The sequence below is a fragment of the Luteibacter yeojuensis genome (assembly GCF_000964085.1).
Lineage (GTDB): Bacteria > Pseudomonadota > Gammaproteobacteria > Xanthomonadales > Rhodanobacteraceae > Luteibacter > Luteibacter yeojuensis_A.
Map to the genome: position 1 here is coordinate 56,905 of NZ_JZRB01000025.1, position 57,542 is coordinate 114,446.

Here is a 57,542-nt window from a genome sequence, read left to right on the forward strand (position 1 = left end):
AAGAAGCCGGGGCGGCCACGCAGGAACTTGTTGATGCTGAGCGCGCCGGTGGCACCGGTACCGCTGGCCGGGCGCGTGCGGAACCGGTCGCTGATGATGTTCAGCGGGTTGCCGATGTCGCCGCGGTTGCCCATGTAGCCCCACGCCAGGCCCAGGCTGAAGTCGAACGCGCCGGCGCGCTTGCTCGCCACGAGGTATTCGCTGGAGAACAAGCCCGTGCCACCCACGTCGCGGACGCCGAAGGCCACCGACGGCAACCAGCGGGATTCCTCGCACACGCGTGCCTTCACGTCGATGGATTTGTCCTTGTATGTCTGGCTGCCACTGAGGTTGCGCGGGCCGTACAGGCGGTTGCTGACGTTGGTGTAGCGGAAGCTGCCTTCCAGCCACGGCAGCGGCTGCATCGAGACGTTGTAGTTCGTGTACGGCGTGGTGCGGCTGAGCACGAAACTGAACTCGCCCTCCTCCGCCATGCGCGCCGTGGGCGTCTGCATCAGGCCCACGCCGCCGAAATCACTCTGCGTATATGTCTCCTGCGCCTGCACGGTGGCGACGCCACCCACCCAGAACACAAGGCCGGCGCAGCAGCCGCGCCACGCCACCTGGCGCATGTCCAGGCGCGGCGCGCGAAGCAGGCGCCTCACGGGGCACCCCGTTCATCGAGCAGCTGCGTGGAGATAAACGCGGCGGCATCGTCGTTGAAATGGCCATCGGTGGAGGCGGCGATGCGCTTGCGGTCGAACGGCACGTAGATCCAGGCACCGGGCGCCACCACGCGTGGCTTGTCGCGATTCCAGGCGGCGATGTTCTGCGGGAACACGCTGCCATCGGGCTGGATCACGAAGATCATGTCAGGGTCCGCGGCCGCCGAAGGCGGGCACGACGCCAGGTAACGGCGCGCATCCTGCATGCCCACCTGCGGCACGCGGCATGGCTTTTCCACCGCGCCCACGATGCGCACCTGCGAAGGGCGCCGCGGATAGAACAAGGCATCGCCATCCTGCAGCGGCCAGTTATCCGGCGGCGAGACCTCGAGCTGGTCGGGGTCGAGCGCCACGCTGGTGCGCCGGCCGGTGACCGGCAGCGATGACATCCACGACTGGAACGCAGCGGCCGCTAAGCCCAGTGCCTCGTCGCCCTTGCTGATGGCATCCATGCGGACCACACCCAGCTCGAAGACCACGCCGGCCTTCAGCCGCAGCTGCGCCTCCTTCAGCGACGGCCGCAGCCAGGCGGCACCGGCGAGGTAGGCATCGGGCTCCACGCGTGCGGCGAGGGCCAGTGCCGAGAGGCGGGAGCCGGCCGGGTACGTGGCGGGCCCGCCCTGGCGCACCGCCCCTGCAGCGCTGGCGGTGAGCGGCGCGTCGGTGGCAGGCGCCATGCCCGCCACGGCCACGAGGCCCAGGGCGACAAGGGTAATGGCCCGCGCCCTCACGAAGCGTTCCCCGTGTACGGGCGTAGCTGGATCAGCTCCAGCGGGAACCCGGGCGCCGCGTACTGGCGGCTCTTCCAGATGAAACCATCGGCGGGATCGACCCAGTAGCGGTTGGTGAAGCTGCCCGCCGGCCCGGAAAGATGTTCGTCGTAGCGCCTGAGGTGATGGATCGTGCCGAGGATATCGACGTCGTCCATGGCGCCGGGCGTCAGCGTGGCCTGCATGGCGATGCCACCCCGGAAGCCGGGGGAGAAATCCATGGTGCGCGTGTAGGTGGCCGGCCCGGCGAGGTGCTGCAACCCTTGTTCGAAGGGGTCGGCGCCACTGAACAGCGTGGCCTCGAGGTTCTCGGGGAAGCCCACCGTCTTGATGAGCAGGCCATGGCGCGTGAACACGATATCGTCGCCCTGCCCGTACCAGCCCAGGCGGCCATCCTCGACCTTGCCCAGCACCAGGATCGCCTCGCCGTCGGGCCCGTTGGCCTGCAGCTGGTAGTACGGCGAGGCCGCGACGGATTCGGCGGTCGGGTGCACGGTTTCGCCGTGGAACGCGAGGCGGACCGCCTGCATGCTGCCGCTGGAAACCGGCGAGCAACCGACCAGCGCCAAGAGCGCCAGGGCGAGGCCAACGAGGGCAAGGGGGTGTAGCGCGGCTTGCGCGCGTTTTCGGGCATCAGGCCAAGACAAAATCAGCGTTAGGTCCGGCAAATGGAAAATGGAGGGGCCTGTAAAGCAAATGAAACACAGGCCCAAGCGTGGACTGCACTGAATCATCGCGCTCGGCACGTCCGGGAAACAGTACATGACCTATCCGGACTGAAAACTGACTGGAACGCCATCTCGTCGCTGGAGATACCCGAAATACCTGTTTAGTCTGTCAGGCAGGCACCCTCCCCTATTCCCCGGCCCCCATGACCCTTCTTCCCGCCTCGTGATGTGGCACTACATCACGTGCTTCGGCGACAGCGCCCTGCTGTTGCCCCTTATCACTTGGACGGCCATCGTCCTTGCCCTCGCCGCCCCGCGGCGGGATGCCGTCCGGTGGCTCGTCGCCGCGGTGGCATGCGGCGGCACGGTGGCGTTCTCCAAGCTGGTGTTCATGGCGTGGGGCATCGGGCCACCGGGGCTCGACTACACGGGCATCAGCGGGCACACGGCGCTCTCGCTATTCGCATGGCCCAGCCTCGCGGCCATCCTGTTCCGCGACGCGCGGTGGCCTGGCGCATGGTTGCCTGTCGCACTCGGCTTCGTCCTCGGCCTGGCCGTGGGTGTGTCCCGCCTGGCGCTTGAAGTGCACAGCGTCTCCGAAGTGCTCATGGGCGCGGTGCTGGGTACGGCGGTGGCCACCTGGTTCATCCGCGGCCTGGGCCCGTCGCACGATGGGCGCGCGTGGCGCACGTGGTCGCTTGCCGGTGGTGTCGTGCTCCTGGGCGTCGCCTTCTATGGGCGGGTATTTCCGTCCCAGCACCTGCTGCAGGACATCGCGATGTGGCTGAGTGGCCACACGCGCGTTTTTACCCGCAGGCTACACGGCCTGGGCTGACGCCGAGGACGAGTCGCGGAGAAACCCGAGCAGCTCGTTGGCTTCTTCTTCCGACACCACGTCGGCCTCGACGAGGAACCCGACCGATTTGTCGCTGGCGACATCATGCAGGCGCGTGGGGCCCGGCGCGTGCAGTTCCCCATCCACCCTGCCGCCGAGCGTCAGCTCGCCGGATTCGACCGAGCCCACGGTGAACCCAACACGGCGCTCGATGAGCGCCACGCGCAGTTCCGGGTGGTACCAGATGACCTTGCCCACGATGTACTCCAGACCTTCCAAGCAGTGGTGGCTTGAGGACTGTTTCGGCCGCTGGCGGCGGAGATTTACCAAGGCACCGTCACGAACGTGAAACCCGCCAGATATGGTGATTTATCGGCGAAAGCGAGCGTTTTAATGGCCGAAAACGCGCCAACTGGCGCACATCGGGCGTTGCCGGGACGGTGGATCGGGTAGCCCCGGCGTGCAATGCGGCGCCATGCGAGGTACCGTGGGCGGCGCATGACCAACGATGTATCCACCACCGCACCCTCTGTCCTGCTCATCGGCATCGATGCCAACGTGGCCGGCGCGCTGGCCATGGTGCTCCAGCGCACCGGCGCCCATGTGGCGCATGCGCGAACCGCGGGCAATGCGCGCCTGATCCTCGCCGCCGCGCCGTCGATCCGCGCGGTGGTGTGCCGCTGCGGCGAGCCCGTGGACGATGACCTGACCCTGCCCGCATGGCTCGGCGCGCATCACCCAGCCGTCGGCATCGTGGCGTTGTGCAACACGCCTGGCCATGCGCACGCCGATATCCCCGAATGGTGCCAGGTGCTGCAGTCACCGTACGACACCAGCGACATCGAGCGCGCGCTGGCCGATGCGCGGCTCGATGCCTTTGCCAACGCCGCGGACTAGGCTCCAGCGTTAGTGCTTCTGCCTGTAGATGTGCCGGCTATCGCGGTTTTCCGAACGGTTGAGGCGATTCTGCTCACCCTTGGTCAGGTGGCCACCATGCTTCGCCTCGTCGACGCTTTCGCGGCGGGCGATATTGGCGTCGTGCGTCTCGTCACGCGCCGCCTGCTTCTGCGTCATGGTGCCGTTCGCCAGCCCCTTGTCGATACGCTCCTGCTGGTTATCGAGGCGATTGTTCACTTCGTTGACGCGGGGATGGCCGGGCACGTCCGTCTGCGGCGCGGCCTGCGCCATGACGTGACCCGACGCCAGCGCCGCGCCCATCACGAGGCCCAGCAGTACAACCTTCGACTTTGCATTCATGGATTGGAATCCTCTGGTTAGCGAGCGTGCGCCAGGCCGGAGCCTGCGCACGGTCGGGTAACGAGCCGAGGATTCGCCGAGTTGACGCGTAACTCCTGCGACTGGCTGTTCGTTCAGCTGCCGCGATCGGCCAGCCACACGCGGATCAGCGAGAGCAGCTTGTCGACGTCGAGCGGCTTCGCCACGTAGTCGCTGGCACCTGCCGCCAGTGCCTGTTGCTGGTCGTCGGGCATGGCCTTCGCGGTGAGCGCGATGATCGGAAGCTTGTCGAAGCGTGGTTCCTGGCGGATCGTGCGCATCGCGGTCAGGCCATCCATCACCGGCATCATGATGTCCATCAGCACCAGTTCGAATGGGGCCTGCCCATTCGCGCCCGACTGGGCCAGCGCGTCGACCGCTTCCTGCCCGTTGCGTGCGATGGTGACGATGCAGCCATGCGGTTCCAGCACGTTCATCAGCGCGAAAACATTGCGCACGTCGTCCTCGACGAGCAACAGGCGGCGGCCTTCGAGCACGGCATCCCGGTGCAGCGCGGCGCGCACCATGCCCTGCTGCGGCTCGGGCAGGTCGCCCACCACCTGGTGCAGGAACAAGGTCACTTCGTCGAGCAGGCGCTCGGGCGACTTGGCGCCCTTGATGATGATGGAACTGGAATAGCGCCGCAGGCGATCCTCCTCCGCCGTGGACAGCACGCGCCCGGTATAAACGATGACCGGCGGGAACGCGTAGGCATCCTCGTTGGCCAGTGTTTCGAGCAGTTCGAATCCCGAGGTATCAGGCAGCGACAGGTCGAGCACCACGCAGTCGAACGTGGTCTCGGCCAGCGCGGCGAGGCATGCCGCGGCGGTGGAGGCGCCGACCGTTTCCACGTCGGCGGTCGCGAGCAGGTGGCGGATCGCATCGCGCTGGACGGCATCGTCTTCCACCACGAGCACGCGGCGCGGGCGTTGCGACAGGCGCGCCTCGAGCGAATCGAGCACGCCGGCCAGGTCCTCGCGGCTCACCGGCTTGACGAGGTAACCGACCGCGCCCAGCGACAGCGCCGTACGCGAGTGGTCCGCGCCCGACACCACATGGATGGGAATGTGCCGCGTGCGGACATCGTGCTTGAGGATATCGAGGACATGCAGCCCCGACTGATCCGGCAGGCCGATGTCCAGGACGATCGCCTGCGGCAGTTGTTCGCGCGCCATGGCAAGCGCTTCGCCGGCGCTGCGGGCGAAGATGGCGCGGAAGCCCATGTCGCTGGCGAGCTTGCCCACGATCTCCGCGAACGCGGCGTCGTCTTCGATCACGAGGATGAGACGCCCCGTGGCGCCCATGGGCGCGACCGGCACCACCACGGGCGAGGGCACCACGGCAGGCACGGCCGACGGCACGCGCGGCACGATGGTCGCGGCCGCGGGTGCCGGCGCGACAGCCCGCGCCACCCCCGCCTCGAGCTTCGTGCCCACGGTGAGCGTGAACGTGCTGCCCTGCCCCACGTCGCTGTCGACGGTGATACCGCCGCCCAGCAGGCGGGCCAGTTCCTGCGAGATGGACAGGCCCAGGCCCGTGCCGCCATAGCGCCGGCTGATCGATCCGTCGGCCTGCTGGAACGCATCGAAGATACGCGCCTGCTGGTCGGCGGCGATGCCGATGCCGGTATCGGCCACGGCGAACACCATGTGCCCACCGCGCCCGGCGCGCGCCACGAGGGTGACGCCGCCGGTATCGGTGAACTTGAGCGCGTTGGAAAGCAGGTTCTTCAGCACCTGCTCCAGGCGCTGGCGATCGGTCTCGATCACGGGTGGGCAACCCGCCTCGACCGTCACCGAGAACGAAAGGCCCTTGTCGGTGGCCAGCGGCGAAAGGCGGGCCGACAGGTCGGCGAGCAAGCCTTCGACGGAAACCGGTTCCGGGTGGATATCGACGTGGCCCGCTTCGATCTTCGAAAGGTCGAGGATATCGTTGATAAGGGTGAGCAGGTCGGTGCCCGAGGCGTGGATGGTGCGGGCGAACTTCACCTGTTCCTCGGTAAGCGTACCGGGCGCGTTGTCGGCCAGCAGCTTCGACAGGATGAGCGCCGAGTTGAGCGGCGTGCGCAGCTCGTGCGACATGTTGGCGAGGAACTCGGATTTGTAACGGCTGGCGCGCTCGACTTCGTGCGCCTTCGATTCGATCGCACGGTTCGCCACCGACAGCGCATCGCGCTGCGATTCGAGCTGGCGCGACTGGTCGGCAAGGTGCGCGTTGGTCTGTTCGAGCTCGGCTTGCTGCTCTTCCAGTTCGTGCTGCGACGCGCGCAGCGCCTGGGTCTGTTCCTCGAGTTCCTCGTTCGATACGCGGAGCTCTTCCTGCTGGGTCTGCAAGGCCTCGGACTGGCGCCGTGTCTCGTCGAGGAGGCGGCCCAGCTCGGTGCGGTAGGCGGCGGAACGCAAGGCGATGGCGATGGCTTCGGAGGCCTGCTCGAGCAGCGCGACCACATCGGGGCCCACCGCGCCGAAATAGCCGAGCTCAACCACGCCCTGCACCACGCCATCGGAGATGGCTGGCGCGATGACAAGGTGGCGCGGCTCGGCGTGCCCCAGGCCCGACCCAACGGTCACATAACCCGCGGGCACGTCAGCGACAACGATGGCTCGTTTTTCATCGACGGCACGGCCGATAAGCGAACCGGTGACGGCCGCGTTGCCGGCTGCCGCGTTCGGCGCAAGGCCCACCGCGCCTACGCGGCTGAAGCGCCCGCCCTCGGCGGCGAACAGCACGCCCGCCTCGGCCTGGGTGAAGCCTGCAAGGAACCCGAGGATGGCGGTGGCGATGCCGCCGGCATCCTTGTCGCCCGCCATGGCCGTCGCCAGCTCCAGGCGGCCCTGCTGCAGCCACGCCTCGCGGGCCCTGGCCTGGTTGTTGCGCCGGATGAGCAAGGCGATGAACACGGTGAGGCCCACGCCCAGCAGCGCGCTGCCGGCGCCACTGGCCAGCGCCGTGCGGTATGCCGTTTCCATCTCGGCGAGGCCCTGTGCACGTTCCTCGTATTCCACCGCACGCATGGCGGCCAGCCGCGCGCGGATGTCGTCCATGGCCGCCTTGCCGCGGTCGGAGGCGACCACGGCGAGCGCGGCATCGAAGCCTTTCGTGCGGCGCAGCTCGATCGTCTCGCGCAGCTCGTCGAGCTTGTCGGTGACGCGCGCGCCCAGTTCGTTCAGCCGTGCCTGCTGGCCCGCGTCGCTGCGCAGGGCGGCCCGGATGGCCTCGACCCGCGCCGGGATCACGGCCAGGGCCGTGCGATACGGTTCAAGGTAACCATCGCTGCCGGTCAGCAGGTACCCGCGCTGGCCGGTCTCGGCGTCCTGGATGCTCGACAGGATGTCGCCCAGGCCGGCCACGGTCTCCTGCGAGCGGATGACGAGCGCGTTGTCATCCTGGATCGTGCGGACGTTCGCCCAGGCGAGGATGCCACTGCCAACGAAGAACGCGATGACGACGACGAGGGCGGCGAAGGCACCGGCATCGGTCCCGGCACGGTGGTAGGGACGGCGGGACTTCGTGGTCGACGTCATGGGCGCTTTGGTGGGTTGGGTTAACTCCCCAGCCTAGCATGTGGCCGGGCGTTCAAGGAGCGGGGGGCAGGCCTGCGCCGAAGCCGGTGACATGGAAGCCCTGAGCACGCAGCTTGGCGAGGAATTGCTGCACGTCGTCGCAATTCACCCACAGGTTGGCGCCGCCGGGGTAAACGATGGTGAGGTCGCCCGCGTGCTCGCGTAGCAACGCAGGGTCGCGCTCCCCCTCGAGCCGGGCCCAGCCAACGATGCGCATCTCTTTCCCCTGTCCTGCACGTGGTTAAGCAATTTCGGCCAAGGTGCCGGAGGGTTTGTCAAAGGAACATCAACGCCCGTGATGCAACCTTCACATTTGTGAAGTCGAGCCGTTGGCGTGGGCCCAGGCCTTTTCGATGGCCGGCCCATTGCCCTCCTTCGGCCAGCCAACCACGGTATCCACCACCTTGCCATCCTTGAAGAACAAAAACGTCGGCGTTTCCCAACGGGTGACCTCTGGCCACGCCTTGTCGCTCGCGGCAAGGTCGATGCGTAGCGTGGGGTGGCCCGCATTCCAGGCCACCCACGGCTTCAGGTCGGTGGCCGACCCGGTCGGCTCTATCCACGTCGAATGCCCGCCAAGGATCCCTGCAAGCCGCGGGTCGTGTTCAATCGCCTGCGCTGCGTCACGGCTGAAATGGCAGCCAGGGCTTGCGACGACCACGATGTGCGCACCGCGCGCGAGGTCCACCACATCGGCCCTGACCACGGTCGCGCCATCGACGACGAGCGTCCTGTGCAGCCCCCGGGGCGATAGCTGCCCATCCAGCGTGATGGGGGCGACCTCGGGAGCCTTGCGGGTCACGGCGCGAAACGCCAACAGCCCTTTGAAGTCCCGCGCACGAAAGAGTGCGCCGAACATATCGCGCGCCTGGCCATCGGTCGCCTGCCCTCGCCGCGCAAGCTCGTCGTAAACGCGCCGCATGGTGCCGAGGTGGCTCGCATCAGGGAACATCGCCGTCGTCGAAACGGTTGACCGGTAGAGCGCCGCAAGGTCACGGGATGAAAGGGCTCGCAGCTGTTTTTCGGCGAGCGCCGGTGCAAAGTGGGTGTCGAAAAACGATTGCACGGCAGCCGGCCTGGCCGTGTGTGCGTAGACCGCATCCGTCGTGTTCAACAGCGAGGCATAGGATGCCTCGTAGGCCGTGAGTTGCTGCGTGGCAAACGATTCGGCGGGAGGCACGGCGCGCTCCGTGGCCGCGGCGGATGACGGCGACGGTGGATCGATCATGTCCTGCGCGCCGACCAGGGCAAGCACCTTCCGGCCATCGGCCGGCGGCAGGTCGAACACGCCCTGGGTGCTGAACGTGGTGACACCTTTTTCGCCGAAGCGCAGGCTTTCGACGAAGACCTTCCGGTCGAGCGGCTGCAGCAGGTAGAGCGGCGAGTCCTTGGGCAAGAGGGCCATGTAGGCCTTCAGGTCGGCCTCGCTCTTGATGGGTGCGGCCGCGACATTGGCGGCCTCATCCGCCAAGGCGAAAGATGGCAGACAGGCGAAAGCCATTCCAGCTAACGCGATACGTCCAACAACACGAGGGCAAGCCATGCGCCATCACTCCGTTGACCGGGTTACCAGACGCCCGACGATACCTACGAAAGCTCCCGGTTGGCAAACCGCCGGCAATGCTCGAGGTAGCCGCCCTCGTGCGCCTGCATCAGCGCCACGACGCTGCGCCATAGCCACGATGGCGCGTCCAGCGTGGCTGGCCGGTTTCGCGTCAGTTCGCCCAGCCATGCCTTGCGCTGCGCGCGGTCGAGCTGGCCGGCGTGCGCACGCCCCACGACATTGCCGAGGTAGCGCGCTACGTCCATCGCGTCCTTTTCGTCCAGTCGTTCCAGGTCGATCTTGAGGTCTTGCGGCCGTAATTCGCGCACGAACACGGGGCGATCCTTCACCCGGCCCGTCATCATGCGCTTGCCCAGGTTGGGCGCCAGGTGCACGGCGGCCTGGCGCACGCGCTCGGCGTCGTCGTCGGGCATCGCGTCGTCACTGTGCGGCGCCGCGGCGGTCACGGCCTCTTTCACATCGACGAGGCAGAACTCTTCGCCGCGTTCCTTGCCGTGCACGCGCATCAACAACGCATAGCGCAGGCGGCCCAGCGAACTGCAGCCTTTCACCCAGTACTTCGCGTCGACGAGCTCGAGCTGCGCATCGTCGTCACGGTGCAGCAGCTGCAGCACGAGGTGGCGCATACCCGGCGTGGCGGCGATGGCGGCGAGATCGTCGCGCTCGGCAGCCGTCACCGGCCAATAACGTCGGCCCTCGGGGATATCCGGCTGCACGCCATCGATTCGCTCGCGCGCCAGGTGCTTCCACCGGCGCTTCAGCGCCGCCTTCATCACCAGCTTCATGCTGGCGGGCCGTGCGACGATGCGTGCATCCTTCCTGCCATTGCCCAGCGCGAGCTCGTAGCCCGCCATCAGCTCCTCGACCATGCGCGCGGTGATGACGCCCGGCAGGTCGGAGCCGCGCGCCGCCGTAGCGAGCGACACCGCCAGCCGGATGATGTCGTGCGCCGGGTTGCCGAGCACGGCCTGGTCGAGGTCGCGGATCTGGATATCCACGCCACCCTCCTTGTCCGCCACCGGGCCGATGTTGCTGACGTGGCAGTCGCCGCAGATCCACACCGTGGGCCCCTGCGGGATGGTGAACGTACAGCCGGCCAGCCACTCGTAGAACTGCAAGGTGTTGCCACGCACGAACGCGTGCGCGGAGCGCGCCATCTTCAGGTTGCGGCGTGCGTTAAGCACGGCGGCGCGCCGGGCGGGCGGCGTCGACGTCACGGGCTGGATCTTCGGCATCGTAATTTCTTGCGCTCATGGTGGGCCAAACCATGGAAGCGTGGCGACGCGTGCATGAATGCCGCGCGATGGCGCGTGGCTAACCGAAGCGCGCCCTCACCTCGTCGACGGCACCCTTCGCGAGCAGCAGCCAGATCGCGCGCGCCTGCGCCCTGTCCACGATGCGATCGAGCGGCGGCGCAAGCTCCACTTCGTAATCCTGGTCAGCCCATTGCGAAAACGTCGCCCTGCCCGTCCTCGTGATATCCACCACGTGCATCGGGCCGTCGTCATAGCCATGCCGCAGCGACGCGTCGCCGTGCTCGTCGTCGTCGTCGCGTGGATCGAACAACTCGTCGAGCGCGGCATCGATGTGCTGCGCAGTGGGGCTCCCCACTTCCCTGCCATGGCGACACAAAAGATATGCCCACGGTGTGTCCACGGCGTGCCCTCGATAGCCCGCCCCAAGTAGACCACATGCTGCATTGCAGCGCGTCGCGGGACACAAAACACGCTTAAACGCCCCACTTGACACGATCTAAAAAATGGGCGAATCATCGCGGCACCATATCGGGGCTTGAGCCACCAACATCATTTTGGCCGTCTAAACGGCATGCCAAGGGATAAGCCAAGCCGGGTCTTCACCCACGGTCCGGCAGGGGAGCTGGCGTCGTGGGTAACCCTTCAGGAGCGCCTCTGATCATGAACCTGATGATCAAGCTTGATGCGGTACGCGTTCGCGTCCGTACGTTGTTCATCGTGGCCGGGCTCACCGCCCTCGCGGCCACCTTCCCATCCATGGCGGCACAACCCGACAAGGCGCCGCCGCCAGCCGATGGCCCGACGTCGATGGCCCGCGCCCGCGTCGCCGCCGACGTGCTGATGAGGTCCTACGACCCCGTCAAAGCGTGGTTTCCGTCCAGCTGGTGGAACTCGGCCGTGGCGCTGCAGACCATCGGCGATTACATGGAGCGCACGGGCGACCGCCGCTACCTCGGCCAGCTCGATAACACGTTCGAGAAGGACAAGGGCGTGTTCCCCGCGGGCGTGCTTTCCGGCGACCCGCTGCTCGGCAACTTCACCAGCCGCGCCATCGACGATTCCGAGTGGTGGGGCCTCACCTGGATCCAGGCCTACGACCTGACGCGCAACCCCAAGTACCTCGACATGGCGGTGAAGATCGCGACGTACGTCAACGGCTACTGGGATACCAGCACGTGTGGCGGCGGCGTGTGGTGGGATGGCGAGCGCACGTACAAGAACGCCGTGACGAACGGCTTGTGGATCCGCCTGACGGCCGAGCTGCATAACCGCATCCCCGGCGATTCGCTGTGGCTTGGCCGCTCGAAGACCGCATGGGCGTGGTTCCAGAACAGCGGCATGATCAACGCCGACGGCCTCGTCAACGACGGCCTCACCAACGCGTGCACCAACAACAACGGCACGGTGTGGGCCTATAACCAGGGCCTGGCCATCGGCGGCGGCCTTGAGCTGTTCCGCGCCACGCGCGATCCGAAGATCCTGACCAGCGTCAAGCGGCTCGCCGATGCCGCGATCAGCCCGAAGGGCCTGAACAAGGCCGGCGTGCTCACCGAGGCCTGCGACGCGCTTGACCAGACCTGCGACGACAACGGCAAGCAGTTCAAGGGTATCTTCGCGCGCTATTGGACCGACCTGGTCGATACCACGCACGACAGGACGTACGCGGCCTTCCTGGAAGACCAGGCCGAATCGATCTGGAACCATGACCGCGACGCGGCGAACCGGCTGGGCACGCGCTGGTCGGGCGCCACGAGCGACGATCATCCCAACGTGTTCGACTGGCGCACGCAGGCCAGCGCCCTCAGTGCCCTCGTCGGCGACGTGCCGCGCTTCACGCCGATCGAATCGATGGCGGGCACGCTGTCGCCGGCCCAGCCGGTGGTGATGCCGGCCGCGTCGGGCACCACGACCATCCCGGTGACGCTCAGTGCCTCGGCCACGGGCTTCTTCCCGCTGCTGGCCCTGGCCAATGTCGACGCACCCGCCGGCTGGACGGCGACGCCGCGCAGCTCGCTGGTACGCCTGCTGCCGCGTGGTAACGCCAACCCCGTGGGCACCACGGTGCCGCTGAAGATCATCGTGCCCAGCTCGGCGAAGGACGGCCACCAGTTCGTCACGGTGAACCTGACCGCGGCGGGGCTGCGCTTCACCGCGCAGGCCGACTTCCTCATCGCGCACAAGATCGACTTCGACACCGGCACGGTGGACGAGAACCCGTGGCTGTTCGATCCGGATGGCTCGCAGAGCAACGGCGTGCAGAACCGCTTCGCCGATGGCAATGCGCACTTCACGTACCGCTTCCCCTTCCCGGCGGATACCACCGCGGCGCACGTGACGCTGACGATCGACGCGGAGTTCCTGGTGCAGGCCAGTTCGGATAACCAGACCTGGACGACGGTGCTGCAGGAAGCCAACCCGGTGACGGATGGCTCGAACAAGGCCGACCGTACGATCGACCTGACACCGTTCCTCGGCACGGCCACGAACGGAGCCAAGCCGGTGTACCTGAAGGTCTCGGATGCGTTCCCCAACGATGGCTGGGGCGGGCGCGTCTACCACGTGACGGCGGATATCGCGCAATAACCGCGGTGTGAGCGAACACCTCCGCCCCCGAGGAGGGGGCGGAGGTTTTTTTTCGGCCTTCCTGCGACGCCACCGTCACGGCCGGCAACCTAGGGTCGCCGCATGGAAATCGCCGCCGCCATCATCGGCCTGCTCCGTCAGCGCGCGGCGACGGCATCGATCTGCCCCTCCGATGTCGCACGCCAAGTGGCAGGCGATACGACCGAATGGCGAAGCCTCATGCAGCCTGTGCGGGACGAGGCGGCGAAGCTCGCGTTGAGGGGTGTCATCAACATCACGCAAGGCGAGCGTCAGCTCGACCCCGGTGCCGTCAACGAAGGCGCGGTACGCCTGCGGCGTGGCACGGCGTTCCCTGCCGACTAGCGGGCAACGACCCGGAAGAACACCACGGAGCCCACCTGCCGCTTCGCCGCGTCGAACAGTGGCCGGGCGGTGACGTTCAGCAGGTAGGTGATGCCGTCGGGCCGACGCATCAGCAGCCGCTCGTTCTTCGTGGTCTTCTGGAAAAGGACCGCACGGGCCAGCGGCAGGTCGGACGAAGGATACGGGCGCCCTTCCTCGGTGAACACGCCGTGCAGCACGCTGTAATCCTCGACCCCGGCGCCCATTCGCACGATGCCCATGATCTCGGTGGCCATCTCATCGGCGTACACCATCTCGCCCGTGGCATCAGCGATGACGATACCCTCGCCTTCGGCGCCGGGCCCCGCGAGACGGACCAGCTCCGCCACCTCCTGCGTCAGTTCGCCTGCACCGCTTCCCACCATACGAGATGTGCCCATGTGGCCTGCCCGTGCCCATGAAACCGGGGTGCAGGTTAGCGCCGCGTGACGCGGATGGGCAACGTTCAGATCCGTCACGCGCTACAATGCTGCGTTTGCACATCACCCCGGACCCTCCACGATGGATATGGCACGACACCCCACGGTCGAACTCCTTGCGATCGACATGGATGGCACCCTCCTCGACCCTGGCCACAAAATCACCCCGCGCGTGAAGGACGCCGTGCACGCCGCCATGGCCCTTGGCGTAAAGCTGGTGCTGGCGAGCGGCCGGCCTATCACGGGCCTGCTGCCTTACCTCGACGAACTCGGCATCCATGGCGCTGACGACTACTGCATCGCCTACAACGGTGCAGTCGTGCAGAACATCGGCACGGGTGAAAACGTGGTCGAGTTCACCCTGGACGTATCCGATTACCGCTACTGCGCCGCGGTGGCCCGCGAGTTGGGCGTCCATTTCCATGGCCTCGGCAACAACCGCATGTACACGCCCGACCGCGACATCAGCCCCTTCAGCGTGGCCGATTCGCACATCACCCGCGCGCCGCTGAGCTACCGCACGCTGGATGATATCGAGCCGGGCATCCGCTTCCCGAAGCTCATGATGATCGACGAACAGTCCAGGCTCGACGCCGCCATCAAGCGCCTGCCGCCCGAGATATTCGACCGCTTCAGCGTGCTGAAGAGCTCGCCCACGTTCCTCGATATCTTCGACAAGCGCGCAGGCAAGGGCCCCAGCCTGGCGACGCTTGCCAGCCGCCTGGGCATCCCCCGCGAGAACGTCATGGCCCTGGGCGACCACGAGAACGACATCGCCATGCTCGAGTTCGCGGGCACGGGCGTGGCCATGGGCAACGCCATCCCGGAAGTGAAGGCCGCCGCGCGCTTCGAGACCACCACGAATGCCGAAGGTGGCGTGGCCGATGCGATCGAACGCTTCATCCTCGATCGCAAGAACGTCCATAGCTGATTTTTTTCATCGCTTTCACCTTGGGCCGCGCGCATGCCGTGACATCGCGATGACGTGGGTGCCGATACGGTGCATCCATGGACGCTCGGGACTTCGGCAACACCGTGACTCTCTACCTCCCGCAAGGCGCGGGTGGCGGCCCGCCTTACGCCGTTTTCCAGGACCGCTCGAAAGCCGGTGATTTCCCCACCCGGGACGAGGCATTGCGCTTCGCCGTCTCGCTCGCGGTGACCATCCGCGACAGCAAGGGCGTCAATGTCCGCATGCGGATCGAAGACGAGGCTGGCGGCTGGGAGACGCGCGATTCCGTCGCAGCGGGGTAGTCAGTCGCCCTGCACCTGTGAATCGAGCAAGTCGCGGAAGCGCGTGAGCTCAGCGCGATCCATGTCCGACACGATGGCGACCGCCTGGCCGCCGAGCATGGCGCGCTCAAGCACGTAGCCCTGCATTTGTACCGGGCTGCCGTCGCTTGCAACGCCTCCCCCCGGCAGGATGAATACGTCGACGAGGTGCTTGCCATGCTGGTACACGAGCACCGGCACGCGGTCGTTGCCCACGTAGTCGATGCGCCCGCCGATGAGGGCGTAGCCTTCCGCCTTGAAGTCGCGCACCACGGGCGCCGTCGCGACCTTGCCGGCAAACCACGGCTTTACCGTGTGCTGGTCGGTCGACACCACGTCGATCGGCGACGTGGCGGCGAGCGCACGCCAATGGCTGGCAAAGAGATCGCGGGTTTGCTGCGCCTCCACGGCCGATGCCGACGACGCGCGCTGCCATGCGGCCAGCGCCGCGCCGCCAGCGACAAACGCGAGCAGCAACGATGCCGCCATGGCCATCCACGGGCGCAGGGCGACGCGAAACTGACGCGCTTCCGGGGTGGGCATCCCGGCGGCGCTCGCGATCACGCGAGCCCTCAAGGCCCCGGGCGCGTCGAATCGAGGCGCTTCGTGACGTAGCGCCTGCCGCAGTGCGTCCAGCGCGACCAACGCGTCGCGGCAAGCCGGGCAGGCGTCCACATGCGCCTCGAATCCACGGCTGGTGGCGCGGTCGAGCTCGCCGTCGAAATACAACGGCAACAGGTCGGAGGCGGTCTTACAGTCCATGCGGAGGCTCCGTCGGGCCGTTATCGGTCAATGCCTTGTGCAGGAGCGTGCGGCCGCGCGCGAGGCGCGACATCACGGTGCCGATCGGCGTTTCCAGTACATCAGCGATTTCGCGGTACGAGAGCTCTTCGATCTCGCGCAGTACGAGAACCTCGCGGTACACGTCCGGCAACCCGCGCAGGTACTGCGCGACAAGGCTCCGCCGCTGCTCGCTGTCGAGGCTATCGCCAACATCGTCGTCGCCTTGCGGCATGGCCCGTTCCGCGGCCGCGGGGTTGCCATCGATGGCGACGTTCTTCTTCTCCTTGTGGCGCACCGCCAGCCGCGCCAGGCAACAATTGCGCACGATGGCGAGGAACCACGCCCGGGCGTTGCCCCCGGCGTAGGTGTCGCACGCGCGCGCCGCGCGGAGGTACGCATCGTGCACCGCGTCGGAGGCGTCCTGCTCGTTGCCGAGCAACCAGCGGCCGAGGTTGTACGCGGCATCGAGGTGGCGAAGCGCCAACTCGTCCACGACCGCCCGGTTACTCGTCGATATCATGCGCGCAACATACGCCGTATCAGGCCGTCGCGGTCGATGAACTGATGTTTCAGGGCGGCGCCCAGGTGGCCCACGACGAGGATGCACAGCACCCACACGAGGCTCACGTGCAGGGTATCGGTGAGAAGGCGCAGGGGCTCGTCCTTGCCGATCAGCACCGGGAGGTTGCCCAGGCCGAAGAAGCTAACGGGGTGGCCGCCCGCCATGCGGTGCAGGTAACCGGTGAGCGGCACGGCCAGCATCAGCACCTAAAGCACCCAGTGCAGGCCATGGGCCAGGTGCTGCTGCCAGGACGGGATGTGCGCCGGAAGCGGCGGCGGCCGGTGCGTGGCGCGCCAGAACAGCCGGAACACGGCCAGCCCGAAGATAAGGCTGCCGAACGACGCGTGGTAGAACAGCACCTCGTCGTGGCCCGGCGCTTTCTTCGGGAAGGTTTCCATGAAGAACCCAAGGCCGATATTGAGGAGGATAAGCAGCGCGATCAGCCAGTGGATGGCGGCGGCGACCTTGGTATAGGCGGTGGGCTGCACGAGGGGAGCGGAACGGAGCGCCTGGGCAGGCATGGACATGGCGGTGGCCTCGGGTTGGCGGCACCGGGAGGGTGCCCACGCCATCCAAGATCGTCGGCGCCCCGGTTTTATTCCCTGGCATAAAAAAACCGGCAGCCGCTGTGTGGGCGGGCTGCCGGGATGCCCTGGGAGGGGCGGAAACCAACCCTCAGGGGAGCGTCCGCACGCGGGGCTCGCGATCGAAATAGCGCCCCTTCGCGCCTTCGATGAACGCCTTGGTATCGGTAGCGGCGATGACGCCATCGTCCGGATCCAGTCCCGTCACCTCGAACAACGCCTGCCCGCCGGCATCCAGCGCGATCGCTTTCAGGTGGCCGAAGGCATCCCGCAGGAAGTCGATCGCGGCCGCTTCGTCGCGCAGCTGCCCGGCACCATCGGCGCTGAGCACGACGGCCACGGCATCGAAGTTGATGGACGGCGTGCCGGCCAGTTGCCCGTCGGCGACGAGCTTCTTGCCATCCGACAGCTTCGCACCACCCACTTTCGGTGCCACGACCTTCACCGTCGCGCCCGCCGCTTCGGCCGCTTTGCGCACGGACGCCACGGTTTTCGCATCGGAACCGTCATTCACGAGGATCCCCACCACACGCCCTTGCAGCGTGCGCTTCATCTTGCCGATGATCTGCAGGGCCGGCGACGGCGGCATGTCGAGCACGGGCGCCTTCGCCTTCGGAGCCGGGGGCAGCTTGTCGAGGGCGAGGCCGGCCGCTACCCGCTTGGCCAGGTCATCGTCGATGTGGCGCAGGTGGCCGACGACGGCCTCGCGCACGTGCAGCGTCTCAACCTTGGAAAGCTCGAACACCAGCGCCAGTGCGATGTGCGCCTGCTCGTGCGTGGTCTGGCTGGTGTAGAAGAGCCGCGCCTGGCTGTAGTGGTCGGCGAACGTCTCGGAGCGGATCCGGCCGCGCTCGCCCGCCTCTTCGGCCGGGAAAGAGCGGAAACCGCGAGAGGCGTCTTCCCGGGGCGCATCGTCCTGCAGCGAACTCGGCCCATACGCCACCCGGCCCTTGGGCACCTGCTGCTGCATGTGGCCATCGCGCTGGTGGTTCGCGAATGGGCACTTCGGCGCATTGATTGGCAGCTGGTGGAAGTTGGGTGAACCAAGACGCGAGAGCTGCGTGTCCAGATAGGAGAACAGCCGGCCCTGCAGCAGCGGGTCGTTGCTGAAATCGATGCCCGGTACCAGGTGCGACGGACAGAACGCGACCTGCTCCGTCTCGGCGAAGAAGTTGTCGGGCCAGCGATCAAGCACCATGCGGCCGATGATCTTCAGCGGCACCAGTTCTTCGGGGATGAGCTTGGTGGCATCGAGGTGGTCGAACGGGAATTTGGCGGCCTGCTCCTCCGTGAAGAGCTGGACGCCCAGCTCCCACTCGGGGAAGTTGCCGGCCTGGATCGACTCGAACAGGTCACGGCGATGGAAGTCCGGGTCCGCGCCCGCGAGCTTCACCGCTTCATCCCACACCGTGGATTGCAGGCCCAGTTTCGGCCGCCAGTGGAACTTCACGAAGGTGCTCTTGCCCGACGCATTTACCAGGCGGAACGAATGCACGCCGAAGCCTTCGATCATGCGCAGCGAGCGCGGGATGGCACGGTCGGACATGGCCCACATGATCATGTGGAAGGCTTCCGGCGTCAGCGAGATGAAATCCCAGAACGTGTCGTGGGCACTGGCCGCCTGGGGAAACCCGCGATCGGGCTCCATTTTCACGGCGTGCACCAGGTCCGGGAACTTCATGGCGTCCTGGATGAAGAACACCGGAATATTGTTCCCCACGAGGTCCCAGTTACCTTCCTTCGTGTAGAGCTTCACGGCGAAGCCGCGGACATCGCGTGGGGTATCCACCGAGCCCGCGCCACCGGCGACGGTCGAAAACCGCGTGAACACCGGCGTCTTTTCGCCCACCTCGGTCAGGATCCGCGCCGTGGTGTAGTTCTTCAACGACGCCGTGAGTTCGAAGAAGCCGTGCGCCGCGGAGCCGCGCGCATGGACGATGCGCTCGGGGATGCGCTCATGGTCGAAGTGCGTGATCTTCTCGCGGAGGATGAAGTCTTCCAGCAGCGTGGGGCCGCGCTGGCCAACGCGCAACGAGTTCTGGTCATCGCTTATCGGCGTGCCCTGGTCCGTCGTCATGGGCGGGTGCGACCCGCCGGCGAGCTGGTGGAGTTCGTCGCCGTTACCGCGCTCTTCTTTCGCGGCTTTGGACGGGCTTTTCGCTTTGCTGACCATGGCGCACCTCGGCTGGGATCAGCTTCCGACCTTGCGTGAGGTGGTGTATACATCGCGTGCGCAGCCTGCATGCGGCACTGGCACGATCCGTGCCGCATAATTGGTCTCATGGCCAAAGAAACCGATGCGTTCGTCCACGTACGTGGCGCGCGCGAACACAATCTCAAGAACGTCGACGTGCGTATCCCGCGTGATGCACTTGTCGTCTTTTCCGGCATATCCGGCTCGGGAAAATCGTCGCTTGCCTTCGGCACCCTCTATGCCGAGGCGCAGCGCCGGTATCTCGAGTCCGTGGCGCCGTACGCACGCCGGCTCATCGACCAGGTCGGCGTTCCAGACGTGGACAATATCGAAGGGCTGCCACCGGCCGTAGCGCTGCAGCAGCAACGCGGTACGCCTGGCACGCGCTCGTCGGTGGGCAGTGTCACGACGCTATCGAGCATGGCACGCATGCTGTACTCCCGCGCGGGCACGTACCCGGCGGGGCAACCCATGCTCTACGCCGAAGATTTCTCGCCCAACACACCGCAGGGCGCCTGCCCGCATTGCCACGGCCTGGGTCATGTGTACGAGGTGACGGAGAAGACGATGGTGCCGGACCCTTCGCTCACCATCCGCGAACGCGCCATCGCGTCGTGGCCGCCCGCGTGGCATGGGCAGAACCTTCGCGACATCCTTGTCACGCTCGGCTACGACGTGGATATCCCCTGGCGCGACCTGCCGAAGAAGCAACGCGACTGGATCCTCTTCACTGAGGAACAGCCCGTCGCACCGGTGTATGCCGGCTTTACGCCCGCAGAAACCCGCGCGGCACTGAAGCGCAAGGCCGAGCCAAGCTACATGGGGACGTACATGGGCGCGCGCCGGTACGTGTTGCATACCTTCACCACCACGCAAAGCACGGTGATGAAGAAGCGGGTGTCCCGCTACATGGTCGGCAGCACATGTCCGGTGTGCGATGGAAAGCGGCTGAAGAAGGCCTCGTTGTCGGTGACTTTCGCGAGCCTCGACATCGGTGAACTGTCCGCCCTGTCGTTCGACCGGATGGCCGGGGTGCTAGCACCCGTGGCCGAGGGCAAGCACGGGCGGGGCTCGCCGAAGCTTTCCGAGGAGAAACGCCTCGTGGCCCAGCGTATCGCCCAGGACATGCTGGTACGGATCGAAACGCTACGGACCCTCGGCCTGGGCTACCTCTCCATGGACCGCTCGAGCCCCACGCTATCTCCTGGCGAACTCCAGCGCCTTCGCCTGGCCACGCAGATCCGTTCCAACCTGTTTGGCGTGGTCTATGTGCTGGATGAGCCCTCCGCCGGGCTACACCCCGCCGACGGCGAGGCCTTGATGGCGGCGCTTGGGCAGCTCAAGGAAGCCGGCAACTCCATCTTCGTGGTGGAGCACGACCTCGACATGATGCGGCGTGCCGACTGGCTCGTCGACGTAGGCCCGGGTGCGGGCGAGCGCGGCGGCGAAGTGCTCTACAGCGGGCCACCGAAGGGTCTTCAGCATGTAGCTGGCTCGCATACCGCGCGGTACCTCTTCGCGAAGGAACGCGTGGCTAAGCGAGAGCCCCGCAGGCCCACCGGCTGGCTCGAGCTGCGCGGCATCACGCGCAACAACCTCCACGGGCTCGATGCGGCCTTTCCCTTGGGCGCCTTCACAGCCGTCACCGGCATCTCGGGCTCGGGCAAGTCCAGCCTCGTCAGCCAGGCGCTTGTCGAACTGCTCGGCGAACACCTTGGCCACGACATGCCAGCGGGCACGGACGAGAGCGACGAGGGCCCGACGATCGCCACGCGGACGGGTGGGCGCATCCACCGCGGCGCCGACGCCATTACCCGCCTTGTGCAAGTGGACCAAAAACCCATTGGCCGCACGCCCCGGTCGAACCTCGCAACCTATACCGGCCTGTTCGACCACGTACGCAAGCTGTTCGCCGCGACGAAGGCCGCAAAGGCGAAGCGCTACGACCCTGGCCGTTTTTCGTTCAACGTCGCCAAGGGCCGCTGCGAAACCTGCGAAGGCGAAGGCTTCGTCAGCGTCGAGCTGTTGTTCATGCCGAGCGTCTATGCACCCTGCCCTACCTGCCATGGCGCGCGCTATAACGAGCAGACGCTCAAGGTAGCGTGGAACGGAAAGAATATCGCGGAAGTCCTCGGCCTCACTGTTGACGAAGCATGCGAGTTTTTCGCGGACGAACCCGCCGTCGCCAAACCGCTACACCTGCTGCGCGATATCGGGCTGGGCTATCTCCGGCTTGGGCAACCCGCCACCGAGCTTTCCGGTGGCGAGGCACAGCGCATCAAGCTCGCCACGGAGCTGCAGCGGCCCCAGCGCGGCAACACCCTCTACGTCCTCGATGAACCCACCACCGGCCTGCACCCCGCTGACGTCGAGAAGCTCATGGCGCAGCTGCAGGGCCTCGTGGATGCGGGCAACACCGTGATCACGGTCGAGCACGAGATGCGTGTTGTCGCCGGGAGTGATTGGGTGATTGATGTGGGACCCGGCGCAGGCGAGGACGGCGGCCGGATCATCGCCAGTGGGCCGCCCGCGGAAGTCGCACGCGCGGAAGGCAGCTTGACGGCCAAGTACCTGAAGCGGCTGCTTATTCCACCGCACGACTAAACGCGCTTCCGTCACGCGGGGCAGCGCATCCTCCCCGCCACCAACCGCCATCCATGACCGGAGACAAGCCATGAACCGTCGTGAATTCTCGGCCAGCATGTTCCTTGGCTTGTCCGCGGCCGCCTTGGCGCGCGGTGTCATGGCGGCGCCGGCCATGGCTGCGCCCGCCAAGGCAAGGAACATCGTCATGGTCCATGGCCTCTTCGCCGATGGCTCGTGCTGGTCTGAAGTGATTCCCCTGCTCCAGGCGAAGGGCTTCAACGTGACGGCGGTACAGAACCCGCTGACCACCCTCCCCGAGGCCGTCGATGCCTGCCGCCGTGTGCTCGACCGGCAGGACGGGCCCACGGTGCTCGTGGGCCATTCGTTCTCCGGCATGATCGTGACCGAAGCCGGCGTGCATCCGAAGGTGGCATCGCTGGTCTATGTCGCAGCCCGTGCACCCGACGCCGGGGAGGACTACACCGCGCTAGCCAAGAAGTACCCGACACCGCCGGCCTCGAATGGAATCGTGTTCGACGGTGACGAAGGCCGGCTCACCGAGGAATCCTTCATCCGCGACTTCGCAGGCGACCTGCCGAAGGAAAAGTCCCGTGCGCTGTTCGCCGTGCAAGAACCCTTCAAGAAGGCCCTGCTGACCGGCAAGACGACAAACGCCGCATGGCGCCAGAAGCCGAGCTTCTATGCGGTATCGGCCGACGACCGCACCATCAACCCCGACCTCGAGCGCTACATGGCCAAGCGCATGAACGCGCAGACGATCGAACTGAAGTCGAGCCACGTGTCGATGATTTCGCACCCGCGAGAGATTGCCGACCTGATCCTCAAAGCCGCGGGATAAGCGAAAGCGGGCGTCGACCTAGGGCTCGCCGAAGCGCTTCCAGGCCCGTGCCGCCTTGATCAGGTACCAGATGAACATGGCTGCGAGCACGGAGTTGAGTGGCAACAGCAAGTCGAACAGCCACGCGCCGCCGGGCCAAATGCGACTCTCGTCCGCGCCAACGGCTTGCACCAAGACGAGCACCAGCCCCAGCGGAAAGGACAGGACGTTGAGTGCGAGCGATCGCAGGGAACTCGCGCACCAGGCATGGTCCTCGCAGGCGATCTGGTAAGCCAGCGCGACGCAGAACAGCGAAAAATGGATGGCGGACATGACCAGGATGGCCATGACGGCTTTGGTTCGTGCGAAGCGCCGCCGCTTCGGCAACGTCTCTGTCATGGGGTTGCGCCTTCCCTGTCTACGTTATCGTTAAGTATGCGCCGCACCTCCAACACCGCCTGCGGCGTCTCCTGCACGCTGTGCCCGGAGACGATCACCTTCTCGCTCGCTGCGCCATCGAGGTGCGAGCTCCAGTAAGGCACGAGCCCGTCATCGGAATCTTCGAGCGGGCCTTCCGGGTTTCGCCGCGCGATGATGGAGTGGTAACGCACGCGCGGGTCGATCGCCAGCCTGGCGGCCGCCTTGACGAAGGCGTCTTCACTGCGCAGGTTGTCGACGCTGTTGGGCACGAGCGGCACCTTCTTGCCTTGCGCCGTGCCGTCATCGTTCGCCAGGTCGGCCAGCATGCCGCCCACGCGCGTCACCATGGCGGCCGGGAGACGTATGAGGTTGGAGACCAGGCGTGCCAACGTATTGCCGGCGAACACCGTGCCGCGGTGGGGCGCGGCGATGAAGATGGCTTCGTCGAAGTTCGGCAGCGCGGTGAACCTGAGGTACGGGTCGATCTCGTTCGCCCGCCTGACGAGGTACGCCTTGCGCCGCGCGCTGCCCTGCGCCACGTCGTCGACGATGGTGTCGCCCGAGGACGACACCATGAGCCGCGCGATGACACCGCCCATGCTGTGGCCGACGATCACCATGTGGTTCGAGGCCACGGCCTTGCCCGTGGGGTCGTAATGGGCCAGCGTCTTCGCGAACGCGTCGCGGATGGCGCGGTTGTTGATGGCGATGGGCATGTTGGTGGGGTAATACACCTGCCACACCTGGAAGTGCCGGCGCAGGCGTTCATCGCCCAGGATATCGTTGGCGACGTTCACCCAGGCTTCCGGGCTCGAGGCCAGGCCGTGCAGCAGCAGGATGACGCGGCGATCCGGGTCGTACGGCTGCATCAGGTAGATGCGTGGATCGCGGATGCCCCGTTCGCGCCCGAACAACGTGGCGAGGGATTGTGACGCGAACCCCGAACGGGCCAGCCACAAGCCGTAGCCGGCCGTGAAATTGCCGGCCAGCGGCACCGTGGTGGGCCCTACCGACACGGTGGCGTCCTGGAACGGGTCGTGGCCCTCCAGCACCGCGTTATCGGCGTGGAGCACGGCATCGAGGTTGTCGCCGGCAAAGCGCAGGAACGCGGTGGCCGAGGGTGTCGGCATGGAGCGATACGGGTCCTTGATATCCGCGCCCTCGTCGGGGCGCAGGTCGACCACCAGTTCCGCACCCAGGCCATCACGCCGGAACGTGCTGCGGATGCCTTCGAAGCGCATGGCCGATGCCGCCACCACCTCGCGGGGGTGTTCGTTGGCCCAAGCCAGGTCGTGGAGGTCGACCGCCACGTGCGTGCCGCCCAGGTCGATCGCCAGCGGCACGTTCGGGTTCCGCCGGGCGCGGTGGCCCAGCGCCACGGCGAACTGCTGCACCGCGTAGTTGTAGTAATCGCGGACCTGGGTCTGCCGGTCCTCGAACGCCCGCTCCGGTGCGGTGCGCTCGGTGAAGAAAAGATAGGCGTAGGCGTGCCGCGCGACCTCGAGGTATGCCTCGGCCTGCTCGCGGTCGCCCTCCTGCACCACGCCGAAGCCCTTGCCGGTGGCACGGGCGAGCCACAACTCCGCCAGGGCCGACTGGCGCCGTTCCTCGCCCATGGGCGATACGGCCGCCAGCGCGTTGATGCACGGCAAGGGCTCGCTTTCGCAGGGCGCGGCGTCCACACCGGCCATGGCCAGCGTCTCGGCCGTCTGGCCGCTCAGGTGGCGGCTGGAGAGGATATCGCCGCGGCGCTGCGCGATGTATTCGCGCGGCGTGACATCGCCCACGGTGACCATGGCGCAACCACCGAGGAACAGCAGCATGCCGGCGACGAGCAGGCCGGTGAACCAGGTTGCATGCGGCAGCCGGTGCGGCATCGGGTCTCCAGCGCGGTGGGGCGCGGCGCAGGATAGCACCCGCCGCACGGATCAAATTTTAACGAGTGGGCGGTTCACGTCGCGCCGACATGCTAATAAGCTTCATCGACGTATCCCACGTTCACCTGGCTGCCAAGGAGCGTACCGTGAAGCTTCGCCCCGCCCTTTTCGCGCTCGCCGCCACCGTGATCACCGCGCCCGCGCTGGCGAAAGACGTGACCCTGCTCAATGTGAGCTACGACCCCACGCGCGAGCTGTACAAGGCGCTGAACACCGCGTTCGTCGCCGACTGGAAGGCCAGCCACGCCGGTGACAGCGTCACCATCCGCATGTCGCATGGCGGCTCGGGCAAGCAGGCGCGCGCCGTGGTCGATGGCCTCCCGGCCGACGTGGTCACCCTGGCGCTGGCCTACGACATCGACGCCGTCGCCGATCGCGGCCTGCTGGCGAAAGACTGGCAGGCCCGCCTGCCCGACAACGCCTCGCCGTACACCTCCACCATCGTGTTCCTGGTGCGCAAGGGCAACCCGAAGGGCATCCGCGACTGGGGCGACCTGGTGAAGCCGGGCATCCAGGTGGTGACGCCGAACCCGAAAACCTCCGGTGGCGCGCGCTGGAACTTCCTCGCCGCATGGGGTTACGCGCTGAAGCAACCCGGCGGCAACGACGACACCGCCAAGGCGTTCGTGAAGGCCTTGTTCCAGCACGTGCCCGTGCTGGACACCGGCGCCCGTGGCGCCACGAACACTTTCGCCCAGCGCGGCATGGGCGACGTGCTGGTGGCGTGGGAGAACGAGGCCCTGCTGGCGAAACGCGAACCCGGCGGCGACCAGTTCGACATCGTGGTGCCGTCCATCACCATCGTCGCCGAGCCGCCCGTGGCCGTCGTGGACAAGAACGCCGCGGCCCATGGCACCACCGAGGTGGCCGAGGCGTACCTGAAGTTCCTCTACACCCCGCAGGCGCAGGAGATCGAAGCGCGCAACTTCTATCGCCCGCGCTCACCCGAGGTGGCGGCGAAGTACGCATCGCAATTCCCGCAGGTGAAGACGTTCACGCTGGCCGAGGTGTTCGGTGACTGGCGCAAGGCGCAGGCGAAGTTCTTTGCCGATGGCGCCCTCTTCGACCAGGTCGGGCCAGGCAACTAGCGATGCGGCGGCGCGTGCTTCCCGGTTTCGGCCTCAGCCTGGGCTACACCCTCACGTGGCTTTGCCTGGTGGTGCTGCTGCCGCTGGCCGCCCTGGCCTGGAAGGCCTCGGGCATCGGCTTCGAAGGCGTGGCCCGGTTGTTCACGTCACCGCGCACGCTCTCTGCCCTGAAGCTGAGCTTCGGCGGCGCGCTGCTGGCCGCCATGGCCAATGTCGTCATCGGGCTGGTGGTGACGTGGGCGCTGGTGCGCTACCGCTTCCCCGGCCGCCGCCTGCTCGATGCCCTCATCGACCTGCCCTTCGCGCTGCCCACGGCCGTCGCGGGCATCGCGCTCACGGCCATCTACGCGCCGAACGGCTGGCTGGGCCAATGGCTGGTGCCGCTGGGCATCAAGGTGGCCTACACGCCACTGGGCGTGCTGCTGGCCATGGTGTTCGTCGGTTTCCCCTTCGTCGTCCGCACGCTGCAGCCCGTGCTGCAATCGCTGGAGCGCGACGTGGAGGAAGCCGCCGAGAGCCTCGGCGCCACCGGTGCGCAGACCTTCCTGCGGGTGATCCTGCCCACGCTCGTGCCTACCTTGCTCACCGGCTTCGCGTTATCGCTGGCGCGCGGCGTGGGCGAATATGGCTCGGTGATCTTCATCGCCGGTAACATCCCGAACCGCTCGGAAATCGCGCCATTGCTCATCGTGCAGCGGCTGGAGGAGTTCGACTACGCCACGGCATCGGCCCTCGGCATCGTCATGCTGGCGTTCTCGCTGCTGTTGCTGGTGCTTGTCGCCACGCTGCAGCGCTGGACGCGCCGCTGGGCGGAGCCGGCCACGTGACCATGGTGCATCGCCGCCGCCGCGCCAGCACGCCGCGCCGCCTTGGCCGCCTGGCGCTTATCGTCGCCACGTGCGCGTTCCTGTGCCTGTTCCTGCTGGTGCCGCTTGCATCGGTGTTCGTCGAGGCGTGGCGCCAGGGTGCGCACGCGTTCCTCGAAAGCATCGACGACCCGGATGCGCTGGCCGCGATACGCCTCACCCTGTTCGTGGCCCTCGTGAGCGTGCCGCTGAACGTGGTGTTTGGCGTGGCGGCGGCGTGGGCCATGACGCGCTTCACGTTCCGTGGCAAGGCACTGCTTGGCGCCCTGATCGACCTGCCGCTCTCCGTCTCGCCCGTGGTCTCGGGCCTGTTGTTCGTGCTGATGTTCGGCGCGCAGGGGTGGTTTGGCCCGTGGCTCGCGGCGCATGGCATCAACATCATCTTCGCGGTGCCCGGCCTGGTGCTGGCGACCATCTTCATCACCCTGCCCTTCGTCGCGCGCGAGCTGATCCCGCTGATGCAGGCCCAGGGCACGGAGGAAGAAGAGGCGGCACGCGTGCTCGGCGCAAGCGGCTGGCAGACCTTCTTCCGCGTCACGCTGCCGAACATCCGCTGGGCGCTGCTATACGGTGTGCTGTTGAGCAATGCCCGCGCCATGGGCGAGTTCGGCGCGGTCTCCGTCGTGTCGGGCCACATCCGCGGCCTCACCACCACCATGCCGCTGGAAGTGGAGATGCGCTACAACGAGTACAACTACGTCGGGGCGTTCGCCATCGCTTCGTTGCTGGCCCTGCTGGCCCTCGTCACCCTCGCCGTGAAGGCCGCGCTCGAGTGGCGCTTCCACGCGGATACCGACGTGGTGGCCGCCGCGCGCCGCCGGGGAACCTGATGACACTGGCACTGAAGCAGCTTACCCGGCAATTCACCGAACTGGCCGCCCTCGATGACGTCAGCCTCGATATCGAGCCGGGCGAGTTCATCGCGCTGGTGGGGCCCTCGGGCTCGGGCAAGACGACGCTGCTGCGCATCCTCGCCGGCCTGGACTACCCCGACCGGGGCACCGTCATGCTCAATGGCCGCGACTTCCTCGCCGCGAACGCGCGCGAGCGGAACGTCGGCCTGGTGTTCCAGCACTACGCGCTGTTCCGCCACCTCAGCGTCCGCGAGAACATCGCGTTCGGCCTGCGCGTGCGGCCCCGCAAGCGGCGGCCGCCGCGCGCCGATATCCGCACGCGCGTCGACGACCTGCTGAAGCGCGTGCAGCTCGACGGCCTGGGCGACCGCTACCCCAGCCAGCTATCCGGCGGCCAGCGGCAACGCGTGGCGCTGGCCCGCGCGCTGGCGGTGGAACCGGAAATCCTCCTCCTCGACGAGCCGTTCGGCGCGCTCGATGCACAGGTACGCACGGCCCTGCGCCGCTGGCTGCGCGAACTGCATGAAGACCTCGGCCTCACCACGGTGTTCGTCACCCACGACCAGGAAGAAGCCCTGGAACTGGCCGACCGGCTCGTGGTGATGAACCGCGGCCGCATCGAGCAGGTCGGTTCGCCGCAGGAGGTGTACCAGGCGCCCGCCACGCCGTTCGTGTGCGAGTTCATCGGGCGGACGAACAAGGTGGCGCTGCGTCGCGACGGGGATGCGTGGCGCGCCGGCGCGTGGTCCATCCCGGGGCCGGGGACGGCCGGCAGCGCCGTCGCCTATATACGGCCCGAACACCTCGCGCTTGCCGCGGCGGACGGCGGCCCCGGCTGGGACGCCCAGCTGCGGCACATCTACCTCGCCGGCAGCGTGGCCCACCTCGATGTCCACGTGGCGGAGCTCGACCTTTCGCTCGAGGTGGACATGGCCAGCGACCAGCTGGGCGGCCTTGCCCCCGGTGCGCTGCTACGCGTGGCGCCGCTGCACGGCGTGGCGTTCGCCGACGACTGCACGCGCTGGGCCTGGGGCACGGGGCTGGCCTAGGGTCGCCCATCCACCTTCATCTTCAGGCCCCAGCCATAGCGCCCCCGCATGTCGGGCGTGTTGGCGTCGATGGCCACGACGATATCGTTGCGGCCTTGCTGCAGCGGAAGCGAGAAATGGCCGTTACGCAGGTCCAGCCGGCCATCCGGGGCCTGGCGCGCACCTGGCACGTTGTAGAGATTCTTGCCCGAGAACACCGGCTTGCCATTGACGAACACGGTGGCTTCGCGGAGATAGCCGATGGCCACCTCGCGCGCCTGCGCCTTGCCCGCCACCAGCCGCGTCCGAAGCCACGCGTACTGCCGCGCCGCGCCGCGCTGGGTGGCGGCGAAGCGGCGGGCGAGGTTCACGAGGCCGCCCGCCTCCGTCGCGAGCGGCTGCCACCCGCTCGCCGGCGCGTCGGCGATGGCCGGCTCGCCTGGATGACCCAACGGCCCGGTCCCCGCCACCTCCCAGTCCGTCAACAAGCCCTCATCGGTTGGCGAGGCGACCGGTTCGCGTGGCGCGGGCAGCCCCGTCGCCGCGGCATCGAGCGTCAGGTTCGCGTATTGCGCCTTGCCCTCCAGCGCGATGGCGCCGCTGGCGTGGTCGCCTTCGAGGTGCTCGACAACGAGGCTGGGTTCCAGCTGGCGATTCACGAACACCTGCATGCGCCGGCCGGCGATGACCAGGCGCACGTGGTTCCATGCATCGGCCTGGACAGGCGCCGCGGCCTGGTATTGCGGGTACATGTCCCACAGGATGCGCGTGGCGGTGAGCGGCAGGTACTGCAGGCAATCCTGTGCGGCTGGGCAGTTGGGCCCGACACGGATGTAAAGCATGTCGGCCGACCCGTCCGCACCCTGGCGAAAGCGAATGCCGGGCATTTCGTCGGTCTGCGGCTTGATGTCGAACTCGATCGTGCCATCCGAGAACGTGGCGCCGTCGAACCTCGCATAGCCCTCTTCACTCTCCGTATCCAGCTGCAGCAAGCCATGGGGGAAGCCTTCGCGAACCAGGAAGTGGGCGGTGTCGGGCGCGTGCCAGGCCGCCGCGACGAGCGGGACGGCCACGGGGCCAGCCATGGCGGCGGGGGCGGCGCTGACGAGCGGCAGCAGGAGGGCGAGGCGGTGGCGTGGCGCGATGGGCATGGTGGCAGTCAGCGTGGTCGGGGTGCCCGGACGTTACCGAGCCGGCGCCGTGCCATGCCGCGGGATGCGACGAAACGGCTTACCAGCGGCATGAACCGGACGCCTGGCCTGGCGAATGCAGCCCGCCACATCGCGCTCGTTTCCACACGGCGTTTCCAGTAGCCTGCGCCTCGATGCCCACGCGCGCCGCCCGCCTCCCCGTCCTTGCCACCGTGCTGCTTTCCGCCGCCGGCTGGACCGCCGTCGGCGCGGTATTTGCGCTACCGAACCTCGGCGGCGCGGACGGGCCGTGGGCGGCACTGCGCGCCTCGCTGGCCACCTGGTGGGCGTGGGCGCTGCTGTTGCCCGCCATCGTCGCGGTGTCACGCCGCCTGCCCGCCCAACCGCTGGCCTTTCGCATCGTGATCCACCTGCTGTTGTCGCTGCCGTTCGCGCAGGTCGCGGGCTATCTCGGGGCCGCGCTCGCCGCCCTGCTGGGCGTCGGGTCCTGGGCCACCGCCGCCAGCAGCGCACCGTGGCAGGCCGCCATGCACGGTGGCGTACTGTGGAGCATGCTGGTCTACCTCGTCATCGCGGGCGCGAGCGAAGCGCTGCGCTTCCGCGACGATTTCCAGGCGGCGCAGTTGCGCATCGAGCGGCTTGAACGCGGGTTCTCCGAGGCGCGCCTTAGCGCGTTGCGCAGCCAGCTCGATCCCCATTTCCTGTTCAATGCCCTCAATACCGTCTCCGCGCTGGTGACCTCGCGCCCCGGCATGGCGCGGCATGTGATCGAGCAGCTTGGCGAGCTGCTGCGCCATTCGCTCGATGGCGGCCAGCGCATGCATGTGCGCCTGGACGACGAGCTCCAGTTCCTGCGCCGCTATGTGGCGATCCAGGAGGCTCGCTTCGGCGACCGCATCGCCGTCGTGACACACGTCGGCGAGGGTGCCGGGCGCATCCTGGTGCCCAGCCTGTTGCTGCAGCCGCTGGTGGAAAACGCGATCCGGCACGGCCTGGCCCCTGCCGTGGCAGGCGGCACCGTCCGCGTCGACGCCTCGCTGGTGGGTGGCTCGTTGCACCTGGTGGTCGAGGACGATGGTGTCGGCCTTCCTGCCGACTGGTCGTGGGCGCATGCGGGCGTCGGCCTGGGCGTGTCGCGCGAGCGGCTCGGCGTGCTGTATCCCGACGTTGCGGAACCCATCGTCGTCGCGCCGCGCGCCAGCGGCGGCACGCGCGTCCACGTGACCCTGCCAGCCGCCTTGGACCCTGCCGATGCCCATTGAACGTCGGCGCATGCGCGTCCTCATCGCGGACGATGAAGCGCCCGCGCGCCTGCGTTTGCGCGAGATACTCGAAGCCGACGCAGGCGTTGGCACCATCCTCGAAGCCACCAACGGCATCGAGGCGGTGGAGGCGATCGAACGCGAGTCACCCGATGTCGTTTTCCTCGACATCCAGATGCCCGGCATGGATGGCCTGGCCGTCGTACGCGCCATCGGCGCCGCGCGCATGCCTGCCACCATCTTCGTCACGGCGTTCGACGCCCACGCGGTGCAGGCATTCGAGGACGCTGCGATCGACTATGTGCTCAAACCTTGTAGCGATGAACGGATCCGCACCGCGTTGCAGCGCGCGACGACGCGCGCCGAGGGCGCGGCCTTGCTCGCCTTCGGCGGTGCCCTTGCCGCCTTCATGGGTACGCCTGCCGCGCCTCCTGGCCTTCCCGACCGCCTGCTCGTGAAAGATCGTGGCGCCATGGAGCTGGTGAGCGTCACGTCCATCGATTGCATCGAGAGTGCCGGCACCTACGTCGTGCTGCACGTCGACGGCAGGCGCCTTGTCCACCGCGCAAGCCTCGGTGACTTGCTCGCGCAGCTCGATCCACGCCGCTTCATCCGCGTGCACCGCTCGGCCATCATCAATGTCGACAGCCTGGTGCGGCTCGAGCCCGCGGGCCATGGTGAATTTACGGCCGTGCTGCGGCACGGGCACAGCGTGCGCGTGAGCCGCACCTTCAAGCCTGGGCTTGAGGCCCGCTTCGGCCAGACGCTGTAGCTGGTAGCCGCAAAGCCTTGCGACGGGGCTTTACATCACATCCGTCATATCCGTCACTTATGCGCAGGGCCGGATGACATCCTTCGGCCGCAAACGGCGTCATTTCGCCACCAACCGTCCGAATTTGCGCACCTGCGGGTATCACGATCTGGAAATGCTGTCACCGCAGCAGTTGAGGGTGGCAAGCAATGGTGATCGATCCGCTTCAGGCCATACGGCGTACGAACCTGCGCCGGCTTATTGTCGAATTGAAGGGTGACGGCATCGCCACCAGCAAGGCGCTCGCCCGTGCGCTGGGCATGGCATGCCACACACTGGCCGACCTGCGCGAAGGGGCGCATATCACCGCCGCGTTGGCACGCGACATCGAGTGGGCGATGAACCTGCCGCGGCACTGGCTCGACTGCGAGCACGACCGCGAACCGGCCTGACTCAGAACTCGCGCCAGGCGGTGTCACCGTCCGCGAGCGCCACGGCGGGGGCTGGCATGGGGCGGCTACCCGCGGCGGGCGCGGCCTTCGCCGGCACCGCCACCGAGGGCGCGGGCACCGACGCCACGCGCGCGGCCGGTTCACCCGCCACGGTGAAGAAGGCGACCTGCCGCAACAACTCTCTCGACAAGTCGGATGCGTTCTTGCTCGCGGCGCTGGCCTCCTCCACCAGCGCCGCGTTCTGTTGCGTCACCTCATCGAGCGTGAGCACCGCCTGGTTCACCTGGCCGATGCCCGCCGATTGCTCCTGCGATGCCGCGGCGATCTCGGAGACCACCGCGTGCACGCCGCGCACGCCACGAGCGATGGTTTCGAGCGATGCGCCCGTCCGCGCCACGAGCGTGGCGCCGCATTCGACGCGCTCCACGGTGGACGCCACGAGCGCCTTGATATCCTTCGCGGCGGCCGCGCTACGCTGCGCGAGGTTACGCACCTCGGTGGCGACCACGGCGAACCCCCTGCCCTGCTCACCCGCCCGCGCCGCTTCCACCGCCGCGTTCAATGCCAGCAGGTTTGTCTGGAAGGCGATTTCGTCGATGAGCGACACGATGTCGCCGATCTGCTGGCTGGCGTGCGTGATCTCGCCCATGGCCGCGGTGGCCTCGTGCGAGACGCGGCTGCCGTCCTCGGCATCCGTGCGCAGCGCGTTCGCCATCGCCTTGGCCTGCTCGGCGCCTTCGGCGTTCTGCTTCACCGTGGCCGCCAGTTCCTCCATCGACGCGGCGGTTTCCTCCAGCGAGCTGGCCTGTTCCTGGGTGCGCTGGGAAAGGTCATCGTTGCCTTGGGACATGTCCGCCGCCGTGGCCGTCACCTGCTCGGAGATGTGCCGCACATCGGTGACGATGCCGGCCAAGCGCTTATCCATCTGGTCGAGGGCGCGCAGCGTATCGGTGAACTCGTCGTTGCCCGTCACCGCGGTCACGTTGTTGAGCTTGCCGTCCTGGATGGCCTGGGCCAGCGCACGCGCGCTCGAGAGCGGCCTTACCACGGCCCTGACGATCGACAGCGCGACCACCAGCAGCACGACGAGCGCCACGACGAGGAGTGCCAGCGCGCCATAGCGCGTCTTGGCATAGCTGGCATCCGCTTCGGCGGACGCTTGCGCGGCCTCCTTCGCGTTCATGTCGACGATGGCCTGGATCTGCTCGGCCATTGCACCCAGCGCGACGGAGGTCTTCGTCAGCAGTAGCTGGCGTGCCTCGTCGGTCTTGCCGGCGTCAAGCAATTCCACCTGCTGCTGCATAAGCGGCATGGCCGCCTCGCGCAGCTGGATGTAGCGCTCGGCCGCGGCCTTTTCTTCCGGCGAAGTGACCTGGCTTGGGTAGTAGCGCGCCCACGCCGCTGCCTCCTTCGCCACATCCTGCTTCACGCGCTCGCCCGTATTACGTGTGCTGGTATCCACGAGCGCGCGGTTGATGGCGATGCGCTGGTCGACCACCGCGCGCTGCGTCTCGGCCACGTCAACGATGGCCCGTACGTTGGTGGCGTACATCGCGCCGACCAGGCGGTGGGTCGATTCCACGCCCATGAGGCCATCCACGCCGATGGCGACGACCAGCGCAAGAGCGGTGCCCATGGCGGCGAAGATCTTGGAACGCACGGAGAAGCGCATGAGGGTGGATCCTCGTTGTCGGCAGCGGTTACATCGTGGTGGCGACCCATCCTTCGCTGGTCATCGCCCAGACAAGCGCCTGGAAGGCGCGGAACACGGGACCGGCATCGCAGTCGCCGCAGGCGATCAGCGCGTACTCCAGCGCTTCGGCCGCGGCGCGCGTGGCGTCGGAATGGTTGTCGAGGGCGGCGCCGCGCACGCGGTTGGCGCAGAAGGCCGCCTCGGCGAGGTCAGCGGCGCGCAGGGCCGCAAGCAAGGCCACGGCATCGCCGACCAGCTCCGCCGGGGAAGAAGGCGCCGCGTAGTCGGCAGGCACCGACAGACCCGGCGCGAATGCGTCAGCCACGGGATATTCCTGGTAAGCGTCGCTGGCCATGGGCCGTCCCCTCGCAAGATCTATAAAGGGGGCACAGCACGAGTTATGCCAACTACAAGTGGTTGTTTTTACTCAGGCGGCGGCGGATCGAAGCGTGACGCGTGACACAAAAGTGCCGTATTTGACCTATTTTGCCGATTTCGTGTCTTTCGCATGGTTCTCGTTCCACTGCCATGCCGGCTGCGCCAGCACCTCGGCGAAGTAGTTGGCCACCGCCTCGACTTTCGCCGGGCGGTGCCGCGTGGTGGGGCTCACGAAGTAGAGGCCACCCATCGCCTGCTTCCAGTCGGGCATGAGGGCCACGAGGCGGCCGTCGCGCAGGTATTCGCCGGCGATGAATTCCGGCAGCTCGGCGACGGCCTGCCCGGCAAGCAGCACGGGGAGCAAGGCGTCGGAGTTCGTGACCCGCAGCCGGCCCATCGGGTGCACGACGGCATCCTTGCCGCCCTTGCGAAAGCGCCACACGTCGCTGCCGGCACGCAACGCATACGCAAGGCAATGCGCGGGGTCCAGGTCACGCGGGTGCCGCGGCGTGCCGTGTGCCGCGAGGTAAGCCGGCGCGGCCACGATGAAGCGCGAGACCGTGCAAAGCCGCCGTGCCGCAAGCGAGGAGTCGGGGAGCACCGCGATGCGCAGCGCGGCATCGAAGCCGTCGCCGATGAGGTCCACCGGCGCGTCGGAAAGATGCAGGTCGAGCGAGAGATCGGGGTAACGCTCGAGCAGCCCGGGGATGGTCGGTGCCACCCAGCGCATGCCGAACGCCATGGGCACGGCCAGCCGCACCGTGCCGCGCGGTGAGGCCGACTGCTCGCGCGCCAGGGCCTCGGCTTCTTCGGCGTCGCAGTAAAGCCGCGTGGCGCGCTCGAGCAAGGCGCTGCCGAAGGCCGTCAGCGCCAGCTGCCGCGAGGTGCGGTTGAACACCCGCGCGCCGAGGCGGCTCTCAAGGCGGGCGACGGCCCGCGACACCGTGGCAACCGAGAGATCGAGGTCGCGGGCGGCCCCCGCGTACGAGCGGCACTCGGCCACTTTCGCGAACAGCGCCAGGCCTTCGAAGTCGGGTAGCTTGGACATGCCATTCCTGCAACGATACTTTGCAATTGATTCTATTTCGTTGCCATGGGTGCGTCGATACCATGTTCTCCATCAACTCATCACTGGAGACACCCCATGTCACGCAAACTCGAAAACAAGATCGCCGTGGTCACTGGCGGCAGCACCGGCATCGGCCTCGCAACGGCGCGCCAGTTCGCGCTTGAGGGCGCGAAGGTCTACATCACGGGCCGCCGCAAGGCGGAGCTGGACGCCGCTGCCGCCTCCATCGGCCCGCAGGCCGTCGCCATGCAGGTCGACTCATCGAAGCCGGCCGACCTGCAGCACCTCGTCGACACCATCCAGGGCGCCGACGGCCGCATCGACGTGCTCTTCGTCAACGCCGGCGGCGGCTCCATGATCCCGCTGGGTGGCATCACCGAGGAGCACTTCGACGATACGTTCAACCGCAACGTGAAAGGCACCCTGTTCACGGTGCAGACCGCCCTGCCCATCCTGGCCGATGGCGCCTCGGTGATCCTCACCGGCTCGACGGCGGGCAGCAGCGGCACGCCGGCCTTCAGCGTCTACGCCGCCACCAAGGCCGCCGTGCGCTCGTTCGTCCGCAACTGGATCCTCGACGTCGACAAAGCCCGCAAGATCCGCTTCAACACGCTGAGCCCCGGCCCGATCCACACGCCCGGCCTCGTCGACCTGGCCGGCCCGGATGCCGCCCAGCAGCAGGGCCTGCTGGATTACCTTGCCTCGCAGGTGCCCATGGGCCGGGTCGGCGAGCCGGCGGAAGTCGCGAAGGCCGCCGTCTTCCTGGCCTCGGACGATGCCAGCTTCGTCAACGGCAGCGAGCTCTTCGTCGACGGTGGCGCGGCGCAGGTATAAGTGCCGCGCATATAAGCAGGGCGGCCCCACCCGAAGGTGAAGGGCCGCCCCGGTGCCCGACCGGGCCTGGCGTTGGAGCCGGCCTCGTCGGGCAAGCTGATCATGCGGTGGGGATCGTAAAGACGACGCGAAGCGGCCGCTCAATCAGCGTTGCCCCGGGCACCGCGCGTCAATGCCGCGCGGCCCGCTCCGAAGCCCGGCGGGTGTAAAGCGCCCCGTCGGCGCGGGCGATCACCTGGTCCATCGTATCGCCCGGCTCGGCGACGGCCGCCCCTACACTCATGGCCCACTCCCGCCCGGCCATGCGCCGCGCGATGTCGCGCACCACATCGGGGATGCGCCCCGGCCGCGCCAGCACCACGAGGAACTCGTCGCCGCCCATGCGGACGACCGCATCGCCCTCCTCGCAAACCGCCCGCAGCACGGCGGCCGCATCGACGAGGATTTCGTCGCCGCGCGCGTGCCCATGGGTGTCGTTGATGCCCTTGAAGTGGTCGAGGTCGACCACGAGGCAACCCCATGGCGCGGCGGCGGCGTCACGGTGCTCGAGCGTGCCGAGGTACCGGCGGTTGTACACCTGGGTCAGGGGATCCTTGGTCGACCATTCCACGAGCGTACGCTCGGTGCGCATGTGCTCCGTCACGTCCTGCGCGTGGCCAAGCACATAGGGTTCGGTAGCGTCGTCGTCCAGCACGTTCTGGTAGCGCCAGTAGCGCTTGCTGCCGTCCTTGGCGATGAGGTCGAGCACGCCCGTGTCGGTATGCTCGACGCAGATGCGCGTGAGGTAAGCGAACAGTGCCTCCTGGCGGTGGGGCGGCATGAAGTCGACGAGGTTGCGGCCCACCAGTTCGTGCACTTCGTAACCGAGCGACGCCGCGGTCGCCGGGTTCACCGACAGGATCTCGCCATCGAGCGCATGCGTGCAGATAAGGCCAAGGGAATACTGGAACAGCTTGCGAAAGCGCCGCTCGCTGACCTCCATGGCCAGCGTGGCCAGCTTGCGCTCGGTCACGTCCTGCACGGCGCCGGCCAGGCGCACGGCCACCCCGCCCTCCGTCTCGACGGCACCGACCAGCCGCACCCAGGTATCCCTGCCCGCGGCCGTCTTCATCGGCACCGTGATATCCCACGATTCGCCATCGACGATGGCCTGGTCCATCACCTGGGTGATCGTCTCCTGCACCTCCGGCGCATAGAACGACAGCGCCTCGGCCAGGGTGGGCTGGTAGCCGGTGGGCATGTCGTGGATGCGGCAGATGTGCTCGGACCACAGCACGCGTTGGCTCGCCAGGTCGAATTCCCAGCCGCCGACCCCGGCGATGGCGCCGGTGCGCTGCAGGAACTGCCGTTGCGCCTGCACCTCGGCTTCGAGCGCGCGCGCGTGGACGGCCTCGGCCTCGGCGGTCTCGCGCTGGTGCACGAGGTCGCGCCGCTGTTCCAGTGCCAGCGAGGCGGCCTGGGCGAGGTGCCGCAGGACGCGCACCTGGTCGGGGGCCAGGGTACGCGGCTCGCGGTCGAGCACGCAGAGGGAGCCGACGCACGTACCGTCGGACAGGATGAGCGGCGCGCCCGTGTAGGCGCGGATGCCGCCCTCCGCCGTGACGAAGGGGTTGTCGGCGAAGCGCGGGTCCAGCCGCGCATCGGTGACCTGGATGGTGGCGCATGCCCGCACCACGTGGTCACAGAACGCGTATTCGCGCGGGGTCTCGCTCAGCCCGGCCAGGCCCATGTTGGCCTTGAACCACTGGCGGTGGCGATCGATCAGCGTGACGAGTGAGATGGGCATGCAGGCCACCTCGGCGGCGGCCTGCACCAGGGCGTCGAAAAACGCCTCGGACGCGGTATCCAGCACGCCCAGTTCATGCAGCCGGCTTAGCCTGAGTTCTTCGGGGTCGGACATGGCACCCTCCCGGTGGATGCCACGATGGTGCCCCGCCGAGGTGAATCCGGCGTTGGGCCTGCCGATTACCTGCCGTGCATGCCGAATGGGCGCATGGACAGCGCCTGCCGGCCCTTGGCCGTTATGCGCCAGTAGCCATCGTCGGAGGCGACGAGGCCCACGCCTTCGAGCGCCCGGCAGTCGTCTTCGTCCAGCGGCGAGCGCGCCAGCAAGGCCGTATCGGCCAGCTGCTGCAAGGTGCGGAAGGTATCGGTACGCGGCGCGGTGTCCGTGGCCATCGGTGGTGCTCCTGGTTTCCCCGGCTGCATTCTTGCCGGGCGGGCGGGCCGCCGCATCCGTAAAACCCGCAAGCCGGCTTGGCGGTTGCACCGCACCATCACGCTGGTTCGGGTCCCATGCGCGGCATGACTATCGAACTCGGCATGCTCCTTGCCCTGATGCTTGGCATCGGCTTCCTTTGCCAGTGGCTGGCGTGGCGCGTGCGCCTGCCTGCCATCCTGTTCCTCCTCCTCGCCGGGATCATCGCCGGCCCGGTCACGGGCCTGCTGCGGCCCGACAAGGTGATGGGCGACCTGCTCTTCCCCGTCGTCTCCCTGGCGGTGGCCGTGATCCTGTTCGAGGGCAGCCTCACCCTGCGCTTCCACGAATTGAAAGGCATCGGCCACGCCGTGCGCGGGCTGGTGACCTACGGCGCCGTGCTGGCCCTCGTCCTGCTGGCGGGGGCCGCGCACTATATCGGCGGCCTTGGTTGGGAACTGTCGTTCCTGTTCGGAGCGCTGACCTGCGTCACCGGCCCCACGGTGATCGCGCCCATGCTGCGCACCGTACGGCCCAACGCGCGCATCGCCAACGTGCTGCGCTGGGAAGGCATCGTCATCGACCCCGTGGGGGCGCTGTTCGCGGTGCTGGTGTACGAGGCGATCGCCTCGCACCGCGAGGGGCACTCCCTGCAGGTGTTCCTGGCCACGGTAGCCTGCGGCGCCGCCATCGGCGCCATCGCGGCGTTCATCCACGGCAACCTGCTACGCCGGCACTGGATCCCCGAGTACCTGCAGAACTTCGGCACCCTTGCCGCCGTGCTGCTGACCTTCAGCCTCGCCAACGCCGCCGCCCACGAATCCGGCCTGCTGGCCGTGACGATCATGGGCATCGCGCTGGGCAACATGCGCGACGTGCATATCGACGACATCATGGATTTCAAGGAGCACCTGACCACGCTGCTGGTGTCGTCGCTGTTCATCCTGCTCGCGGCACGCCTGGACTGGCCGCTGCCGGATGGCGCGCTGGCCGGCGGCCTGGCCATCTTCGCCGTGGCCCAGGTGGTGGTGCGCCCCCTGTCGGTGTTCGTTTCCAGCCTCGGCAGCGGCCTGGCATGGCGCGAGCGCGCGCTTATCGCATGGGTGGCGCCGCGCGGCATCGTGGCGGCGTCGGTGTCGGCCCTGTTCGCCATCCGCCTCGAGAACACGGGCATGGTCGGCGCGGACAAGCTCGTGCCGCTGGTGTTCCTCATGATCATCGGCACCGTGGTGTTCCAGAGCGCCACGGCGCGGCCGCTCGCCCGCTGGCTGCGCGTGGCCGAACCCGAGCCGCGGGGCGTGCTGCTTTATGGCGCCAACGCGGTGGCGCTGGAAGTGGCCCGCGCGCTGCACGCCATCGAGGGCCTGCGCGTGGTGGTGGCCGACGATGACTGGCACGGCATCCGCACCGCGCGGATGGAAGGCGTGCCCACCTTCTTTGGCAACCCCGCTTCGCAGGCGGCTGACCGCAACCTCGACCTCGCCGGTATCGGCCACTTGCTGGCCATGTCCACGCACCGCGAGCTCAACTCACTCGTCAGCGTGCACTACCGCGAGGAGTTTGGCCGCGACAAGGTGTTCCGCCTGCGTAACCTCGCGCCGGAGGAAAGCCATGGGCGCGTGTCGCTGGCCGGCAGCCTGCTCGCCCCGGCGCTGTTCGCCGAGGACATGACCCACGCGCGCTTCGACGATCTGTTACAAGCCGGCTGGCGGGTGAAGACCACGCGCCTCAGCGACGCGTTCGACTGGGCGAGCTTCCTTGCGCAGAACGGCAACAACGCGGTGCTGCTGTTCGGCATCGAGCCGCGTGGCGACCTGCGGGTGGCGACCGGCGTGCGGCCGATCGAGCCGCGGCCCGGCTGGACGGTGATCGTGCTGGTGCCCCCGCAGGCCTAGAGGTAGGCGCGGGGCGCCTTGCAGCGGAACGATACCGCGGTGCCACCGCCTGCCACGGCCTCGATCACGAGCGCGCCCCCTGCCGCGCGGGCGCGCTCGCGCATGCCGAGCAACCCCCAATGCCCATGGCGCTCGGCCGCGGGGTCGAAGCCGCGGCCGTTGTCGACGATGCGCAGCGAGAACGTGCGCCGCCCATAGCCCACCTCGATGGCGACCGACGGCGCCGCGGCATGCTGCAAGGCGTTGAGCACCGCCTCGCGTGCGATCGCCACCGCATTCGTGAACACATCCGCGGCCAGCTCGCGTGGCCGCCCGTGGGCCGTCACTCGGAACGAGGCGGCACTGAGGTCAGCACGTTCGACACCGATGCCGGCGAGTGCCGCGGCCAGGTTGCGCGACCCTTGCGCCTCCGCGCTATCGCGCAGCAGGGCGACCGTCTCGCGCCCTTCCACCAGCGCGGCATCGGCACGGGTGAGAGCCTTGTCGATCATCGCCTTCACCTTCGCGTCGGCCACGTGCCGCTCGATGGCCTGGAAGCGCAGCACAAGGCCCTGGAAACCCTGCAGCAAGGTGTCGTGCAGGTCGCGGGCGATGCGCTCACGCTCGTCCATGCGGATCCGCAGGCGCCGCGTTAGCGCACGCACGCGGTAGCGATAGGCGAGCCACGCCGCGGCGATGGCCAGCAGGCCCACGCACGCGAGGAACGTATAGGTCTGGTACCACGCGGGCGCGATACGGAAGTGGTAGACGGTATCCTGGGCACTGCCCACGCCATCCTCGTTGAACGCGCGCACACGGAACGCGTAGCGGCCCGGCGCAAGGTTGGTGTAGTACGCGCTGCGCCGCGTGTCGGCCTGCTGCCAGCCCTCGTCCACCCCGCTCAGCTGGTACTCGAACCGGGAACGCTCGGGCCAGCGCAGCATGGGCGCGGTGTAGTCGATGCGCAGGGTGCGCGTCAGCGCCGGGATGACTTCGCCCGCCGCCGCGGCGCGCACGGCCTGGTCGGCGACAAGCGCGTCGACCTTCACCGACGGGCGCACCGTGTTGAGCACCACGTGCGCCGGATCGATCCAGGCCACGGCGTCGCCGCCGGCGACCCAGACCTTGCCGGCGGCATCCACCATGAGGCTCGACGGCGTGTAGGCCCCCGCGGGGTTTTCGCCAATGCCCTCGCCCACCGCGATGTGGACGGGGCTGCCGCCACCGATGCGGTCGACGCCATCGTGGTGGTAAAGCCACACGGCGCCCGCCGTGTCGCGGGCGATGCCACTGACATCGCGGTACGGCGTGCCGCCGGCGGCACGCACGGCATGCGCGGCGCCATGGGCGATGCGTGCGAGCCCATGCGTGCCGCCCACCCACATGCCGTCCGGCTCGATGAGCCAGGCCAGCGGTGCGCCCACGCCCACCTCGGCCATGCCCGGGATGGCGTGCGCGCGGCCGTTGGCATACGCGAGGAACCGGCCCGAGCCGTACGCGAAGCCAATGGTCGCGTCGGGCAAGCGGCGCATGAGCGCGGGCGTCTCGTCCGGAAAGCCCGCGGTGCCGTTCACGCGCGTCCACGCGCCATGCTCGACGTGGTAAAGGCCAAACGTGGCAGCGGTGACCCACCAGCCCCCGCCACCATCCTCGATCACCTGCTTGAAGCGCGTGCCGACGTGCGCGAGGGCGGCAGGCACCGCCACGGCCTGCACCGCGCCACCGTGCCAGCGGCGCACGCCGCCCAGGCCCGCGACCAGCACCGAGCCATCGGCCATGGGCGTAACCGACGAGATGCCATCGCCGAGGGCGTCCATGGCGGTGAGCCGGCCTTCCGCATAGCGCAGTGGCGGGCGCCGGTTGCTGGTGATCCACAGCGAGCCATCGGGCATCGGCGTGATGATGGGGCGGCCCAGCGGGCGATCGAATACCAGCGGCGTGAAATGGGGCCGGCGGAAGCGATCGAGCCCCTTGTCGGTGGCGAGCCACACGTTGCCCTCGCGGTCCTCGAGCACATCCATCACCTGGCCGCCCGACAGGCCGTCGGCATAGCTCATGTGTTCGTGCACGGCAGGCGTGCCCCGGACGGGGCCGTCTGCCCAGGTGAAGCGGTCGATGCCCTCGGTGGGCGAGAACCAGAGCGCGCCGTCGCTCGTCATCCTGGCTTGCCCGTCGTCTTCCTGGCTGAGCGTCCACGGCACGCCGGCCGGCAGGCCCGCCGCGGCGTGGTCGAGTTCGGTGCGGGGCACCGCCTTGAACGGCGCCTGGCCACCGCGCGACACCAGCGCCCCCTGCTCGGCATCCTGCACGTAGACATCGCCCGTGGCCGCGTCGATGACCATGTTCTCCGGGTGCGGCTTCGCCCAACCGAACGACGACGGCAGGCCCTGCCATGCCCCATCGACGAAGCGCGCCACGCCCCCGGTGGTCATGGCCCAGACGATGCCCGCGCGATCGCGCTTGATGGCAAAGGCCGTGCCCGGTGGAAACGCGCCGCCCTCGTAGTGCGTCACGACGCCATCGACGATGTGCGTGATGCCATTGCGCCTGTGGCCCACCCACATGTCGCGGCTTTCGCCGCGCGGCCCAAGCAGGATCGCCATGGGCGCGGGGAACGACGCCAGCGGGCCGGCGTAAGGCGCGACGGCCTGCTGGCCATCGAAGCGCAGCAGCCCGCCATTGTGCGTGGTCAGCCACAGGAACCCGTCGCTGTCCTGCGCCATCGACAGTATCTGGCCGAGCGGCTCGCCCCCCGGCTGCACCACGCTGTGCTGGAGCTGGAATAGCCCGATCGGCGTGGCAGGCGCCACCCCCACGGCACACGCCATGGCGAAAGCGATACCTGGAACGATGCGCTTGAACACGTGCCCTGCCCGATCGGAACCGATGCGGTCGAGTAAACCAAATCACCGCGGCCACGCGAAGGCTTTTGCCGCCATGCGACGGCACCGCGGCAGGATCGCCCAAAAAACGCGGGCCGGCGATAGAAACGTGCAACGGCGTCATGCCCCCGTGACATCGCGCGGGCCAGACTTCCCGCGACACCCCCTGGAGTGAGCGGAATGCGCCACCTGGTCGTGGTCCTTGGCGATCAACTCAATCTTGATTCGCATGCGTTCGACGACTTCGACGAGGCGGCGGACTGCGTGTGGATGGCCGAGCGGCTGGGTGAGTCGACGCATGTGTGGTCGACCAAGGCGCGCAGCGCGCTGTTCATCGCCGCCATGCGGCACTTCGCCAGTGAACTGCGGCAGCGCTTTCCCCTGCTCTACACACGGCTGGATGACCACGGGCCGGGTGACCTGGTCGAACACCTCGCGGCCGCGCTGGACGAACACACGCCCGAACGCCTCGTCATCGTGCGGCCCGGGGAACACCGGCTCAGGGCCGGCATCCAGGCGGCTTGCAAGGCACGCGGCGTGCAGTACGTGGAACGGCCGGACAGGCATTTCCTCTGTGCCACGGCGGACTTCCACGAGTGGGCCAGGGGCAAGACGCAGCTGCGCATGGAGCACTTCTACCGGTGGATGCGGCAACGCCACGGCATCCTGCTGGACGGCGGCAAGCCGGTCGGCGGCCGCTGGAACTTCGACGCGGAGAACCGCGGGCACTTCGGCCGCGAAGGCCCGGGCTGGGTGCCGCGGCCCATCGGCTTCGAGCCCGACGAGCTGACGGCGTCGGCGCTTGCCGACGTGGCCAGGGCGCTTGCCGACCACCCCGGCGAGCTCACGGGCTTCGACTGGCCGGTAACCCGCGATGCCGCCCTGCAGGCGCTCGACGATTTCATGGAACACCGCCTGGCGGCGTTCGGCCAGTGGCAGGACGCCATGTGGACCGGCGAGCCCTACCTCTTCCACGCGCGCGTTTCCGCCTGCATGAACCTGCGGCTGCTCGATCCGCGCGAAGTCATCGATGCCGCGCTGGCACGGTACGACCAGGGCAAGGTGGGCCTGCCCGCCGTCGAAGGCTTCGTGCGCCAGATCCTGGGCTGGCGGGAATACGTGCGCGGCGTGTACTGGCTCGCGCCCGAGCGCCTGCTGGCCAGCAACGCGCTGCGCGCCCACGCGCCCCTGCCCTGGTTCTACTGGACGGGCGATACCGACATGACCTGCCTGCGCGAGACGGTGACGCAGACGCTGCAGACGGGTTACGCGCACCACATCCAGCGGCTGATGGTGACGGGCAATTTCGCGCTGTTGCTAGGCGTGGAACCGAAACAGATCCACGAGTGGTACCTGGCCGTCTACGTCGACGCCGTGGAATGGGTGGAGGCGCCCAATACGCTGGGCATGAGCCAGTTTGCCGACGGTGGCCGCATGGTATCCAAGCCCTACGCCGCGTCCGGGCGCTACATCGAGCGGATGAGCAACTACTGCCAGGGTTGCCGGTTCGACCCGGGCGAAGCGCTGGGGCCCACGGCGTGCCCCTTCACCACGCTGTACTGGGATTTCCTCGACCGGCACCGCACGCGGTTCTGGAACCACCCGCGCGCTGCCATGCAGTGGCGATCGCTCGACCGCCTGCCCGAAGGCAAGCTCGGCAAGATCCGCGCGCAAGCGCGGGAGCTCCGCGATACCCTCTCGTCATCAACCGACTGAATCCGGTCGCGTGGGCGAAAAGTTAGGAACGGCAGCTTGAATTTCCGCCTGGATCGCTTTCTCTGAGTCCGTGAGGCCCGGCTCGTTCGCAAACACCCTTCCGTACAGCTGTGCGTAGAAGTCGGCCTGCCGATCCCGCAAGACCTGGACATGATGTTCATCGTAGGTACCTGAGAAGATTACCGGGTGGATCTCGATTCTTGGCGGCTCGCCGCCCTTCTCATTATCGTCCAGCCATTCACGCATTTTTTGTTCCCAGAGCGATCCTACGCGGTCCACCCTGCCAATCTGCTGTTCAACGACGCCAGGGTTCCACTCAGGATGCATCAGGACAACGCAGCGACATGCGCGATGCAGATTCAGGCCCTCTCGGCCAACAACCGATTGCGACACTAGAACACGCGGGAAGCTATTGGGCCGGTTGAAGGCCAGCTGCAGCAGTCGGCGTGTGGACTGACCGGTCGCGCCATACATTAAGCGCGCAAACTTTCCAGTGGGTGCTGCCAGTTCGTCTTCCAGATACTGCTCGACTTCGCTCCAGGTACGATCGTTGCGGCGTTCTGAATCTTCATCCGAAACCGCTTCGTCCTTGGTTATAAATCGATCCTGGTCAATGCAGGCATTGATAAGCTCATCAAATGCACCCGCCCAGTCGGCCGTTTGTCCCAGACCAGCCTCGTCACCTACATGCTCGCAGAGCGCGCGCGTAAGCTTCGCAACGGAAGCCGATGAGCCGCTTTTGCCCAAAGATCGGTGCAAGCCCTCAAGCGCCGCCCTTGATACAGGACGTAACTCATGTGCCGTTGAAATCAACCAATCAACCAGATGCTCACGAATGAGCTGGCGCGCGCCCTCCCCTTTTTCATAGTTACGCCGCAATCGCTCATCAAGTTCTGCCAGATCCACATCAGGAATTTCTCCCGCCTCTGCCAATTGACTATATGCCACCCTGACCGCGGGCCAGTCCGAGTGCTCGAGACCACCATCGTGACGACCATGGACGGCTTCCTGGGGCCAGTGCGCGCCGTGTTGAACCCGACGCAAAAGCTCCCGGGCGTTCAAAAGAACGGTCAGCGCGCGCAGCGGCCTGACAAATCGACCGAACACGAGCACCTTCTCCCCCCTAAGGGTGTGCCGTTCGACGACCTCAACAACCGCCTTGATCCTCGGATGTTGCAATAATATTGTGTCGGAATCTTCTGTCACGCGAGAGACGCCACCCAGAACCTGAATCCACCAGTTCGCGCGCGCCACCTTCGCCTCGTTCTCTTTTTTTACATGGGACGGCAAGTTCGACACGTCGCCATCGTCCTTCGCAGACGACCAAAGAACGTCAAGCGACGTCATCGCCCCATGGCCGCTCGCCATGGTCAACCTATGGCGCAAAAGGCTCTCGGACCCACCGCCCTTACCAACCACGCTCAGTGCCTCAGACGCGCATATCGCAGCCTTCCATTCATGCGAAAGACTGGGCGTATCAACGAAGACACACTCTTCCTGTCGATAGTGGCTGGAACCGCCGGTTCGATCCACGAATTTCTGGATGTACGGATCCTCACCCTTGTCTCGCCTTAACACGTACTTTCCAAGCGCGCTCTGATAGGTGCGAGCCGCGTCAGCGAAACGCGCCCGACACTCGTCACTGGCACGCCATGTCGTCCTGAGGCGGTCACAGGCAAGTTTGTAGGCCTCAATGGCGCGAGTGATGGGATCGATGACCTCGGCTCTTAGTCCGATCCGTGCCAGCGAGCCAGCCCACTGCACATGCGAAAGCTCCACGGGAGTCGCCGTTAGCGCAACTCGCCTTGCCGTCTGCGCCGGCTGGGCGACCAGCCCAGAGCCTTGCAGCTTTGAAAGTCCGCTGTCATCACCTCGGTCCTTATGCGCTTCATCAATGATGATTAGCTCAAACTCGCCCATGCCCAAAGACAGGCTAGGAAAAAGAACTGCCTCAAGTTCGCCTTTTTCCTTGGGATTTCGAATTGATGCTTTCTTGTAGTCTCCGGCAAGGCGCGAAAGCAAGCTGCGCCCATGACCTTTCCGGTCCAAGACGTGCAAAAGAATGTCTATCGCCGCGCATCGCGTAGCCTCATCCACTGGGGTCCTACGTCTTGGAGCCTCTCCATGACGTCGCTGCCACTCAATCATGAGCTCACGATGCAAATTTTGCCCCAGCGGGCCGCCATTGTTAGGCCTTCGGAAGTTCGCAAATCTGTGGGATATGAGGACGATGGGTTCGTCATACCAAGGCTTGACTGACGATGCGCGACCAGGGCTCCACGCCGCCATGTAAGACGTCAGTCCACGGATGAGGTCAGGAGTCTGAACTCCAGCCTGCCTGAACTCATCCTTCCACTGATATCCAAGGCCTGGAGGTACCAGCACCGCGACCCTGCCACCTGCCTGGATCACTGCCTTAGCCAGCTCCACGGCGACACGCGTCTTACCCATGCCAACCTCATCTGCGATGAGCACGCCGTGGTCTGGCAGGCGAGCGGCGATACCCACCAGCGTGGCGCGCTGCCCGGCATTCAATCGCTCATCGCCGGCACCAGCCGCTGCACCTCCAAGCGCCTTCGAGACATCAAGCCAGCTAGAGAGCATTCGTGTCGGCCTCTATAGAAGGAAGCCCGGACAAGCCCCACGCCTGTTCCACCTCGCTCAGCATCGCCTCGTAAATCTTGTTGGAGCCTGGCTCCCACGAATGCTCGGGCCGGAACGGCGACTGACGCAACGGACTCAAGACATTGATACCAAGCATCTTGCAATAGACAGCAACATTGGTACCTCGTGCTTGTAATAAAGCCGTCCCGAGGCGCACGCACCACCCGGGCCATTCAGCAGAACTCAGCGCGCATTGGCGCTCGGCGATACTCTCAACAAGGACCATCGCCTGCCGGATCGGATAGCTCGCTGATGTTGCGGGAGACGGCGTGGTTGCGTTTCCGCCGACGTCATTCCCGACCCACGGATCTGGCGACGGATCGTCGACAATCCATCCAGCGGGGAATAGCTCAATCTGCGAAAGTACGTCCTCGATCTCCATTCGTCCCAATGGCACCGCGGCAATGCGCCCTTTTTCGTCTACCACGGGAATAAGCGCAGTACGGCTGCCGGCCCAGACCACGCAGACTTCGCGTGGAAGGGATCCATGCCAAAGAAACCTTCCATGAGACGCTTCGATGATTAACCCGGCGTCTGACCGAACGTGAAAATACTGATCGCATGTACCTTGAGGAGTCAGCCAGCAATCACCTGACGGGGAAATCTGCTCACTCGTAAAGATGGATACCGGCGCCGCGATGAACGCATCTGGCTTTTCCTCCATTGGGTCGCCTCCAGCGACATCCTCTGGGCTGAGCTCATGACCTGAAAGTGGATCAAACGGCAGCGCTTCCTTGATATCGCGCCAAATCATGCCCTCGATGCCAACAATAACGCCTGCTTCCAGATTCCCGCTCGCCCCGGCTGGACTCAGGAACCCGGGTTTCGTAAGGTTCCCGGAGCCAAGGTATAACCACGCATGCTTACAGGAACTGTTGCCCCGCTTATCCTTGTCATTCCACATTGCACTGAAAATAAACTTACCATGGAGGGACGCAATCGGATTCTCGCCGAGATGAGCGGGAGAAACAGCCGGGACAATCTTCCAGCCCTTGGCCTGGATCGCGGCCGCGCTGGTTGCCACGCTCTGGCAAGCCTCGGGAGAAACGACGATCGCAACGTTGGCGCGCGGAGTCAAATGGCCGGCATTAGAGAGATTGGCAACGATTTTCTCCAGAACGCCAGGCACCCGATCACTGACTGTACCTGACTCAAAGAATCCCGAGCCGAGTGCAATATAGTTGCGACGCTTGCCACCGAAGCGCCCCACTCTCGCGGCGAGCTGACTGACTAGCGCCTTACTTTGATTATCAATGAACTTTCGGGGTCGTGCGGGAGCACCATCCCGTACCGAAGCGAGTAGTTCCTTCGCGTACATTGATTCGACGTGAGACAAAGTTGGCGTATCTTTGCCAAGATCGCCCAAGGCACCTTGATCGAACAGCGGCAACAACTGTTCTATAAATCTCCATGCCGCCGCGACATCAGCCGCGTCGCCCTGCGATCGCAGGCTTGCCGAGCTGTCCACGGTGCCAATCCACGCAAGATCAAGGCTCGATGTGAGGGTCTGGAGTGTCCAGTTGCCTGTGCTGACGACAAGCCGCACCTCCCAGCTGGCCAAACCGGTTGTCGAGCGAAAGACCAGCAAGGCCAACTTCGCGTGTAATAAGCGAAAGCTTCGACGAGCCGACGGAAGCATTGGCATATGGAGCAGCCCCGGCGCCGCGGTAGACGGGACTTGCGCTGCACTAGGGTCGAGCATCGCCGCAAGGACCACCTGCCCAGACGCTGCTCTCTGTGCATCCGTGGCGCCAGAGAACGCCTCCGCAGCGAGGTTAAGGAACGCTGCATCCGCCGAGTATCCGCACAGCCAGCCAAAAACACCTCTGAAGCCGTCACGCGGAGCGAAGCACTCGACCAAGGATCGCTCGATTCGACCGTCACGCCCCGGCTTAGCTGGCATAGTCGAACATACCCACGTTGCCACCAAGGTCGTGCCATAAGCTGTAGAGGTTTCCCAAGCGATACGACGCCCCGGCTGGCCATTTTACCCCGTCAGCACGTTGCGCTTCGTCGTTAGACCTGTCGCCCTCTGTACCATCGGCCATCGAATTCGCCCCCTGAACGAACGCGTGGCCCGGCACAACATCATTACCTGAAAGTCTAAGTACTCGCCCATCGCGCATGACGAGCATTCGGATTAAGCTGACATCAGACTCATCGCAACAGTCAAGACAAAACGAACGTGCATCCTCTCGCGTGAACTGCTTATCACGTTCACCTCCGAGGAAGGCCCGGGCCAGATGCCTGAGGCTGTCGAGATGGCCTTCAAGTCGCTCATCGCCCTGGCTAAGCTTGAGTCGCGCGGTACTGGTGCGCCCGAGTAAGCTTTCCAAGCAGTTGAGGACGGCTATGGCCGAGTCGCGCACCTGGGTAAAGGCGGCGCCCTCAGACAAATCGAGCCAGTGGTCCCTGGCAAGCATGGCGGGCGGCCTTTCCCAGCTGATTCTGGAACCCTCGTTCAGTGTCTTCATCCACTCCAGTGCTTCCAGCCTACGCACCGAGCCATGCACGCCGTCCGGAGCACGCAAGCGATTAATCAGCTGGAGACGACACTCCTTCGGAAGCCTAACGTCGGGAGAGAGCGCCTGGCGTGCGGTGCTTGAACCGAGGTTAAGCGATTCACCTTTGACCCAACGCATGAGATAAGCGTCAAGAAGGACTTTCGATGGCCTATAGCTCGAATAGAAAGCGGCGAGTAAGCACGCACCCGCTTCAGAAACAGTGAAGCTGTTGAACCGATCGTTTCTCGCATTCACAAGGCCCAGGGATACCAAGGGCTGTATGGTTTGCTGTCGCATGGTTTGAGATACGTAATACCCTGGGGCTGCGACGGTCTTAAAGGCTTCACTTCCAGCGCCGTGGCGCTTCAGCTTTTGGCTACCTCGAAGCATTGGGTGCGCAACCCACCTGCGATGCGCAAGCGCCACTTTGCAGCCAATGGCCTCAATGGCGTTCGCCACGACGATGGGCTGCGAGCCACTTCGCTCCGCTAGATCGATCCCGACGAGGGCAAGCACGAGCGGCTTACCAAACCAGATGCCTCCAAGGCCGGGAACGGCCAATTCATTGTAAGCCCGTACGGTCGCGCCTAGCCCAAGCGTACGCGTACGAATGGTTCTCCCAACAGCGTGCGGACGCAATAAAAACCACCCGCGAGAACCGAATTCCTCGGTATAGGCAACGCCATCTGCCATATCGAACCCCAATTTGATGTACCCAAACGTCGTTACGACGCCCCGCCCGATCCTTTCACGCCCAAACTGCGCGCAAAAGTAGATGCTGGTTCCAAATCAGGAGAATACGAGATGACCCGAACCTTTGCGATGCCAATGGCCGGTTCCCTTCTATTCGCCGGCCTGCTCGCCACTGCGTCAGCAGCTGCCACGAGCAGCGCCCCGAAGCCGACGGGCGTCTACCACCTCATCCCCGGCATCTATGTGGCGAAAGGTACCGATTGCGCATCACCGCCCAACGCGGCGATCAAGCAATACGATGGCAAGGGCATCAGCACGGCGCATACGCGCGAGTGCGTGGCCACCGTGGCGTCGCAGAAGGCCGCGGGGAAAGGGGCCACGTATGAAGTGAGCCAGACGTGCGTCGATGCCGGTGCCGGCCCCGGCAAGCCGTATACAGAAAAGCAGACGGTCGACGTGAAGGGGCCGGGCCGCTTCGCCATCACCTCGCAGGACCCGACGGTCTACCACTACTGCCCTGTCGCCAGGCTCCCGCCTGAACTGCGCAGTGCGGCACCAGCCGGCTGAGTCACCCCAGCCGGCTGGCCCGCGGCACGTCACTCGTGGATGCGGTACATCACGGTGGCGTGCGGTTCCAGCTTCGCGGTGATCGAGCCATCACCCTTGCTATCGGTGTGGGCCCACAGGTCACGCATGGTGTACGCGCCACCCTTCTTCAGGCCAAGCTCGGCCGCGGTGACGGTGACATCCTTCGCCTTGTCGCCTTCGTTGAACACGGCGACCGCCTTGCCGCCATCCTTCAGCGGCTTGACGATGACATGGATGCCCTCGGCATCACGCACCTGCTTGCCCTGCACGCCAAGCGGATCCTGGTCGATGGCGATGACGTCCTTGTTCAGCAGGATCTTCAGCGCCTCGGGCTTGATGGTGCGCAGGTCGGTGCCGATCAGCAACGGCGATGCCATGATGGACCACAGGCTGAAGTGGCTGCGGTATTCGACGTCGGTCATGCCGCCGTTACCCACTTCGAGCATGTCGGGGTCGTTCCAGTGGCCCATGCTGGCGTACTGGTCGAGCACCACGTTCTGCTTGAAGATCTTCAGCATCGACGCGTAGGTGTCGGTGATATCACCCGTGGTACGCCACGACTGGGCGCCCACCGGTGCCTTCGACGCCCACAGCCACGGCTTGTTCTCGCCCCACTCGCACATGCTGAAGAAGATGGGCCGGCCCGTGGCGCGCAACGCTTCGGCCATGTCGGTGTAGCGCTTGTGCGCGTCGAGCTTGTTGTTGTGGCAATTATCGTACTTGAGGTAATCGACATCCCACGAGGCGATGGAGGCCGCGTCGTCCTTCTCGTGGCCCAGGCCGCCGGGGAAGCCACGGTTCTCCTGCAGGGGCTCGCAGGTGGAGGTGCCCGCGCTGGAGTACACGCCGAACTTCAGCCCCTTGGAGTGGATGTACTCGGCCAGCGCCTTGATGCCGCTGGGGAAGCGCTTGGGGTTCGGCTGCAACTTGCCGTCCGCGCCACGCTTCCAGTTCGCCCAGCAGTCATCCACGTTGACGTAGGTGTAGCCGGCGTCCTTCAGGCCCAGGCTGATGAACTTGTCAGCGATGCCACGGATCATCTGCTCGTTGAACTCGTCCCGGCAGTGGGTGGAGTTCCAGTTGTTGAAGCCCATCTGCGGCAGCTGGTTGGCGAACTCGTCGGCCGCCTGCGCTGGCGCCATGGTGAAGGCCGCCGTACCGACGAGGGCGCTAAGCAGCGCGCCCTTGAGGCCATTGGCCAGGGTATGTCGCATCGTTGTCTCCATCAGAAGGTACCCCGCACGCCGACGGTGTACACGGTGCCATCCGCCTCGGCATAGAGGAAGCGGTTGCGGTATTCCGAGTAGTCGTACAGGTGCTCGTGGGTCAGGTTGGTACCCGACGCGAAGATCGACAGGTGTTTGTTGACGGCGTAGCTGGCGCTCAGGTCGATCTGGCCGTAAGCGCTACGCGTGGCCGGCGTGGCGCCCGCGCCGTACGACAGGCTCTCGAGGTACTTGCCGCGCCAGTTGTAGGCGGCGCGCACCTGGATGGGGCCCTTCTCGTAGTAGACGCTGGCGTTGGCCGAATCGCCGATGCCCGGCACCGCGAACTTGCCCGAGGCCGCGATGATGCCCGGGCTGAGGTTCGTGCTGCTCTTCACATGGGTGTAGTTCAGCGCCACGCCCAGGCCATCGAACGGATCGGGCAGCAGGTTCTTGAACTGGTAGTTGAACGTGGCCTCGCCGCCGTAGATCTTCGACGAGTTGAGGTTGATCGGCTGGGTCAGGGTCCAGACGAACGGCTGGCCGGTGTTCTCGTTGGTCAGGAAGTTGATCGGCGTGCTCACCAGGGTGCTGAAGTTGCCGACCTTCTTGTGGAACGCCTCGATGGCCACGTAGCTGGCATCGTCGATGTACCACTCCAGGCCCATGTCGAAGTTACGCGACGTGTACGGCTGCAGCTGCGGGTTGCCCTGCGAGATGGTGAGGGAGTTCGGGCGCGTGCCGAAGCTCTTGTTGTAGTACAGGTTGCTCAGCTGCGGCGGCGTGATCGTCTTCGAATAGGAGAAGCGGTACACCAGGTTATCCAGCAGGTTCCACTTGAAGTTCAGGGCCGGCAGCCACTTGTGGTAGCCACCGCCATCGGACTGCGGCGCGAGGGGGCCGTAGGTGACCTGGCCGTTGCTGGTGTCGTTCGGGTCGACGCGGTAGGTGATGGGTGGGCGGTTCACGGCCGTCGACGTCGAGACGACATCGAGGTAGCGGACGCCGGCATCGACCGTCCACGGCATGTTCCACATCGTGCCTTCGAAGATGGCCTTGGTGAAGAACGATTTCTCGTTCTCGCCCACGTAGTTGTAGCTACCCGGGTTCACCGCCGCATCGAACGTGCCGCCATTGGCCGCCAGGCCCGCGAGCAACGCGTCACGCTTCTCGGGGGAGAGCTGGTTGTAGGCGGCGGGCGTGGTCAGCCATGAAAGATAGGCACGCGGATCGTACTGGATGAACGAATCAGGCAGGCCCGGCGACGTCACCCCATGCACCCTGTCGGGCACGTTGTAGACATACGCACCGATGGCATCCGGCGGCACGGCCACCTGGTAGCCGCAGTACGCGTTGCAGAGGATGCTGTCCGGCGTGCCGAAGCTCACCGACTTCACGTACTCCTTCGTGTACTGCACGCCGGCGCTGAGGCGCGTGAGCACGCTATCGTCAAACTGCTTGTCGAACTTGAACTGATAGTTGTTGATCTTGTTGGTGACGTTGTTACCCGAGCCGGCGTTGCAGCAATGCGCCGTCAGGTTGTCGGTGGCCGTCGGCGAAAGGATGTTCGAGTAGCTCGGCGGCACGCTGTTGCCACCGTTCGTCCAGGTGGGATTCGTGCCGAAGTTCTTCGCACCGACCACAAGGAAGTAGCCATCCGGGCTTTCCTTGTTCCACGCCTTTGAGGTGGACACATCCAGGCTCAGGTGCGTCGTCTGGTCGATGTCGAAGCCGAGGTTCAGGCCGTTCTGGTAGCTCTTTTCATAGCTTGGCGCGTACGAGGCGACGTAATCGTTCGCCATGACATTCGCACCGGCCGCCTTGCGCACGAAGCTGGTCACCGTGTTGTTCTCGTCGGTGGTCAGCGACTGGATATCGGCCGTGTTGCCGTACTCACCGAACTCGTGCTCGATGGCATCCACCTTGTAGCTCGAGTACAAGGTATCGAACTGCACCGTGAGCTGGTCGATGGGCTTCCAGTCGATGGCGCCGCTGACACCCTTGCGCGTGCGCGTCTCGTCCAGGATGTTGCTGGCGAGCGTCTCGGGCACGGCCACGTTGGTGTAGCGCGGATCGTTCAGGCCCGACAGATCCGAGATGTTCTGGTTCTCGTACCAGGAGTTGGCCTGGGTGTTGAGCTGGATATCCTTGCGCTTGTAGTACTGCGCGGACGCCATCCAGCCGAAGGTATGGTCGTTGTTGGTCCAGCCGACCAGGCCCGAACCCTTGGGCGTGGTCTTGCCCTTCCAGTCGCCGTCGAGGTTGCTGTTGACCCCCGCCAGGCTCCACGCGCCACGCCAGCCGCTGAAGTCGAGCGGCCGGGCGGTCTGGATGTCCACCACGCCGCCGATATCCACTTCGTTGATATCGGCCGACGAGGTCTTGGCCACCTGGGCCACGCTGATGATTTCCGACGGCAACACGTCGAAGTTGAAGGCACGCGAGCCCGAGGCCGTGGCCATGGGCCGGCCGTTCACGGTCACCGCGACGAATTCCGGGCCGAAGCCGCGGACGGCCACCTGGCTGGATTCACCGCCGCTGCGGTTCACCGACACGCCCGGCACGCGCTGGAGCGCGTCGGCCACGTTCGGGTCGGGGAACTTGCCGGTTTCTTCCGCCGAGATGGAATCGACGACATTCACCGCGTCCTGCTTGATCGCCTGCGCGCGCTGCAACGCCGCGAGCTGGCCGGTGACGGAGACGCCACCCAGGTCGGTGATCTTCTTGTCGCTACCATCCGTGGTGCCCGCCTTGGCCGGCTTGGCCGGTGCCGCGGGCTGCGGCGGCGTGGCGGTGGATGACGCGGCGGCAGGGGCCGCGTCCTGGGCAAGCGCTGGCGCGCCAAAACCCACCAAACAGGCGACACTCGTCGCCACCAGCGACCGCCGTACGGCGACCGCGAGTTTCGTCAGCTTCATGACTACCTTCTCCCCGACATAGTGGAACACCCCAACGAGCACCTGCGGCTTGCCGCCCCTGGACCCATGGGCGCTGTCCCCCCGACAGCACCAAGAAGCCCTGACATCCCCGATCAGCAGCGACCGTTCATTTGTAGTATTTATTGATCGTCACCTAAATCTGGCACGCCGAACAAGCTGCGTTGCAACATGACAGGCGCCATACCAGCGGTTTAGATTTATTTGTCTTACAAATCCAATTCTTGAAGGGAGCGCCCCATGGATCGTCGCCGGTTCCTTGGCCTGACAGGTACCGCGGCAACCCTCCTCCCCTGGCTCTCCCTGCCCCGCTTTGCGGCGGGTGGCCCCGTCAAGCGCCCTACCGGCCCCCTGGCACCGGCCACCACCACGCATGCCCTCTGGTACGGCACGCCCGCTGCGGAAACCCGCCTCCTGCGTGAAGGCCTGCCGATCGGCAACGGTCGCATCGGGGCGCTGGTGGGCGGCGACCCCGCCGCCACCTGCCTGTACCTCACCGACGGCTCGATGTGGCTGGGCAAGCGCGACGTGCCGCTGGGCGACGACGGGCAGTTCGAATACACCACCGCGGGCTTCGGCAGCCTGGTGATGCTGGCCCGGCTGCACCTCACCATCGAGGGGCACGATGCGGCCCTCGTCAACGATTACCGGCGCGAACTCGACCTGGGCCAGGGCGTGCTGCGCGTGAGCTACACGAAAGATGGCATCGCCTACGCGTGGGCCGCCTACGCCAGCCACCCCGATGACGTGATCGTGCTGCAGCTCACCCAGGGCGGCGGCGGCGCCTTCACCGGGTCGCTTGCCCTGCAAGGCATGCATGGGGACACGTCGCGCGCCGACGGCACGGCGTGCCACTTCAGCGGCGTGCTGGCGAATGGGCTGCGCTATGCGGCGGCCGTGCAGGCCTCGGCAGCGGACGGCACCGTCACGGCCAGCGGCCAGGGCCTTCGATTTGCGAACTGCTCCGCACTTTCCGTCATCGTGTGCGGTGGGACGAACTACACGCCCGAGCTGGCCAAGGGCTACATGGATGCCTCGCTCGACCCGCTGCAGCTCGCCATGCAGAAGATCAACGCGGCCGCCCGGGAAACGCCGGCGACGCTGCTGGCCACGCACGTCGCCGACCACCGCGCCCTGTTCGACGCCATGCGCGTGGACTTCGGCACGTCGAGCAAGGCGCAGCGCGGGCTGGATACCTGGACCCGCCTGAAAGCGCGGGCCGCGCCCGGCTCGCCCGCCGACCCCGAACTCGAGGCCACCTACCTGCAGTACGGCCGCTACCTCACCATCGCGGGCTCGCGCGACCGCCTGCCAACCGGCCTGCAGGGCCTGTGGCTCGACAGCAACACCTCGCCGTGGATGGCCGATTACCACGGCGACATCAATATCCAGATGAACTACTGGCTGCCCGACCGCGCCGGCCTGCCAGCCTGCTTCGAGCCGTTCACTGCCTATTGCCTCAGCCAGCTGCCTGCATGGACCGCCTCGACCCGCGAGCACTTCAACGACCCGCGCAACAGCTACCGCAACAGCACCGGCAAGATCGCCGGGTGGGCCGTGGGCATCTCCACCAATATCTATGGCGGTGGTGGCTGGCGCTGGCACCCGGCCGGCAATGCGTGGCTGTGCAACAACCTTTGGC

General features: G+C 66.5%; 48 protein-coding genes and 1 pseudogene (2 of these 49 only partly in view). 20 read left to right on the forward strand and 29 right to left on the reverse strand.

The genetic code is table 11. From position 1 onward, the window contains the following. The 3 genes in view from VI08_RS12145 to VI08_RS12155 are tightly spaced (each overlapping or abutting the next) and all read right to left on the reverse strand, a layout consistent with a single transcriptional unit that may run on beyond the window. A protein-coding gene (locus VI08_RS12145) for a YjbH domain-containing protein (RefSeq protein WP_052697860.1) crosses the window boundary here: on the reverse strand, positions 1-644 show its beginning. 1,618 nt of this gene lie to the left of the window's left edge; only the first 644 of its 2,262 coding nucleotides appear in the window; it begins with the start codon at positions 642-644; the stop codon falls past the left edge of the window. After that, complete coding sequence (locus VI08_RS12150; RefSeq protein WP_052697861.1) at positions 641-1,435, reverse strand: capsule biosynthesis GfcC family protein; 795 nt, start codon at positions 1,433-1,435, stop codon at positions 641-643. The genes VI08_RS12145 and VI08_RS12150 overlap by 4 nt, the downstream gene beginning before the upstream one ends. Beyond that, entirely contained in the window at positions 1,432-2,004 is a 573-nt protein-coding gene (locus VI08_RS12155) for a YjbF family lipoprotein (protein ID WP_045829941.1), read from the reverse strand. Before VI08_RS12155 ends, VI08_RS12150 begins: the two co-directional genes overlap by 4 nt. Positions 2,005-2,368: 364 nt before the next feature. Here VI08_RS12155 and VI08_RS12160 point away from each other — a divergent pair, with 364 nt between their 5' ends. Then, entirely contained in the window at positions 2,369-2,977 is a 609-nt protein-coding gene (locus VI08_RS12160; protein ID WP_052697863.1) for a phosphatase PAP2 family protein, read from the forward strand. Here the strand turns inward: VI08_RS12160 and VI08_RS12165 are convergent. Further along, the gene (locus VI08_RS12165; protein WP_045829851.1) at positions 2,960-3,235 is read right to left on the reverse strand and encodes a hypothetical protein; all 276 of its coding nucleotides are present in this window, start codon (positions 3,233-3,235) and stop codon (positions 2,960-2,962) included. The genes VI08_RS12160 and VI08_RS12165 overlap by 18 nt on opposite strands. 240 nt (positions 3,236-3,475) lie before the next feature. Between VI08_RS12165 and VI08_RS12170 the strand changes: the two genes are divergently transcribed. Further along, entirely contained in the window at positions 3,476-3,874 is a 399-nt protein-coding gene (locus VI08_RS12170; protein WP_045829852.1) for a hypothetical protein, read from the forward strand. Positions 3,875-3,883: 9 nt separating this feature from the next. Here VI08_RS12170 and VI08_RS12175 read toward each other — a convergent pair whose 3' ends face one another. The 6 genes from VI08_RS12175 to VI08_RS12200 all read right to left on the reverse strand — a co-directional run bounded on the left by VI08_RS12175 (position 3,884) and on the right by VI08_RS12200 (position 10,990). After that, the gene (locus tag VI08_RS12175) at positions 3,884-4,234 is read right to left on the reverse strand and encodes a hypothetical protein (protein ID WP_045829853.1); all 351 of its coding nucleotides are present in this window, start codon (positions 4,232-4,234) and stop codon (positions 3,884-3,886) included. Positions 4,235-4,347: 113 nt separating this feature from the next. Next, positions 4,348-7,776, reverse strand: coding sequence for a response regulator (locus VI08_RS12180; protein WP_045829854.1), 3,429 nt, complete (start codon positions 7,774-7,776; stop codon positions 4,348-4,350). 52 nt (positions 7,777-7,828) lie between these two features. Further along, the gene (locus VI08_RS12185) at positions 7,829-8,032 is read right to left on the reverse strand and encodes a hypothetical protein (RefSeq protein WP_045829855.1); all 204 of its coding nucleotides are present in this window, start codon (positions 8,030-8,032) and stop codon (positions 7,829-7,831) included. Between the two features lie 90 nt (positions 8,033-8,122). Beyond that, entirely contained in the window at positions 8,123-9,316 is a 1,194-nt protein-coding gene (locus VI08_RS12190) for a thioredoxin family protein (protein ID WP_157006689.1), read from the reverse strand. 86 nt (positions 9,317-9,402) lie between these two features. Next, on the reverse strand, positions 9,403-10,614 hold the full coding sequence (locus VI08_RS12195; RefSeq protein ID WP_045829857.1) for a DUF2252 family protein: 1,212 nt from the start codon (positions 10,612-10,614) through the stop codon (positions 9,403-9,405). Positions 10,615-10,693: 79 nt separating this feature from the next. Next, positions 10,694-10,990 carry a hypothetical protein gene (locus VI08_RS12200; RefSeq protein WP_045829858.1) on the reverse strand — a complete coding sequence of 99 codons (297 nt, stop codon included), beginning with the start codon at positions 10,988-10,990 and terminating at the stop codon, positions 10,694-10,696. A 305-nt stretch (positions 10,991-11,295) separates the two neighbouring features. On the opposite strand from VI08_RS12200, the gene VI08_RS12205 reads away from it, so the two are divergent. Both VI08_RS12205 and VI08_RS12210 read left to right on the forward strand, forming a co-directional pair. Next, the gene (locus VI08_RS12205) at positions 11,296-13,218 is read left to right on the forward strand and encodes a glycoside hydrolase family 76 protein (RefSeq protein ID WP_232309541.1); all 1,923 of its coding nucleotides are present in this window, start codon (positions 11,296-11,298) and stop codon (positions 13,216-13,218) included. Between the two features lie 102 nt (positions 13,219-13,320). Then, complete coding sequence (locus VI08_RS12210; RefSeq protein ID WP_045829859.1) at positions 13,321-13,581, forward strand: DUF3253 domain-containing protein; 261 nt, start codon at positions 13,321-13,323, stop codon at positions 13,579-13,581. Here VI08_RS12210 and VI08_RS12215 read toward each other — a convergent pair. Next, the gene (locus VI08_RS12215) at positions 13,578-14,000 is read right to left on the reverse strand and encodes a PAS domain-containing protein (protein ID WP_157006693.1); all 423 of its coding nucleotides are present in this window, start codon (positions 13,998-14,000) and stop codon (positions 13,578-13,580) included. The genes VI08_RS12210 and VI08_RS12215 overlap by 4 nt on opposite strands. A 121-nt stretch (positions 14,001-14,121) precedes the next feature. Here VI08_RS12215 and yidA point away from each other — a divergent pair, with 121 nt between their 5' ends. Beyond that, complete coding sequence (gene yidA, locus VI08_RS12220) at positions 14,122-14,970, forward strand: sugar-phosphatase (protein WP_045829861.1); 849 nt, start codon at positions 14,122-14,124, stop codon at positions 14,968-14,970. A gap of 77 nt (positions 14,971-15,047) precedes the next feature. Further along, the gene (locus VI08_RS12225) at positions 15,048-15,293 is read left to right on the forward strand and encodes a hypothetical protein (protein ID WP_045829862.1); all 246 of its coding nucleotides are present in this window, start codon (positions 15,048-15,050) and stop codon (positions 15,291-15,293) included. Here VI08_RS12225 and VI08_RS12230 read toward each other — a convergent pair whose 3' ends face one another. From VI08_RS12230 to VI08_RS12245, 4 genes and pseudogenes are all read right to left on the reverse strand, one after another. Continuing rightward, entirely contained in the window at positions 15,294-16,073 is a 780-nt protein-coding gene (locus VI08_RS12230) for an anti-sigma factor family protein (RefSeq protein WP_084621476.1), read from the reverse strand. After that, positions 16,063-16,614, reverse strand: a complete 552-nt coding sequence (locus VI08_RS12235) for a sigma-70 family RNA polymerase sigma factor (protein WP_045829863.1) — start codon at positions 16,612-16,614, stop codon at positions 16,063-16,065. The genes VI08_RS12230 and VI08_RS12235 overlap by 11 nt, the downstream gene beginning before the upstream one ends. Beyond that, positions 16,611-17,426 (reverse strand): annotated as a pseudogene (locus VI08_RS22565) (cytochrome b). Before VI08_RS22565 ends, VI08_RS12235 begins: the two are co-directional and overlap by 4 nt. Beyond that, positions 17,332-19,413 carry a catalase gene (locus tag VI08_RS12245; RefSeq protein ID WP_045829864.1) on the reverse strand — a complete coding sequence of 694 codons (2,082 nt, stop codon included), beginning with the start codon at positions 19,411-19,413 and terminating at the stop codon, positions 17,332-17,334. Before VI08_RS12245 ends, VI08_RS22565 begins: the two are co-directional and overlap by 95 nt. A gap of 108 nt (positions 19,414-19,521) precedes the next feature. Between VI08_RS12245 and VI08_RS12250 the strand changes: the two genes are divergently transcribed. Together VI08_RS12250 and VI08_RS12255 are read left to right on the forward strand one after the other, a co-directional pair. Beyond that, entirely contained in the window at positions 19,522-22,038 is a 2,517-nt protein-coding gene (locus tag VI08_RS12250; protein WP_198148936.1) for an excinuclease ABC subunit UvrA, read from the forward strand. A 70-nt stretch (positions 22,039-22,108) separates the two neighbouring features. Then, a complete protein-coding gene (locus tag VI08_RS12255; RefSeq protein WP_045829866.1) occupies positions 22,109-22,879 on the forward strand; it encodes an alpha/beta fold hydrolase in 771 nt (256 codons plus the stop codon). 18 nt (positions 22,880-22,897) lie between these two features. Here the strand turns inward: VI08_RS12255 and VI08_RS12260 are convergent, their stop codons facing one another. Together VI08_RS12260 and VI08_RS12265 are read right to left on the reverse strand one after the other, a co-directional pair. Beyond that, entirely contained in the window at positions 22,898-23,257 is a 360-nt protein-coding gene (locus VI08_RS12260; protein WP_045829867.1) for a hypothetical protein, read from the reverse strand. Continuing rightward, the gene (locus VI08_RS12265; protein WP_045829868.1) at positions 23,254-25,155 is read right to left on the reverse strand and encodes an esterase/lipase family protein; all 1,902 of its coding nucleotides are present in this window, start codon (positions 25,153-25,155) and stop codon (positions 23,254-23,256) included. The genes VI08_RS12260 and VI08_RS12265 overlap by 4 nt, the downstream gene beginning before the upstream one ends. An 89-nt stretch (positions 25,156-25,244) precedes the next feature. On the opposite strand from VI08_RS12265, the gene VI08_RS12270 reads away from it, so the two are divergent. Genes VI08_RS12270 through VI08_RS12285 form a run of 4 tightly spaced genes read left to right on the forward strand, consistent with a single transcriptional unit; the run spans position 25,245 to position 29,072 of the window. Then, the gene (locus VI08_RS12270; protein WP_084621478.1) at positions 25,245-26,303 is read left to right on the forward strand and encodes a sulfate ABC transporter substrate-binding protein; all 1,059 of its coding nucleotides are present in this window, start codon (positions 25,245-25,247) and stop codon (positions 26,301-26,303) included. A gap of 2 nt (positions 26,304-26,305) precedes the next feature. Next, positions 26,306-27,130, forward strand: a complete 825-nt coding sequence (cysT, locus tag VI08_RS12275) for a sulfate ABC transporter permease subunit CysT (protein ID WP_045829869.1) — start codon at positions 26,306-26,308, stop codon at positions 27,128-27,130. Between the two features lie 2 nt (positions 27,131-27,132). Next, positions 27,133-27,999, forward strand: a complete 867-nt coding sequence (gene cysW, locus VI08_RS12280; RefSeq protein ID WP_045829870.1) for a sulfate ABC transporter permease subunit CysW — start codon at positions 27,133-27,135, stop codon at positions 27,997-27,999. Then, positions 27,999-29,072, forward strand: coding sequence for a sulfate/molybdate ABC transporter ATP-binding protein (locus VI08_RS12285; RefSeq protein WP_045829871.1), 1,074 nt, complete (start codon positions 27,999-28,001; stop codon positions 29,070-29,072). Before cysW ends, VI08_RS12285 begins: the two co-directional genes overlap by 1 nt. Here the strand turns inward: VI08_RS12285 and VI08_RS12290 are convergent. Beyond that, positions 29,069-30,202: a hypothetical protein gene (locus tag VI08_RS12290; protein ID WP_045829872.1), complete on the reverse strand. Its 1,134-nt coding sequence runs from the start codon at positions 30,200-30,202 to the stop codon at positions 29,069-29,071. The two genes, VI08_RS12285 and VI08_RS12290, sit on opposite strands and share 4 nt — an antisense overlap. 173 nt (positions 30,203-30,375) lie before the next feature. Between VI08_RS12290 and VI08_RS12295 the strand changes: the two genes are divergently transcribed. The 3 genes from VI08_RS12295 to VI08_RS12305 all read left to right on the forward strand — a co-directional run bounded on the left by VI08_RS12295 (position 30,376) and on the right by VI08_RS12305 (position 32,667). Next, complete coding sequence (locus VI08_RS12295) at positions 30,376-31,464, forward strand: sensor histidine kinase (RefSeq protein ID WP_045829873.1); 1,089 nt, start codon at positions 30,376-30,378, stop codon at positions 31,462-31,464. After that, on the forward strand, positions 31,454-32,236 hold the full coding sequence (locus tag VI08_RS12300; RefSeq protein WP_045829874.1) for a LytR/AlgR family response regulator transcription factor: 783 nt from the start codon (positions 31,454-31,456) through the stop codon (positions 32,234-32,236). Before VI08_RS12295 ends, VI08_RS12300 begins: the two co-directional genes overlap by 11 nt. Before the next feature lie 188 nt (positions 32,237-32,424). Continuing rightward, positions 32,425-32,667 (forward strand): hypothetical protein, encoded by a 243-nt coding sequence (locus VI08_RS12305; protein ID WP_045829875.1) that lies wholly within the window; start codon positions 32,425-32,427, stop codon positions 32,665-32,667. 1 nt (position 32,668) lies between these two features. Here the strand turns inward: VI08_RS12305 and VI08_RS12310 are convergent, their stop codons facing one another. The 3 genes from VI08_RS12310 to VI08_RS12320 form a co-directional block, all read right to left on the reverse strand. Beyond that, positions 32,669-34,339: a methyl-accepting chemotaxis protein gene (locus VI08_RS12310; RefSeq protein WP_045829876.1), complete on the reverse strand. Its 1,671-nt coding sequence runs from the start codon at positions 34,337-34,339 to the stop codon at positions 32,669-32,671. 28 nt (positions 34,340-34,367) lie between these two features. Next, entirely contained in the window at positions 34,368-34,715 is a 348-nt protein-coding gene (locus VI08_RS12315; protein WP_045829877.1) for a hypothetical protein, read from the reverse strand. A gap of 126 nt (positions 34,716-34,841) precedes the next feature. Beyond that, the gene (locus VI08_RS12320) at positions 34,842-35,786 is read right to left on the reverse strand and encodes a LysR family transcriptional regulator (protein WP_045829878.1); all 945 of its coding nucleotides are present in this window, start codon (positions 35,784-35,786) and stop codon (positions 34,842-34,844) included. Positions 35,787-35,882: 96 nt separating this feature from the next. Here VI08_RS12320 and VI08_RS12325 point away from each other — a divergent pair, with 96 nt between their 5' ends. Next, the gene (locus tag VI08_RS12325; RefSeq protein ID WP_045829879.1) at positions 35,883-36,641 is read left to right on the forward strand and encodes an SDR family oxidoreductase; all 759 of its coding nucleotides are present in this window, start codon (positions 35,883-35,885) and stop codon (positions 36,639-36,641) included. Positions 36,642-36,810: 169 nt separating this feature from the next. Here the strand turns inward: VI08_RS12325 and VI08_RS12330 are convergent, their stop codons facing one another. Both VI08_RS12330 and VI08_RS12335 read right to left on the reverse strand, forming a co-directional pair. Further along, positions 36,811-38,541, reverse strand: a complete 1,731-nt coding sequence (locus VI08_RS12330) for a diguanylate cyclase domain-containing protein (protein WP_045829880.1) — start codon at positions 38,539-38,541, stop codon at positions 36,811-36,813. 65 nt (positions 38,542-38,606) lie between these two features. Further along, positions 38,607-38,819, reverse strand: a complete 213-nt coding sequence (locus VI08_RS12335) for a hypothetical protein (protein WP_045829881.1) — start codon at positions 38,817-38,819, stop codon at positions 38,607-38,609. Between the two features lie 126 nt (positions 38,820-38,945). Here VI08_RS12335 and VI08_RS12340 point away from each other — a divergent pair, with 126 nt between their 5' ends. Next, complete coding sequence (locus tag VI08_RS12340) at positions 38,946-40,733, forward strand: cation:proton antiporter (RefSeq protein WP_045829946.1); 1,788 nt, start codon at positions 38,946-38,948, stop codon at positions 40,731-40,733. Here VI08_RS12340 and VI08_RS12345 read toward each other — a convergent pair. Further along, complete coding sequence (locus VI08_RS12345; RefSeq protein WP_045829882.1) at positions 40,730-43,576, reverse strand: sensor histidine kinase; 2,847 nt, start codon at positions 43,574-43,576, stop codon at positions 40,730-40,732. The genes VI08_RS12340 and VI08_RS12345 overlap by 4 nt on opposite strands. 198 nt (positions 43,577-43,774) lie before the next feature. Here VI08_RS12345 and VI08_RS12350 point away from each other — a divergent pair, with 198 nt between their 5' ends. Next, positions 43,775-45,310 (forward strand): cryptochrome/photolyase family protein, encoded by a 1,536-nt coding sequence (locus VI08_RS12350; RefSeq protein ID WP_045829883.1) that lies wholly within the window; start codon positions 43,775-43,777, stop codon positions 45,308-45,310. Here the strand turns inward: VI08_RS12350 and VI08_RS21365 are convergent. The 3 genes from VI08_RS21365 to VI08_RS21805 form a co-directional block, all read right to left on the reverse strand. Next, a complete protein-coding gene (locus VI08_RS21365; RefSeq protein ID WP_084621479.1) occupies positions 45,299-47,914 on the reverse strand; it encodes a DEAD/DEAH box helicase in 2,616 nt (871 codons plus the stop codon). The genes VI08_RS12350 and VI08_RS21365 overlap by 12 nt on opposite strands. Further along, positions 47,904-49,562 carry a hypothetical protein gene (locus VI08_RS21800; RefSeq protein ID WP_157006699.1) on the reverse strand — a complete coding sequence of 553 codons (1,659 nt, stop codon included), beginning with the start codon at positions 49,560-49,562 and terminating at the stop codon, positions 47,904-47,906. The genes VI08_RS21365 and VI08_RS21800 overlap by 11 nt, the downstream gene beginning before the upstream one ends. A 304-nt stretch (positions 49,563-49,866) precedes the next feature. Beyond that, positions 49,867-51,171 (reverse strand): hypothetical protein, encoded by a 1,305-nt coding sequence (locus VI08_RS21805; RefSeq protein WP_157006703.1) that lies wholly within the window; start codon positions 51,169-51,171, stop codon positions 49,867-49,869. 111 nt (positions 51,172-51,282) lie between these two features. Between VI08_RS21805 and VI08_RS12365 the strand changes: the two genes are divergently transcribed. Next, a complete protein-coding gene (locus VI08_RS12365) occupies positions 51,283-51,738 on the forward strand; it encodes a hypothetical protein (protein WP_157006706.1) in 456 nt (151 codons plus the stop codon). Between the two features lie 29 nt (positions 51,739-51,767). On the opposite strand, the gene VI08_RS12370 is transcribed toward VI08_RS12365, so the two are convergent. Both VI08_RS12370 and VI08_RS12375 read right to left on the reverse strand, forming a co-directional pair. Next, positions 51,768-52,973 carry a glycoside hydrolase family 27 protein gene (locus VI08_RS12370; protein ID WP_045829886.1) on the reverse strand — a complete coding sequence of 402 codons (1,206 nt, stop codon included), beginning with the start codon at positions 52,971-52,973 and terminating at the stop codon, positions 51,768-51,770. A gap of 11 nt (positions 52,974-52,984) precedes the next feature. Further along, entirely contained in the window at positions 52,985-55,882 is a 2,898-nt protein-coding gene (locus VI08_RS12375; RefSeq protein WP_045829887.1) for a TonB-dependent receptor, read from the reverse strand. Positions 55,883-56,140: 258 nt separating this feature from the next. On the opposite strand from VI08_RS12375, the gene VI08_RS12380 reads away from it, so the two are divergent. Next, positions 56,141-57,542, forward strand: partial view of a glycosyl hydrolase family 95 catalytic domain-containing protein gene (locus tag VI08_RS12380; protein ID WP_045829888.1) — the 5' portion only. 962 nt of this gene lie beyond the right edge of the window; only the first 1,402 of its 2,364 coding nucleotides appear in the window; the start codon lies at positions 56,141-56,143; the stop codon falls past the right edge of the window.

Bases quoted from the DNA above. Each gene is read 5' to 3' on its own strand.
- VI08_RS12155 (WP_045829941.1), bottom strand. From the start codon at position 2,004: ATGCAGGCGGTCCGCCTCGCGTTCCACGGCGAAACCGTGCACCCGACC.
- VI08_RS12160 (WP_052697863.1), top strand. From the start codon at position 2,369: ATGTGGCACTACATCACGTGCTTCGGCGACAGCGCCCTGCTGTTGCCC.
- VI08_RS12170 (WP_045829852.1), top strand. From the start codon at position 3,476: ATGACCAACGATGTATCCACCACCGCACCCTCTGTCCTGCTCATCGGC.
- VI08_RS12175 (WP_045829853.1), bottom strand. From the start codon at position 4,234: ATGAATGCAAAGTCGAAGGTTGTACTGCTGGGCCTCGTGATGGGCGCG.
- VI08_RS12180 (WP_045829854.1), bottom strand. From the start codon at position 7,776: ATGACGTCGACCACGAAGTCCCGCCGTCCCTACCACCGTGCCGGGACC.
- VI08_RS12185 (WP_045829855.1), bottom strand. From the start codon at position 8,032: ATGCGCATCGTTGGCTGGGCCCGGCTCGAGGGGGAGCGCGACCCTGCG.
- VI08_RS12190 (WP_157006689.1), bottom strand. From the start codon at position 9,316: ATGGCTTTCGCCTGTCTGCCATCTTTCGCCTTGGCGGATGAGGCCGCC.
- VI08_RS12195 (WP_045829857.1), bottom strand. From the start codon at position 10,614: ATGCCGAAGATCCAGCCCGTGACGTCGACGCCGCCCGCCCGGCGCGCC.
- VI08_RS12205 (WP_232309541.1), top strand. From the start codon at position 11,296: ATGAACCTGATGATCAAGCTTGATGCGGTACGCGTTCGCGTCCGTACG.
- VI08_RS12210 (WP_045829859.1), top strand. From the start codon at position 13,321: ATGGAAATCGCCGCCGCCATCATCGGCCTGCTCCGTCAGCGCGCGGCG.
- VI08_RS12215 (WP_157006693.1), bottom strand. From the start codon at position 14,000: ATGGGCACATCTCGTATGGTGGGAAGCGGTGCAGGCGAACTGACGCAG.
- yidA (WP_045829861.1), top strand. From the start codon at position 14,122: ATGGATATGGCACGACACCCCACGGTCGAACTCCTTGCGATCGACATG.
- VI08_RS12225 (WP_045829862.1), top strand. From the start codon at position 15,048: ATGGACGCTCGGGACTTCGGCAACACCGTGACTCTCTACCTCCCGCAA.
- VI08_RS12230 (WP_084621476.1), bottom strand. From the start codon at position 16,073: ATGGACTGTAAGACCGCCTCCGACCTGTTGCCGTTGTATTTCGACGGC.
- VI08_RS12235 (WP_045829863.1), bottom strand. From the start codon at position 16,614: ATGATATCGACGAGTAACCGGGCGGTCGTGGACGAGTTGGCGCTTCGC.
- VI08_RS12245 (WP_045829864.1), bottom strand. From the start codon at position 19,413: ATGGTCAGCAAAGCGAAAAGCCCGTCCAAAGCCGCGAAAGAAGAGCGC.
- VI08_RS12250 (WP_198148936.1), top strand. From the start codon at position 19,522: ATGGCCAAAGAAACCGATGCGTTCGTCCACGTACGTGGCGCGCGCGAA.
- VI08_RS12255 (WP_045829866.1), top strand. From the start codon at position 22,109: ATGAACCGTCGTGAATTCTCGGCCAGCATGTTCCTTGGCTTGTCCGCG.
- VI08_RS12260 (WP_045829867.1), bottom strand. From the start codon at position 23,257: ATGACAGAGACGTTGCCGAAGCGGCGGCGCTTCGCACGAACCAAAGCC.
- VI08_RS12265 (WP_045829868.1), bottom strand. From the start codon at position 25,155: ATGCCGCACCGGCTGCCGCATGCAACCTGGTTCACCGGCCTGCTCGTC.
- VI08_RS12270 (WP_084621478.1), top strand. From the start codon at position 25,245: ATGCTAATAAGCTTCATCGACGTATCCCACGTTCACCTGGCTGCCAAG.
- cysT (WP_045829869.1), top strand. From the start codon at position 26,306: ATGCGGCGGCGCGTGCTTCCCGGTTTCGGCCTCAGCCTGGGCTACACC.
- cysW (WP_045829870.1), top strand. From the start codon at position 27,133: ATGGTGCATCGCCGCCGCCGCGCCAGCACGCCGCGCCGCCTTGGCCGC.
- VI08_RS12285 (WP_045829871.1), top strand. From the start codon at position 27,999: ATGACACTGGCACTGAAGCAGCTTACCCGGCAATTCACCGAACTGGCC.
- VI08_RS12290 (WP_045829872.1), bottom strand. From the start codon at position 30,202: ATGCCCATCGCGCCACGCCACCGCCTCGCCCTCCTGCTGCCGCTCGTC.
- VI08_RS12295 (WP_045829873.1), top strand. From the start codon at position 30,376: ATGCCCACGCGCGCCGCCCGCCTCCCCGTCCTTGCCACCGTGCTGCTT.
- VI08_RS12300 (WP_045829874.1), top strand. From the start codon at position 31,454: ATGCCCATTGAACGTCGGCGCATGCGCGTCCTCATCGCGGACGATGAA.
- VI08_RS12305 (WP_045829875.1), top strand. From the start codon at position 32,425: ATGGTGATCGATCCGCTTCAGGCCATACGGCGTACGAACCTGCGCCGG.
- VI08_RS12310 (WP_045829876.1), bottom strand. From the start codon at position 34,339: ATGCGCTTCTCCGTGCGTTCCAAGATCTTCGCCGCCATGGGCACCGCT.
- VI08_RS12315 (WP_045829877.1), bottom strand. From the start codon at position 34,715: ATGGCCAGCGACGCTTACCAGGAATATCCCGTGGCTGACGCATTCGCG.
- VI08_RS12320 (WP_045829878.1), bottom strand. From the start codon at position 35,786: ATGTCCAAGCTACCCGACTTCGAAGGCCTGGCGCTGTTCGCGAAAGTG.
- VI08_RS12325 (WP_045829879.1), top strand. From the start codon at position 35,883: ATGTCACGCAAACTCGAAAACAAGATCGCCGTGGTCACTGGCGGCAGC.
- VI08_RS12330 (WP_045829880.1), bottom strand. From the start codon at position 38,541: ATGTCCGACCCCGAAGAACTCAGGCTAAGCCGGCTGCATGAACTGGGC.
- VI08_RS12335 (WP_045829881.1), bottom strand. From the start codon at position 38,819: ATGGCCACGGACACCGCGCCGCGTACCGATACCTTCCGCACCTTGCAG.
- VI08_RS12340 (WP_045829946.1), top strand. From the start codon at position 38,946: ATGACTATCGAACTCGGCATGCTCCTTGCCCTGATGCTTGGCATCGGC.
- VI08_RS12350 (WP_045829883.1), top strand. From the start codon at position 43,775: ATGCGCCACCTGGTCGTGGTCCTTGGCGATCAACTCAATCTTGATTCG.
- VI08_RS21365 (WP_084621479.1), bottom strand. From the start codon at position 47,914: ATGCTCTCTAGCTGGCTTGATGTCTCGAAGGCGCTTGGAGGTGCAGCG.
- VI08_RS21805 (WP_157006703.1), bottom strand. From the start codon at position 51,171: ATGGCAGATGGCGTTGCCTATACCGAGGAATTCGGTTCTCGCGGGTGG.
- VI08_RS12365 (WP_157006706.1), top strand. From the start codon at position 51,283: ATGACCCGAACCTTTGCGATGCCAATGGCCGGTTCCCTTCTATTCGCC.
- VI08_RS12370 (WP_045829886.1), bottom strand. From the start codon at position 52,973: ATGCGACATACCCTGGCCAATGGCCTCAAGGGCGCGCTGCTTAGCGCC.
- VI08_RS12375 (WP_045829887.1), bottom strand. From the start codon at position 55,882: ATGAAGCTGACGAAACTCGCGGTCGCCGTACGGCGGTCGCTGGTGGCG.